Below are 56,201 nucleotides of genomic sequence, written 5' to 3' on the forward strand. Positions count from 1 at the left end.
GGCGAGGTCCAGCGCCCGCCGACACGCGCGCGGGTCGTGGCGGGCCGCCGCCCGGCGGGTGCGCCGTGCGCGGCGCCGCGGCGGATGCCGGTCCGGTGGCCGTGGCTCGCCGCGCTGGGCGTCGCGAGCTGCCTGGTGGTGACCGGCCTGGGCCTGCTCGGCGGTCCGTCGGCGGCCGCCCCGGTGCCGGAGCGCACGGCGACGGTGTCGGTCGGGCAGGGCGACACGCTGTCGGCGCTCGCCGCGCGGTTCGCGCCGGAGAGCGACGCGGGCGCGGTGGTCGCGCGGATCAAGGAGCTCAACCGCCTCGACGGCGCGGTCCTGGTGCCCGGCCTGCCGCTCACGGTCCCGGTCGCCGGCGCCGTCCCCGCGCCGTGACGGCCGGGTGAAGATCACCCGCTCCGGTGAACTTGCCACTGGGCCGGACCGGTGAACGCCAGCGTCGCCGCGGGAAGGCTCGCCGGGCCCTCACCCGGGTGGGGTCGACCGTGGCCGTGTCGCTTGCGCACGCCTCCGCCGAGTTCTACTCTCGCCCGCTATATGTAGTAGTTACACCGCTGTAGTTGGTCCACAGGTTGGGGTAGACTGGGCAGCAGTTGTCCACAGCTGGTCGGCTCTTACCCACCGGATGTCCACAAAACGATCACCAGGTGCAGGGGTGCGTGGTGACCGCGAGGACGTCGACCGCGGGCGGCCGGCGCGGAGGGGAAGGTGATCGGCGGATGAGGTGCCCGTTCTGCCGGCATGCGGACTCTCGGGTCGTCGACTCCCGAGAGGTGGATGAAGGCCAGGCGATCCGCAGGCGGCGCTCGTGCGCGTCGTGCGGACGGCGGTTCACGACTTCGGAGACGATGGTGCTCGCCGTCGTCAAGCGGTCCGGGGTCACCGAACAGTTCAGCCGGGACAAGGTGGTGAGCGGCGTCCGCCGCGCCTGCCAGGGCAGGCCGGTCGACGACGACGCGCTGCAGCAGCTCGCGCAGCGCGTGGAGGAGTCGATCCGCTCCGCCGGGCTGGCGGAGATCCCGAGCCACGAGGTCGGCCTGGCCATCCTGGGCCCGCTGCGTGAGCTCGACGGGGTCGCCTACCTCCGGTTCGCCAGCGTCTACCGCTCCTTCTCCTCGGTCGAGGACTTCGAGAAGGAGATCGCCGACCTCCGTGAGGCCATAGCGGGTTCTGCTGCCCAGGGAGAGAGCGATCAGCGAGCAGACGGCGATTAGCCGTCCCGCTGCGGGAGTGAGGGTTCGACCGATGACCGAAACCGTGGGAACCGGGGCCGGCTCGGCCGCCGGCAAGAAGAGCAAGACCGCCGGCGGGCTGAGCGTGAAGCGCGTCTTCACCACCGAGGGGCAGCACCCGTACGACCAGGTGACCTGGGAACAGCGCGACGTCGTGATGACGAACTGGCGCGACGGCTCGGTCAACTTCGAACAGCGCGGGGTCGAGTTCCCCGAGTTCTGGTCGGTCAACGCCACCAACATCGTCACCAGCAAGTACTTCCGCGGCGCCGTCGGCAGCCCGCAGCGCGAGCGCAGCCTCAAGCAGCTGATCGACCGGGTCGTGAAGACCTACGTCAAGGCCGCGCGCGACCACGGCTACTTCGCCACGCCGCAGGACCTCGAAATCTTCGAGCACGAGCTCACCTGGATGCTGCTGCACCAGGTCTTCAGCTTCAACTCCCCGGTCTGGTTCAACGTCGGCACGGCGTCGAAGCAGCAGGTCAGCGCGTGTTTCATCCTCGCCGTCGACGACACGATGGAGTCGATCCTCAACTGGTACCGCGAGGAGGGCCTGATCTTCAAGGGCGGCTCCGGCGCCGGCCTGAACCTCTCCCGCATCCGCTCCTCGAAGGAGCTGCTGACCTCCGGCGGCACAGCGTCCGGCCCGGTCTCGTTCATGCGCGGCGCCGACGCGTCCGCGGGCACCATCAAGTCCGGCGGCGCCACCCGGCGCGCGGCGAAGATGGTCGTGCTCGACATCGACCACCCGGACATCGAGGAGTTCGTTCAGACCAAGGCGCGTGAAGAGGAGAAGATCAAGGTCCTCCGCGACGCCGGGTTCGACATGGACCTCTCCGGCGCGGACATCTCCTCGGTGCAGTACCAGAACGCGAACAACTCGGTCCGCGTGTCCGACGAGTTCATGCAGGCGGTCGAGAACGGCACCGACTTCGGCCTGCGGGCCCGGCTCACCGGCGAGGTCATCGACCGGACCGACGCGAAGAAGCTCTTCCGCGGCGTCGCGCAGGCCGCGTGGGAGTGCGCCGACCCCGGCATCCAGTACGACGGCACGATCAACGACTGGCACACCTGCCCGGAGTCGGGCCGGATCACCGCGTCCAACCCGTGCAGCGAGTACATGCACCTCGACAACTCGAGCTGCAACCTCGCGTCGCTGAACCTGCTCAAGTTCGTCACGCCCGAGGGCACGTTCGACGCGCCGCTGTTCGCGCGCGCCGTCGAGTTCGTCATCACGGCGATGGACGTCTCGATCTGCTTCGCGGACTTCCCGACCGAGCCGATCGCCGACACCACGCGGAAGTTCCGCCAGCTCGGCATCGGCTACGCGAACCTCGGCGCGCTGCTGATGGCGCTGGGCCACGCGTACGACTCCGACGGCGGCCGCGCGCTCGCGGCGGCGATCACGTCGCTGATGACCGGCGTTTCCTACCGCCGCTCGGCGGAGATGGCGCAGGTCGTCGGCGCGTACGAGGGTTACGCGCGCAACGCCGAGTCGCACCAGCGCGTGATGCGCAAGCACGCGGCGGCGAACGAGCTGGTCCGCACCTACCACTCCAACGACGCCGCGGTCCGCGCGCTGGCGACGCAGGAGTGGAAGAAGGGCATCGACATCGGCACGAAGCACGGCTGGCGCAACGCGCAGGCGTCGGTGCTCGCGCCCACCGGCACCATCGGCTTCATGATGGACTGCGACACGACCGGCATCGAGCCGGACTTCTCGCTGGTCAAGTTCAAGAAGCTGGTCGGCGGCGGCTCGATGCAGATCGTCAACCAGACGGTGCCGCGCGCGCTGGAAGCGCTGGGCTACCCGGCCGAGCAGGTCGAGGCGATCGTCGAGTTCGTGGCGGAGCACGGCCACGTCGTCGACGCGCCGGGGCTGCGTCCCGAGCACTACGAGGTGTTCGACTGCGCGGTCGGCGAGCGTTCGATCGCGCCGATGGGGCACGTCCGGATGATGGCCGCGGTGCAGCCGTTCCTCTCCGGCGCCATCTCCAAGACGGTCAACATGCCGGAGTCGGCGACGGTCGAAGAGGTCGAAGAGATCTACTTCCAGGGCTGGAAGCTCGGCTTGAAGGCCCTCGCCATCTACCGCGACAACTGCAAGGTCGGCCAGCCGCTGTCGACGGCGAAGAAGGACAAGGCCGCCGCTGTCGCGGAGCCGGAGAAGGTCGTCGAGTACCGGCCGGTCCGCAAGCGCCTGCCGAAGAAGCGCCCGAGCCAGACGGTGTCGTTCACCGTCGGCGGCGCGGAGGGCTACCTGACGGCGGGCTCGTACCCGGACGACGGCCTCGGCGAGATCTTCGTCAAGCTGGGCAAGCAGGGTTCGACGCTGGCCGGCGTGATGGACGCGTTCTCGATGTCCATTTCGGTCGGTCTCCAGCACGGCATCCCGCTCGAGTTCTACGTCTCGAAGTTCTCGAACCTGCGCTTCGAGCCGGCGGGCATGACCGACGACCCGGACATCCGCATCGCGACGAGCGTGATGGACTACCTGTTCCGCCGCCTGGCCCTCGACTACCTGCCGCACGAAAAGCGTTCGCAGCTGGGGATCCTGTCGGCGGACGAGCGTTCGGCGGAGGTGGAGGCCACCTACGGCACACCGGACCTCGAAACCCTGCGGTCCACAGTGGACTCCTCGCCGGAGCCGCACGCGGAGGAGCCGGAACACGCCCACCGCGAAGCCCAGACGACGACGGAGCTGATGGAGCTCCGCCTCGGCAAGGCCGCGGACGCGCCGTTGTGCATGACGTGCGGAACGAAGATGCGCCCGGCGGGCTCGTGCTACGCCTGCGAAGGCTGCGGCGCGACGTCCGGTTGTAGCTGACGGCCCGGGTGACGGGGCCCGCGCCCCGTCACCCGGCCCGTTCGGCCACCGAAATGGTGTGCCGCAAGGTTTCCCGAGCCTCCGCCAGCTCCACGGCCCGGTGATCGAGGCGGTCGAGCTGGGCGCGGAGGCGGTCGAGCACGCCGGGGCACGGGCGCAGTGAGCCGTCCTCGAGGGCGCACGGCAGGACGTGCTTGATCAGCTTCGTCGGCAGTCCGGCGGCCAGCAACGCGCGGATCTGCCGCACCCGCTCCGCCGCGGAAGCGTCGTAGTCGCGGTACCCGTTGGCCTGACGGCGCGCGGTGAGCAACCCCGCACGCTCGTAGTAGCGGAGCAGACGCTCGCTCGTCCCGGTCCGCTCGGCCAGCTGCCCGATCAACATCGCCCCTCCACCGAACTTGACCTTGCCACGGTGTCAACGTTCAACACTGGGTCCGGCGGCCGCATTCCGGCGCCGCCCGGAACCCAGGAGACCCGTTGATCATCGATGCGCACAGCCACGTCCACGATCCCGTGCACGACCACGTCGCCCTGCTCGACGAGGCCGGCGTCGACCGGGCCGTGCTGTTCGGCACCCGGCCGCACCCCGAGCGGGCCACCGACCTGGCCTCGCTGAAGCGCGAGCTGGGCGTGCTGCACGAGACCGTGGCGGGCGGCTCGAGTCAGGGCGGCTACGAGACCGCATGGCGAGAGCTCGACGCCGCCGTCGCGGCGCACCCCGACCGGTTCATCGGCTTCGGCAAGGTCGACCTCGACCGGCCGCCCGAGGGGATCGACGCCGACGTCCAGCGGATCGTCGAGCGCGGCTTTCGCGGCGTGGGGGAGCTGACCCCGCGTCCCGGCGAAGCCGCGCGCGTCGAGCCGGTGCTGCGGGCCGCCGCCGACCACGGTGGGCTGCCCGTCTACGTCCACGGGTTCGCGCCGACCACCGCCGGCGACCTGGCGACCCTGGCCCGGCTCGCGCGGCGGTACCCGCGCGTTCCGCTCGTGATCAGCCAGCTCGGCGGGCTCAACTGGCTCACCGCCATCGAACTCGCCCGCGAAACGCCGAACCTGTACCTGGAGCTGTCGACCGCGAACATCATCTTCGCGGTGCGGCTGGCGATCCACGAAGTCCCGGAGCGTACGCTGTTCGGCTCGGACGCCCCGTACGGTGATCCGGTCCTCGCGCGCGCCACCGTCGAGCGCGTCACCCGCCCCGGCGCGATCCGCGACCAGGTTCTCGGCGGCACGCTCGCCCGGCTCCTGAACCTCTAGAAGTACTGCTGCACCTCGGAAACCGGCGGCAGGTCGCCGACGAAGCCGAACCGGCCCGCCTTCATCTCCCGGGCACCCGCCATGAACGACTTCAACGCCAGCCTCGACAACGCCGCGCCGATGCTGACGCGGCGGACGCCGATCTCCGCCAGCTGGTCCAGCGTGATCGACGGGTCCGCGAAGCCCATCACCACGTTGACCGGCTTGCCCACCGACGACACCACCGCGCGCATCTGCTCGAGCGTCCGCAGCCCCGGCGCGTACAGCACGTCCGCGCCCGCTTCCTCGAACGCCTGCAGGCGCTTGATCGTGTCGTCGAGGTCGTCGATGCCCAGCCACAGGTTCTCGCACCTCGCGGTGAGCACCACCGACCGGGCGCGCGCCCGCTCCACCGCCGCCCGGACGCGGTCGACCGCCAGGCCGAACTCGTAGATCGGGGTGCCGCGGTCGCCCGTGTGGTCTTCGATCGACGTGCCCACCGCGCCCGCGTCGGCCGCCGCGTCGATCATCTTCGCCGCTTCGGCCGGGTCGTCGGCGTAGCCGTTCTCCAGGTCGGCGTTCACCGGCAGCGGTGTCGCGTCGGCGATCTCGCGGATGTTGGCCAGGATCTCCGCGCGGGTCGCGCGGGTGCGGCCGACCACGTTGGCCACGCCGAGGCTCGTCGTGGCGAGGGCTTCGAAGCCGAGGCCGGCCAGCAGCCGGGCCGTCCCGGCGTCCCACGGGTTCGGCAGCAGGAAGGGTTCGGGGCCCTCGTGCAGGGCGCGGAACCGGTCGGCGGTCGTCATGGCTCCAGCTTCCCGCCGCGCGGCCCGGCAGGCCACCCGGCGACCGCGGAAAGGTGGCCCGAAGCGCGAAAACGCATTCAGCGCGATCGCGACCCACGATTTCCGTCCATTCCAGGCCCGTTCTCGGCGGAACCCCCGGTCGACCGAGGTGGTCCAGACCCCGCTCGGCTCGGAGTCACCCGTTCGAGTTAATCTTCCTGGTCGGGGGACTTCAGCCTGTTCCCCTTCGTGACGCATTCTTCGTGCGGAACCGGGGAGGAACCCGCCGATGACCTCGCTCGTCGTCGATCAGCCTGCGCAGGAAACCGACGAACCGCCGAGACGTAAGACATTTTCCCACTGGTGGTCGACTGGGACGGTTTTGGCGATCTTCGCCTTTCTCGCCTGGCAGCGGCGCTGGGTGTGCGACGACGGCCTGATCGTGCTCCGCACCGTCGAGAACCTGCTCCACGGGGACGGCCCGGTGTTCAACGCCGGCGAGCGCGTCGAGGCCAACACCAGCACGCTGTGGACCTACGTCCTCGCCCTCGGCGGGCTGCAGCCGTGGCTGCGGCTGGAGTGGGTCTCGGTCGTCGTCGGGCTGGTCTCGGCCGTCGGTGGCCTCTTCTTCGGCCTGGACGGGGCGCGGCGGCTGTTCCCCGGGCGGCGGGTCGTGCCGGCCGGCGGCCTGGTCGTCCTGGCGCTGCCGCCGTTCTGGGACTACGCGACGTCGGGCCTGGAGACCGGGCTCGTCACGCTCTGGCTGGCCCTGGTGTGGTGGCAGCTGGTCCGGCACGCGACCGGCGGCCCGGTCCGGGTCTGGCCGACCGTGCTGCTCATCGGCCTCGGCCCGCTGGTCCGGCCCGAGTTCGCGCTCGTCTCCGCCATCGCGTTCGCCGCGCTGATCGCCGTCGTCCGGCCGGGCTGGCGCCGCGCGCTGGGCCTGCTCGTGCTCGCCGGGGTGCTCCCGGTCGCCTACCAGGTGTTCCGGATGGGCTACTACGGCCTGATCACCCCCAACACCGCGCTGGCCAAGGAAGCCACCCAGGCGCGCTGGGACCGCGGGTGGTTCTACCTCGTCGACTTCTTCGGCTCGTACTGGCTGCTGGTCCCGGTCGCGCTGCTGCTCGCCGCCGCCGTGCTGGTGCTGCGGAGCCTGGAGCGCAAGACGCTGGTCGTGGCGCTGACCCCGGTGGTCGCCGGGATCCTGCTCGGGCTGTACGTCACCCGCGTCGGCGGGGACTACATGCACGCCCGGATGCTGCTGCCGGTGCTCACCTGCCTGCTGCTGCCGATCATGGTCGTCCCGCTGACCCGGTGGACCACGCCGCTCGTGCTGGCCGTCGTGGCGTGGACCGTCACCAGCGCCGTCGGGCTGCGGCCCGCCTCCGCCGAGCAGCACAAGATCGGCGCGTACGGCATCAGCGACGCCCGGGTGTTCTGGGTGGACTCCACGCACAACGAGCACCCGATCACCGCCGAGGACGCCGGGCTGATCCCCGGCTACCTGCCCGAACTCGCCGCCGCGCGGGCGAAGGTGACCGGGCCGGCCGTCGCGGTGTCGGTGAACGGGACGTGGGTGCTCTACCCGGCCACGCACGACGTCGTGTCCAGCCCCGGCGCGCTCGGCTTCCCCGGCATGCTCCTGCCCCGGGACGAGACGGTGATCGACGACCTCGGGCTGGCCGGCCCGCTGGCCGCGCACAGCCTCCCGATCACCGGGCGGCCCGCGGGACACCAGAAGCTCCTTTCGGTGGCGTGGGTGATCGCGGACGCCGGCGTGGGCACGCCGGAGCAGCTTTCGGCCGCCGGGAACGAGCTCGTCTGGTCGAAGGAGATCCTGGCGGCCCGGATCGCGCTCGCCCGGCCCGAGATCCGCGAGATGCTCGACTCGGTCCGCGCCCCGCTGACGTTCGGGCGGTTCTGGGACAACCTCGTGCACTCCGTCGGGCGCAGCCGGCTCCGCTTCAACCCGCATCCGCTCGACGCGCAGTTCGGCGGCTGAGCCGCGGACCGCGGCCAGGATCGCCGAGCGCGCGTCAGCTTCCGGCCTGGAGGATCCACTCCCGCTCGTCGGGATCGCGGACGGTCGCCTCGCGCGTCCCGAAGTGGGTGTCCTCGAACGGGGTGACGACCTCGACGTCGGGCACGGTGTCGCTCTCGGTCTTGAGGACGAGCTTCATCCCGGTGGCCTGGTTTTCGGGCACCTCGGCGACGAACAGGTAGGGCCCGTCGCCCTTGCGCAGCAGCCCGGAGTTGTGGTCGGTGGCGAAGTCCAGCTCGAAGCCGAGGGTCTGGAAGAACTTCGCCGCCTTGCCCCAGTTGTGGGTCTCGAGGTACACGGCTTCGATGGTCATCGCTGGTCTCCTTCTTTGGCCAGGTACTGGCGCAGCGCGTCGGTGACGAGTGCCGACAGCGACTGCCCGGTGTCGACGGCGTGGTGCTTGACCTCCCGGATCAGGTCCACGGGGAGGTACACGTTGAACTGCTTGACGTCCTTGTCCGCCATGACAGCATGCTAGCATTCTAGGTTAGTAGCCCGTCAACCTCCACGGGATCTCCACGAAACGGGTGCACGGCGTCCACGCCGGCCCGGCATCATCGAGCCCGATGAACTGGTTGCGGGATTTCGAAGCGGAAGCCGGACGCCGGGCCGCGCGGGACGAGCCGCCGTGGGAGCGGGGCGCGAAGCTGCATCCCGACGTCGCGCGCAGCGTCCAGCGGTTCCAGGTTGGCGAGGCCGGCGACGGCGCCAACCTCATCGCGAAAGCCGGCGGCGGTGACTACCTGGCCGCGGTGCGGTTGTTCGTGGCCGAGGAGCAGAACCACGCGCGGATGCTCGCGGCCCTGCTTGCAGCGGCCGGCTTCCCGGTCATCGCCACGCACTGGACGGACACGGTGTTCGTGTGGCTGCGGCGGGCCCTCGGGCTGCGGCTGGAGCTGATGGTGCTGCTCATCGCGGAGGTGGTCGCGCTCCGGTACTACCGGGCTCTGCGCGACGGCGCCGGAGACCCGCTGGTTTCCCAGGTCGCGGCCCGGATCCTCGCCGACGAGCAGCGGCACGTGCCGTTCCACTGCGACCGGCTCCGGCTCGGGTTCGAGGGGCTGTCGAAGCCGGTGCGCGCGGCGGTGTTCGGCGCGTGGCGGGTGCTGCTGCTGGGTGTCGCGGTGACGGTGGCGGCGGACCACGGCCCGGCGTTGCACCGCCTCGGCGTCGGACGGCTCGTGTTCGTCGCGGATGTGCTGACCGCGTTCGAAGGCGCGTTGGCGGCGATCCGCGGGGAGGAGCCCCGGCCGAAGCCGCGGTACGTCCCGAGGCGCGCGAGGCCGCGCGGGCTCGTCTAGAGGAGGCCTGCCAGCACCCGCAGCGACGCCGTGATCCGCTCCACCGACACCCCTCGCGACGTCTGGTGCAGGAACAGCTCCGGCGCGAGCGGCGCCAGCAACACGTCCGCCAGCACGTCCGGGTCCGCCGCGCCTGCCGCCTCGGCCAGTACCCGGACGTGGCTGCGCCAGAACCCGTACGCCCCCGTCGTGAACCGGGAATGGCCCACCTCCGCGCCCAGCACCAGGTGCGCGTGGCGCTCCAGCAGCGCCACCATCGCCACGTAGAACGCCGCCAGGCGCTCGGCCGGGGGTGCGCCCGGGCCCAGTGGTGGGTCGCCGCGGAGCAGGGACTCCTGCAGGCGGTGTTCGTGCTCGTCCAGCAGGGCCACGGCGATCGACGCGCGGTCGGGGTAGCGGCGGTACAGCGTGCCGCGGCCGACGCCCGCCGCGCGGGCGATGTCCTCCATCGTCACCTCCGCCGCGCCGCGGGACGCGAACAGCTCCTCGGCCGCCGTCAGGATCTTCGCGCGGTTGCGGGCCGCGTCGGCGCGTTCGGGCATTTCCCCACCCTAGGAATAAGTGGACACGGCGTCCAGTTATGGCGAGGACACCGAAGAACGGAGGACCCGATGGGCTGGGTCACGCTGGTCGCCGCCGGGCTGGTCGAGATCGCCTGGTCGCAGAGCATCAAACCGACCGAGAACTTCACCAGGCTGTGGCCGACCCTGCTGTGCTTCGTGCTCGGCGTCGCCGCCGTCTACCTGCTCTCCCGCGCCATGGACGCCGTCCCGGTGGGCACCGCCTACGCGGTGTTCACCGGGATCGGCGCCGTCGGCGCGATCGTGCTCGGCGTCGTCGTGCAGAAGGACCCGCTGAGCCTCGGCCGGGTGGCCGCGCTCGCCCTCATCGTCGGCGGCGTCGTGCTCGCGCGCGTCACTTCGTGAGCTGCTCCCACAGGAACTCGAACACCAGCGCCCACTTGAACGCCAGCTGCTCGTTGTCCGCCGCGGCGCCGTGGCCGCCTTCGATGTTCTCGTGGTAGCGGACGTCGTGGCCCTGCTCGCGCATGCGCGCCACCATCTTGCGGGCGTGGGCGGGGTGCACGCGGTCGTCGCGCGTCGACGTCACGAACAGCGACGGCGGGTAGGAACGTCCACTGTGGACATTCTGGTAGGGCGAGTACTTCGAGATGAACTCCCACTCGGCCGTCTCGTCGGGGTCGCCGTACTCGGCCATCCACGACGCGCCGGCCAGCAGCAGGTGGTAGCGGCGCATGTCCAGCAGCGGCACCTGGCTGACGATCGCGCCGAACCGCTCCGGGTAGCGCGTCAGCATGACCCCCATCAGCAGGCCGCCGTTGCTGCCGCCCTGGATGCCCAGCTGCGCCGGTGTCGTGATGCCGCGTGCCACCAGATCCGAGGCCACCGCGGCGAAGTCTTCGTAGACGCGGTGCCGCTGCGCCTTGATCGCCTGGGTGTGCCATTCCGGCCCGTACTCACCGCCGCCGCGGATGTTCGCGACGACGTACGTGCCGCCGCGCGAGAGCCAGCCGCGGCCGATCATCCCGCTGTAGGACGGCGTCAGCGAGACCTCGAAGCCGCCGTAGCCGGTCAGCAGCGTCGGGCCGCCCTCCGCGCCCGACGGCCGGACGACGAAGTACGGGATCTTCGTGCCGTCCTCCGACGTCGCGAAGTACTGCGCAACGTCCATTCCGGACGCGTCGAAGAACGCCGGAGCCTGCTTCAGCACCTCGACCTCTTCACCAACATGGCCGTAGCTCAACGTCGACGGCTGGAGAAATCCGCTGGAGTTGATCAGGTACTCGTCGCTGACGTCGGGGTCGGTGTCGAAGATGTCCGCGCTGCCGAACTCCGGTCCGCCGGACAGGGGCTCGTCCGTCCAGCCGTCCGGACCGGGGGTCAGGGTGCGCAGCTCGGTGCGGACGTCGCGCAGCGTGCCGAGCAGCAGGTGGTTGCGCGTCCAGGCCCAGTAGTCGAGCGACGTGTGCGCGTCGGGCGTGAACAACGTCGTGAAGGCGCGGTCGCCGGCCATGAAGTCGTCGAAGCGGATGCCGATCAGCGACCCCGCCGGGTGCTCGGCGCCACCGACGGTCCACGCCGTGCGCGGCCGGACCAGCAGCCATTCGCGGTGCACGGACGCGCTCGCGTCGTCCGGGACGTCGATCTTGACCAGCGCGTCCGGCGTCCGCAGGTACAGCTCGGAGCGGTAGAAGTCGACGGCGCGGCTGACGAAGTCGCGCTCGAAGCCCTCGGTCGGGTCGTGGGACGCGCCGATCGAGACGTCGTCGGGCTTGCCCTCGTAGACCGTGAGGGCTTCCTCGAGCGGCGTGCCGCGCCGCCACTCCTTCGACAGGCGCGGGTAGCCGGAGCTGGTAAGCGTGCCGGGGCCGAAGTCCGTTCCGATGTAGACGCGGTCCTCGTCGATCCAGCCGATCCGCGTCTTGGCCTCGGGGACGGTGAAGCCGCCGTCGACGAACTCGTGCGCGTCGAGGTCGAACTCGCGGACCACCGTGGCGTCCGCGCCGCCGCGGGACAGCTCGACCAGGCCGCGCCGGTAACCCGGCCGCAGCACGGCCGCGCCCTGCCAGACCCAGTTCTCGCCCTCGGCCTCGGCCAGCGCGTCGACGTCGAGCAGCAGCTCCCACTCGGGCTCGTCGGTGCGGTAGGACTCCAGCGTCGTGCGCCGCCACAGGCCGCGGGGGTGGCTCGCGTCCTGCCAGAAGTTGTAGAGGAGCTCGCCGCGCCGGCGCACGTACGGGATGCGGTCGTCGGCGTCGAGCACTTCGCGCAGTTCGTCACGCAGCTCGGCGAAGCGCGCTCCGGTGGTCAGCTCGGCCAGCGTTTCGCCGTTGCGGGCGCGCACCCAGTCCAGCGCGTCGTCGCCGGTCACGTCTTCCAGCCACAGGTTGGGGTCCTCCACACTCATCCCGACAGTTTCGCCCGCCGGGGCGCCCGGTGGCCACCGGGCGGCGTTTTCGTTTCGTGATCTCGGCCTCTCCGGTCGTCCGTATGCTGGTGACCAGCGCCGGGGGGACGCGTGCTCGGGCGAGTCCGTGCCGGTCCGGCGGACGAGCCAGGGGGACAACGTGAACGACGCCGACGGCCCGGCCACGCCGGGGGAGTCCGGTGTTCCCGGGCCGCCGCCACCGCCGCCGATGGCGGCCCGGCCCCCGGAACCCGCCTGGACACCCGAACCGAACCCGTGGGCGCCGAACTGGGCCGCCGCACCGCCCGTCCCGATCGCGCCGCCGCGCAGCCGGCTGTGGGGCGCCGTCGCGGGCGTCCTCATCGTCGTGGTGACGATCTCCCTGGTCGCGGCCACCATCCCGCACCGCGTCGACGGCCACGCGCTCGTCGCGCAGGGCGCCGACACCGGCCGCGCGTTCAGCGGCGGCTCGGACGGGAAGCCGGCGAAGCCCGTGCCCGAGCTCGCCCGCAACCCGCTGCTGAGCGACGGCATCACCCCCGGCCCCGCCGCCTGCGACCTGCCCGAGCTCGGCCGGGCCGCCGCGCAGCTCAAGGCGTACTACGGCGCGCTGGCCGACTGCCTGGAGCAGTCGTGGCGCCCCGCGCTGGCGAAGGCGAACGAGCCGACGCTGACCGCGACCGTGTCGGTGACGCTGCCCGAGCACAGCGCGTGCGGCGAAGCGCCGACGGAGAACGAAGCCGTCGCGTACTACTGCGGTGGGGACACCACGATCTACGCGCCGACCGACTGGATGCTCTCGGACGCCGGCCTGAACAAGGCGCGGCACATCGCGACGATCGCCCACGAGTACGGCCACCACGTGCAGCGCGAGAGCGGCATCCTGTCCGCGGCGGCGGACAAGATGACGTCGCCGAACGAGGACAGCGCGGCCGACAAGCAGGTCGTCCGCCGGATCGAGCTGCAGGCCAACTGCTTCGGCGCGCTGTTCCTGGCGGCCGTCGCCGGCTCGGGCTCGATCAGCCGGTCGCTGGCGAACGCCGCCGTCGCCGACTACGGCCGGGCCAACGACAGCGACACCCACGGTTCGCGCGAGCACCAGCTGTCGTGGGCGAAGGCGGGCTACGACGGCAAGACGACGAAGGCGTGCGACACCTGGAGCGCGCCGGTCGCCGACGTCAGCTGACCGTCCACCCGGGATCGCGGCCGAGCAGGGCCAGGAACCGGTCGAGCTCGCTCACGTCCGCCGGCACGTCGACGCGGTGGGCGAAGGAGCCGTTCTTTTCGCGGCCCTCGTCCGGGATGCGCTCGGCCAGCTGGAGCGCGACGTGGACGGCTTCGGCGTCCGGCTCGTAGGGCAGCCCGAGCGTGCGGGCCAGGTCCCAGCCGTGCGCGAGAGTGTCGACCAGGTGCATGTGCGCGGCGATCGTGCCCGGGAACGTGCCGAAGTGGTTGATGGTGAGCTGCCGCTCGAGCACGGCGTCGTCGGCCATCGCGTCGAGGAAGTCGTCGACGGAGGCCCGGTACGCGGCGTAGGCGTCGTCGCCGAGGACGCCGGCGTCCCAGTCCGGTGCCGAGCCCTCGCGGGCCGCGGTCGCGAAGGCGTGGTTCTCGCTGACCTGGTGGCGGAGCAGGTCGGCCAGCGTCCAGCCGGCGCACGGGGTGGGGCGGGCGAGGTCGCCGGGCTTGGTGGTGGCGACCAGCTCGTCGAGGACGAGCAGGCCGCGGCGGTCGAGTTCACGCAGATCCATGCTTCGCACGTTAGGCGCGCGAGCGGACCACGAAAAGCGCCAAATCGACCGCAACCTTCGTGGACCAATCTAGGCTGATCGAGTGGAGATCCACATCGACCTGACCGGGACGCGCGGCCACCGCGCCGCGATCTACCGGCAGCTGCGCGCGGCCATCCTCGACGGCCGGATCCGGCCCGGCGAGGCCCTGCCGCCGACGCGGGAGCTCGCGCAGCGGCTGGCGGTCTCCCGGACGACGGTCAGCGCGGCCTACGACCGGCTCACCGCCGAAGGGTTCCTCACCGGCCGCGTCGGCGCGGGCACGTTCGTGACGGCGTCGGCGGCGGCGCGCCCGGAGCCGTCGCACGTCTCCGGGGTGCGGCCGCTGCCCGAGTGGGACGCCGTACCGCCGCCACCCGCGCCGTTCGCCCCGGCGCCGGAGTTCGACTTCCGGCCCGGCGTCCCCGACCTGACCCGGTTCCCGTTCGACACCTGGCGCCGGCTGGTGACGCAGCGGCTGCGCGCCGGCCAAGCGGACCTGATGACCTACGGCGACCCCCAGGGCCACGCCGCGCTGCGTGCCGAGATCGCCCGGCACGCCGGGGTGTCGCGGGACGTGCGGGCGAGTGCCGCGCGGGTCGTCGTCACCGCCGGCGCGCAGCAGACGACCGACCTCGTCGCGCGGGTGCTGCTGCGCCACGGCGACCTCGCCGCCGTCGAGGACCCCGGCTACCCGCCGCCGCGGCTGGTGCTCGAAGCCCGCGGCGTGCGGGTCGCGCCGGTGCCGGTGGACGCCGAGGGGATCGTCGTCGGCGCCATCCCGGCCGGGACGCGGCTGGTGTACGTGACGCCGTCGCACCAGTACCCGCTGGGGCTGTCGATGTCCTTGGCCCGCCGGCTCGAACTGCTCGACTGGGCCGAGCGCGCCGACGCGGTGCTCGTCGAGGACGACTACGACACCGAGTTCCGCTACACCGGCCGGCCGCTGGAACCGTTGCACAGCCTCGATTCCCGGGGGCGCGTGGTGTACGTCGGCTCGTTCTCGAAAGTGCTTTCACCCGCGCTGCGGCTGGGTTTCCTCGTCGCGCCGCCGTCGCTCGTGCCGGCACTGGTGAAGGCTCGCTACCTCACCGACTGGCACGCGCCGAACGTCGAACAGGCGGCGCTGGCCGCGTTCATGGCCGAAGGCGGCTTCGCGCGGCACATCCGGCGGATGCGGAAGGTCTACCGGGAACGGCACGAACTGCTGTCCGCGGTGCTCGCCCGGGACTTCGCGGACTTCCTGACGCCGTTGCCCTCGACCGCGGGCCTGCACCTGAGCGCCGCCGCCGGGACCGACACCCGGCCGCTCGTCCGAGCCGCGCGAAGGCACGGCATCCGGCTGTACGCGTTGGGGGACTTCGCCGTGGCCGGTCCCCGGCACGGGCTCGTCTTCGGTTACGGTGCGGTCGCGGCCGAGCGGATCGAGCCGGGGCTGGCCCGGCTGCGCGCGCTCGTCGACGGAGGCACGGCATGACCGACGACGTGATGGTGGCGATCGACGCCGGGCTGCGGCAGCACATCGGCGGCGACCGGGCCGGCGCGCACGCCACCTTCACCGCGCTGTGGGCCGAGATCGGCGCCGACGGCGACCCGCTGCACCGCGTCGCGCTCGCCCACCACATGGCCGACGTCTGCGACGACCCGGCCGAAGAGCTCGAGTGGGACCTGCGCGCACTCGCCGCCGCGGACTCGCTGACCGACTCCCGCGCCCAGGAGTACCACTCGTCGCTGGCCGTGCGCGGGTTCTACCCGTCCCTGCACCTGAACCTCGGTGAGGACTACCGCAAGCTCGGCGACCTCGCCGCGGCCCGCGAACAGCTCGCCCTGGCCCGGGAGAAACTCGGCGCACTCTGCGAAGACGACTACGCGGCCGGAATTCGCGCGGCCCTCGACGGCCTGGCCGAACGGCTCGGCTGAATCGGTTCGAATACCACGAAGACGCCCCGTTTGCCGGACTTTCGCGCACGTCCCAGCGCCCTTACCCTGTGGTGATCCAGCTCACCGACGGGAAGGATCGCCATGCGGATTGCGGATCTGCTGCGCAAGAAGGGGTCGGCGGTCGCGACGGTCACCCCCGAGACCACGGTGACCGCGCTGCTGGCCGGACTGGCCGAAAACAACGTGGGCGCCATGGTCGTGGTGGCCCCGGACGGCTCGATCGCGGGCATCGTGTCCGAACGCGACGTGGTGCGCCGCCTCAACGACCACGGCCCGGGACTGCTCGAGGGCCCGGTGTCGGAGATCATGACCAAGCTGGTGGCCAGCTGCGGCCCGGACGACTCGATCGACCAGCTGTCGGTGCTGATGACCGAACGGCGCATCCGCCACGTGCCCGTCCTGGAAGAGGGCCGGCTGGCCGGGATCATCTCGATCGGTGACGTCGTGAAGAACCGGATGGAACAGCTGGAGAAGAGCCAGGAACAGCTGGAGGCCTACATCTCGCAGGGCTGACTTCGCCGTCGAGGGCGCCACTTCCCGCCGGAGGTGGCGCCCTCGCGCGTCGGTCAGACCGCGTCCGTCTCCAGCGCGGTGAAGCCGCTGACCTGCCGGGGCACGGTCAGCTCGGCGGCGCCGGAGGCCACCACCGAGCCGGCGAGCGCGGCGGTGAACTCGCGGACGGTGTCGCGCGGGGTGAGGTCGCCGGTGCTCAGGTACGCGCCGTGCGTGCCGACCCGGGCGATCGTCGTCATGTCCGCGTCCCCGATGCCGAACGCGACGATCCGCGGGCGCGCGGCCCAGCCCGGGTCGACCAGGCCGGCGTGCGCCGACGGCCAGGCGGCGGGATCGGTCGGCTGCCCGTCGGACAGGAAGAAGACCACCGGCTGGTGGACCGCGCAGGACGCGGAGCGAAGCGCTTCGACGTCGCGCTCGATCGTCTCGCGCAGCACCGCGAAGGCCGCGCCGAAGTTCGTTTCCGTGCCGATCGCCCGGCCGTCTCGCGCCGGACCCGTGCCCGGCGTCGAGAGCGGCGTGACGATCCGGGCGGTCTCGGCGAACCCGATCACGCACAGCCGCGTCCGGCCCGCGATCGACGGCTCGCCGAGCAGGGTGCCGGTCAGCTCGCGCAAACCCGTGTTGAGGCTGTCCATGTGGTCGGCCATCGAGCAGGATTCGTCGAAGACGACGTAGCACGGCAGGACTCGGTCCGGCATCCGGTTCTCCTCAGTACGGGTGCCGAGTGTCGCCCGCGGGCCTGGACCGGACGTGGACCGGGACTTGATCGGAACTGGACACGGTTGCGCCGGCTGGACGAATAGTTGACGGAATGTGGATCCGGTCCGGGACCGCCTTCCGGTTTTCCCAGGCAGTGGGTTGACTGGGAGCCCGCCGAGTTCCAGGGAGGGGACATGGAGGTGCTCCTGCTCGGACCGTTCGAGGTCCGGATCCACGGTGAGGCCGTCGACCTCGGCGACCTCCAGCAGAGGTTCATCCTCGCGGTGCTCGTGCTGCACCCGAACCGCGCGGTGTCCACCGAACGGCTCACCGAGATCGTCTGGGCCGGCCAGGCCCGGCCGAGGACCAACCTCGTGCCGGGGTACATCGCCAAGCTGCGGAAGCTGCTGGGCACGAGTGCCATCGACCGCGAGCCGACGGGGTACGTGCTGCGGATCGACCCGCAGCACATCGACGTCGTGCGCTTCGACGCGCTCGTGACCGAAGCGCGGGAGTGCGGCGACCCGGCGCGGCGGCGCGTCCTGCTGCGGGCGGCGGTGGACCTGTGGCGTGGCCGGTACCTGGAGGACCTCGACCTCGACCGCGTCGGCGCGGCGGACCTGATCTCGCCGGAAGAGGCGTACCTCGACGCGCTGGGCGACCTGGCGGAGCTCGAGCTGGGGCAGGGCAACCACCGGTGGGTGCGGGACCGGCTGCGGCCGGTGGTGCGGCGGGACGGCACCCGGCACCGGATGGCCGGGCTCCTGATGCGCGCGCTGGTGGCCAACGGCGACCGCGTGAAGGCCATGGAGGTCTACCACGCGACCCGGGCGGCGCTGGACGAGGTCGGCATGGAGGTCCCGATCGAGCTGCGGAAGCTGGCCCGGTTCACCCAGCGCGTCGAGCCGCACGTGGCGCTGCCCGCGCCCGCGAGCCGCTTCGGCGGCCGCGAAGACGAACTCGCCTCGATCGAAGCTCGCGTGCTGGTCGCGACAGCCGAACACCGCCCCGCCACGGTCTGGATCAGCGGGATGCCCGGCGTCGGCAAGACGGAGCTGGCGGTGCAGGCCGCCCATCGGCTGCGCGAGCGGTTCCCGGACGGCCGGATCCTGGTGCAGCTCAACGGGTTCACGCCCGGCGTCGCCCCGGCCGGGCTGGGCGAGGTGCTCGGCCTGCTGCTCGAAGCCCTGGGCGTGCCACCCGAGCAGCACCCGCGGGCGCTGAGCCAGCGGATCGCCCGGTACCAGTCGACGCTGTCGGGCACCCGGACGTTGGTGGTGCTGGACAACGCGTCGGCGGAGGACCAGATCCGGGCCCTGTTGCCGGCGGCGGCGGGGTGTGCCGCGCTGGTCACCAGCCGCGCGGTCGGCGGCGTCGACGTCGAGGACGAGATCCGGTTGCGTCCGCTGGCGCCGGGCGCGGCCGCGACGCTGCTGCGGGAGCTCGTCGGAGCGGACCGCGTGGGCGGCCGGCAGTCCGTGGTGGACGAAATCGTCGCGCGCTGCGGGTGCGTGCCGCTGTCGATCAGGATGGTGGCCGCGCAGCTGCGCCTGCACCGCTCGTGGCCGCTGGAGCACGTGCTGGAGCTGCTGACCGGGACGAGCCCGTGGCAGGCCGCGTTCGCCGTCTCCTACGACCACCTGCCCGAGGAGCAGCAGCAGCTGTTCCGGTTGCTGGGGCGGGTTCCGGGCGTCGCCTCCGGGGTGAACGCGGCGGCCGCCCTCACCGGCGCGACGGTGCCGGAAGCGCGTGCCCTGCTGGAGGGGCTGCACGGCGCGAGCCTGCTGGAGGAGCCCGAGCCGGAGCGGTACGTGATGCTCGACCCGCTGCGCGAGTTCGCCGCCGAGCTGCCCGGCCCCGAGCCGGCCGGAGCGCTGACCCGGCTGCTGGACTTCTACCTCGTCAGCGTGGCCAACGCGGTGGGTGTCGTGTTCCCGTTCGACCGGGATCGGCAGCCGACGGTCGAGGTCGAGTGCGCGGTCGCGCTTGAGTTCGCGGACGGCCGGGCCGCGCGGGCGTGGCTGTCGGCGGAGCGGGCGAACCTGCTCGAAGCGATCCGGTACGCGGCGGGGCACGACCTGCCGGAGCACACGTGGCAGCTCGCGGTCCTGTTGTGGCGCTGGTACTTCGCCAGCGGGCACCTGCAGGAGTGGTCGGAAACCCTGGAGCTGGCCCGGACCGTGCTCGAGCGGACCGGCGAGGACCGGCGCGGGCTCGCCTACGTGCTCCTGCGGTTGTCGGGGGCGAAGCGGCAGGCGGGCAAGCCGGCGCCGGCGCACGAGCTCGCCGAGGAGGCCCGGTCGTTGTGGGCGGACCTCGGCGACGACCGCGGCGAGGCGACCGCGCTGTGCGCGATCGCGGTGGTGGACATCGACCGCGGCGACGACCGGGCGGCGACCGCGCACTTCGAGGCCGCGCTGGTGAAGTTCGAGGCGTGCGGGGACGCCCGCGGCCAGGCCAACGCGCTGAGCAACCTCGGCCAGCTCAGCGAGGTGGCCGGCGATCTCGCGGTCGCCGAGGAGCGGCACGTCGCGGCGGCGAAGCTGCTGCGGGAGCTGGCGCACACCCAGGGGCTGGCGCACGCGCTGGACAACCTGGGCGTCACGCGGCAGCGGCTGGGCCGCTTCGACGACGCGATGCGCGACCACCAGGAAGCGCTCGAGCTGGCGGTCGAGGTGGGGGACCGGTCGTGTGAGGCCTACGCGCTCACCAACATCGGGACGGTGCACCGGCTCACCGGCCGGCTCGACGAGGCCCTGCGGTTCCACGAACTGGCGCGCCGGGTGGCCGACGAGGTCCGCGAGCCGGGGCTGCGGACGCAGCTGTACCTGGACCGCGGCGCGACGCACCTGGCACGCCGCGACTGGACCGAGGCCCGCAACGCGTACTTCGCCGCGCTGGACCTGGCGGGCGGCACCGGGGACACGGGCCGGAAGGCCCACGCCCACCACGGCGCGGCCCGCGCCCGGCACGAAGCCGGGGAGCACCTCGAAGCGGCGCCGCACTGGCAGGCGGCGCTGGCCGGGTTCGAGGAGCTGGGATGGCCCGAAGCCGTGCAGGTACGGGCGGAACAGGCCAAGCTGACCTGTTCCTGTGCGTCTATAAAGGACTGATCAGCCGCTGAATCCCGTTCGTAGCCGCAGGATCGCGTTCAGTTCCGCCCGTAGCTCGCGTGTGGCAGGGTGGGTGTGCCAGCGGGCCGGCTCGTGCAGGTGCGGGTGAAGTTGACCTGTTCCTGTGCGTCGACAACGGACTGGTCAGCCGCTGAATCCCGGTCGTAGCCGCAGGATCGCGTTCAGTTCCGCCCGTAGTTCTCGCGCGGCCGGGTGGGTGTGCCAGCGGGCCGGCTCGTGCAGGTGCGGGTGAAGCTGACCTGTCCGTGTGTGTCCACAACGGACTGATCAGCCGCTGAACCCCGGTCGCAGCCGTAGCATCGCGTTCAGTTCCGCCCGCAGCTCACGCGCGGCCGGGTGGGTGTGCCACCGGGCCAGCACGCGGGCCAGCTCGCGCAGGTCGACCCGGACCGTCGCGGAGTCCACCGGCGCCGCGTCCGCCAGCACCGTGCGCGTCAGCTCGCAGGCGTGGTCGATCTCGCCGCTGCCGGCGTGCGCGAGCACCCGCCGGGCGCCGAAGCGCGCGCGGGCCCGCCGGGCGCCGGGGGCGATGCCTTCGATCTGGGAGTCCAGCAGCTCCGCCGCTTCCGCCGGGTGGCCGAGGTCGTAGAGCGACCAGCCGCGGGTCAGCGCCACCTCGTCGGTGACGCTGGAGGAGCCGATCACCGGCGCGGCCGGCGCGGGCCGGGCCTCGCTCAACAGCACGGTCGCGCGGTCGAGCGCCCGCTGGTAGCCGTCCGGATCGCCGACCAGCGCGTGCCCCTGGGCCTCACACCGCGCGGCCAGGCCGAGGATCCGCGGGCCGGCCGCGGGATCGGCCTGGGCCCGCATCGCGAGCTCGATGGTCGACAGCGGATCCTGGCGGTACATGGCCAGCTCGGCCTCGCGGACGAGCGCGTAGCTCGCCAGGTACCGGTCCCCGCCCTCGGCGGCGTACTCGACCGCCCGCCGCGTCCACCAGAGCGCCGCCGTCTCGTCCCCGGCTTCCTGGCTCATCCAGCCGGCGTACTCGGCGGCCCGGGACGCCAGCAACAGCAGCTCCCGGCGCATCGGCTCGGGTTGCTCGGCCGCCAGCGTGCGCAGGGTGTTCACGTGGGCGACGACCGGGCCGAGCACCATGGTCGGGCTGCTGATCGTGCCCAGCTTGCGGTACTGGTCGAACGTCGTGCGCAGCGCGGCCAGCGTCGGCTCGTCGACGGCAGGCCGCGTGCCGCCGGTCAGCGCGAAACCCAGCGCCATGCCGACCCCGGCGAGCACCTGCCGGCGGGGGAGCCGGTGGAAGGTCTGCGCACCCTCGCCGTCGGACACCATGACCCACAGCTCTCCGTCTTCGTCGTCCTCGCCGGCTTGCTCCTCGGCGGTCCGGACCATCGCGGACAGGACGCCTCCGGTGGCGAAGACGCTGTCGTAGCGCTTGGCGATGTCGGCCGTCGGCGGCTTCAGGTCGTTTTCGATCTTGCTGAGGTAGCTCTTGCTGTAGTTGACGCGCTCGGCGAGCTGCGCGAGGGACATCCCGGATTCTTCACGGATTCTCCGCAGATTCGCCCCGAACGAGTCGCTCATGGCCGCCTCCCCACGCTGTCGCCCGTTCCGCAGTACAGCATCCGCCGACCCGGAAGGCAACCACGCCGAACCGGTCCGGCCCGTTCGGTGAATCGGTCACCGAAAAGGCCGGACCGCGCGAGTTCAGTCGATCCAGGGGTGCCCGTCCGGGGTGACCGTGGGCGGCGGCACGATCACGACCGGGACCGTTCCGCCGCCACCGTCCGCGACGGCGGCACTGGCCGCGACCGGGCCACCGAACGCGGCCAGTGCCGCCAGTCCCGCGGCGATTTTGGCAGCGACGAGAAAAGAGTGCTTGGACATGGGTGCTCCTCGGTGGAAGTGATTTCCCGACGCGGATTCGCGTCTGAACCGAGGATTGGTCAATGGCGGGCACCCCGACAATCCGGTGCCTGTGCACCGAATTGCGGGAAACGGGAAACGCCGATTCAGCCCAGGCCGAGTGTGCGGGCCAGCAGCAGGGCGTACGCGCTGCCGGCATGGGGCATCTCGCCCTCGATGACCAGCGACAACGCCCGGTCGAAGGGCAGCAGGCGGACCTCGAGGTCGGCCTCGCCGGGCTCGAGGTGCGAGGGGCCGTGCCGCAGGCCGGTGGCGAAGAACGCGTGGTCGCGGTGGTTGGTGAAGGAGTCGGCGCAGTTGATGGTGCCCAGGTGCCGCCAGTCGCGCGCGGAGATCCCGGTCTCTTCGAGCAGCTCGCGGCGGGCCGTCACCTCCGCGCCCGGGTCGTCGGCCTCGATCCGCCCCGCGGGCAGCCGCCACTGGGTGTTTTCGTGGGTGTAGATCCACTGCCGCGTCACCGCGACGGATCCCTGGTCGTCGACGGCCAGCACGGTCACCGAGCCGGTCGTGACGATGTGGTCGTAGATGCCGGAGGAGCCGTCCGGCCGGACGGCCGTGTCCCGGCGCGCGTCGAACCACGGCGAGCGGAACATGCTGGTCGTACTGCGCCGGGACCAGGAACCGGATGCCGAGCTTGCCTCGTCGCGGATCACGATCCGAGTCAACCACACGCGTCGGCGCGGGGGCATGCACAGCTTGTCCACTTTTTATCCATCCGCCGGCCGCATGATCGGGCGAGCGTGACGTACCGCTCGGTGTCGAAAAGGTCGAGTGCGGTCACGGCGAGGTCGGGCGGAAGTCACGAAACGGCACACGGGAATGGGTGCGGACGGGGAGTTGTAACGTGACCGGGCAAGTGCGCGACCACAGGGGCGTCCAACTCCCGAATTCACTCTCAGGAGTGCGCATGGCCGAATCCGCGACGCGCGTCGAAAGATACGATTTCTGCTTGTCGTTCGCCGCGCGGCAACGTGCCTATGCCGAAGAAGTCGCGCAGCTGCTGCGAGCCGCCGGATTGCGGGTCTTCTACGATTTCTTCGAGTCGGCGGACCTGCTGGGGGTCGATCTCTACGCGCACCTCGACGAGATCTACAACCGCGGCTCGCGCTACTGCGTTCTCTTCGCTTCCGAGGACTACCTGCGCCGGGCCTGGACCGGCCACGAACGCGTTTCGGCGCAGTACCGCGCATTCCGCAGCCCGTCGGCGTACGTGCTGCCGGTGCGGTTCGACGACACGGAGATCCCGGGCCTGCGCGGGACCATCGGCCACGCCGACGCGCGGGTGCTCTCCCCGGCCGCGGTGGTGCGCCTGCTCATCGCGAAACTGGAGTCCGACGCGCAGTGCGCGTCGCTGCCGGCCACGGTGCTGGTGCTGGCCGGCGAGGGCCGCGACGACGTCCTGAAGGCGGCACTCGAGCGGTGCGGCCTGACGCTCCCGCCCGAGCTGGTCCTCGGCTCGCCCGCGCGGACGGTGGTGGTCGTGCCGGAGTCGGTGCTCCCGGTGGTGGACGTGACGACGACGTTGGTCAGCGAGCTCGAGACCGCGGCGGCGAGGCGGCCGGGAACGCGGCTGCGCATCGCGGTGCACCGCGGCGAAGTCCCGACCGCACGGCTCGGGGGATGCGTCGACGTGACGGCGGCGGCGGAAGCGGCGGTGTCCTCGGCGGTGTCGGAGGTGTTCGACGCGCGCCCGCGGGCGCACTGCGTCATGGTGGTGACCCAGCGCGTTTACGACCAGGTGATCCGCCACGGCCGCGGCGGCAGCAACCCGAGACTGTACGAACTGGTCGTCACGACGGACGGCACGGGCCTGCACGTCCGCGTACCGGGCTACCCACCGATGCGGCGGCCGTCGCCGGACGGCCGAGCCTGAACGCCGCGGCTGCCGCTATTCCCGCCAGCCGGACAGCTCCACGCCCTTCGCGACGTCGACCCGGTACGCCAGCGTGACGACCCCGGTCTCGCCCGGCGCCAGCGTCAGCCGCCAGGTGAACTCGCCCAGCGCCGACGTCTCGGCCGGCTCCGGCGACGTCTTCACGTCCCGCACGGTGATCGTGTCGTCGCGGGACACCGGGGCCTGGTCCAGCACCGTCACCACCGCTTCGCGCGGGCCGTGGTTGCCGATCGTCACGCGGTACTCCGCTTCGCGGCGCTTCTGGCCCGACAGCGTCGCCTTGCTCGCGGTGCGGCGGACCAGCTCGCGCTCGACCCGGATCCGGTCGTCGACGCCCAGCGCCAGCTCCAGGTCCTCGCCGGGCGCCCACGGCTCCAGCCGGGTCGTCCCGACGAACTCCGCGTCGTGGAACACCGAAGCCCGGCCCGGTCGCAGCGCGTTTTCGGAGGTGTTGACGACCTTCGCGCGCAGGTACGCCTCCTCGGCGAGCACCGGCGCGGTGACGTAACCGAGCTCCGCCGTCAGGTCCAGCTGCGCCAGCGTCGTGCGGTGGCCCCGCGCGCCGGAGGGCACCGCCACCGGGCGCGACGGCCGGTAGGTGACCGCCGTCGTGCCCTGCTCGGCTTCGGCGAACTTGGGCGCCATCGGCACTGACGCCGCGGCGGCCGCGTAGCGCATCCGCGACATTTCCGGGGCACCGCCCGGCGCCGCGCCGCCGAAGGCCGCCGGGGGAGCCGGGGCCGGCGGGCGCGCGCGGTCCAGGTACCACGGCTGCAGCTCCGGCACGACCACCGAAACCGCCGGGCGCGCCGTCGACAGCGCCAGCTCGCACTCCGGCCAGTCCTCGCCCGTGTGCTGGGTGACCAGCCCGTACGACGTCACGGTGACGTCGGTGCCGCGCACCCGGATGTCGTAGCCCGGCTCCCAGCTCGCGCTGGGGACCACATAGGACAGTTCCAGCTCCGCTTCCCCGGACGGCTCCGCGATTTCCAGCTCGACGACGACCGACGTGCTGTCCTGTTCGGACCGTGCGCTGTGTTCGGCGATCCGGCGGTCGAGCGCGGCGAGGTCCTCACGCAGCCGCGTGATCCGCTCGCCGAGCACCCGCCGGGCCTTCAACGCCGACGCGAGCCGCTCGCTCAGCGCGTCGGTCACCTCGGCGACGCGCGCCGGCTCCGCCGTGCCGGCCGCCAGGGCCTTCGCGAAGCTGCCACCGCTGCGCTTCGCGAGCGAAGTCAGCAGATCCACCTTCATCACTTCGGCCGCTTCGTCGTCGATGACGCCGTCGAGCGTCGTCTGGTCCGTGCGGCGCTGCTCGACGAGCACGCGCAGGGCGGCGTCGGCCGGCTCGGCGTGCCGTTCGGTGCGCACGTCCACGCCCGTGATCAGCGCGGGACCGGTGCCGGTGACGCGCACCGAACCCGCGTCGAGGGTCAGCGGGAGCCCGGCGAAGGTCAGGCGCGGGCCGCCCGCCAGCGGCACCTTGCCCCGGCGGGTGATCCGGGCCTGCTGCGGGTAGACGGTCACGGCGGCGATCGGCGCTTCCACGGTCGGCATGCCTCCGACGTTAGTCTCTTGACACTCCGGAGGCCGGAGCGGAAGTCTCGACACTCGTCCGCTTCGCCCGGCTTGGGGGTTTGAGTGAAAGCCGCACGAACCGCAGTCCTGCTCCTCGCACTGGCGACCCTGCCGCTGACCGCGGTCACCGCGGAGGCCGCCGCCCCGCCCGGCCCGGTGTTCACCGGCGGCCAGGCGCAGCCGGTGTTCGCCCCGGCCGACGTCGTGCGCGAGGACGTCTGGGTCACCGCACCGGTCGACAGCGACCACGACGGTGCCGACGACCTCGTGCACGCCCAGGTCGTGCGCCCGCGCGCGACGCAGCAGGGGCTGAAGGTGCCCGTCGTCTACCAGGCCAGCCCGTACTACGCCGGCGGCAACGACGTCGCCAACCACAACGTGGACGTCGAGCTCTACGCACCCGGGTACGCCCGCGGCCCGGAAGGCCCGCGCGTCGCCGCGCACGGTGTCGGCCCGGCCGATCCGATCACCTGGCGCTACCAGGACTACTTCACCGCGCGCGGGTTCGCCGTCGTGTACGGCGAGTCGCTCGGCACCGGCCTCTCGACCGGCTGCCCGACCACCGGCGACGTCAACGAGACGATCGGCGCCCGCTCGGTCGTCGACTGGCTCAACGGCCGCACCCCGGCGCGCGACGCGAACGGCGCCGCCGCGAAGGCCGACTGGAGCACGGGCAAGACCGGCATGATGGGCGTGTCCTACAACGGGACGCTGCCCAACGCCGTCGCGAGCACCGGCGTCCAGGGCCTCGAGACGATCGTGCCGATCGCCGCGATCTCCAGCTGGTACCAGTACTACCGCAACGACGGCGCGGTGGTCGCGGCCGGCGGCTACCAGGGCGAGGACGCCGACGTGCTCGCCGAGTACGTCTACACCCGGGCGGATCGGCAGATCTGCCGGCCGGTGATCGACGGGCTGACCCACGACCAGGACCGGGTGACCGGCGACTACACGCCGTTCTGGGACGTCCGCAACTACCGCAACGACGTCGCGAAGGTGCACGCGTCGGTGCTCGCGGTGCACGGCCTGAACGACTGGAACGTCAAGACCGACCAGGTCGCCGAGTGGTACGAGGCGCTGAAGGCGCACGGCGTCGAGCACAAGATCTGGCTGCACCAGGCCGCCCACGCGGACCCGTACACGCTGCGGCGCGACGTCTGGCTCGCGACGCTGAACAAGTGGATGTCGCACTACCTGTACGGCATCGACAACGGCATCCAGAACGAGCCGAAGGCGACGGTGCAGCGCGAGGACCTGTCGTGGACCGACGAGGCCGACTGGCCGGCGCCGACCACCGCCGACGTCCGCGTGTACCCGTGGCCGGGCGGCCGTTCGAAGGGCGCCATCGACACGCGCAACCCGGTCCCGGGCACGGCGGCCACCGAAACCCTGGCCGACGACTCGTCGAAGACGATCGAGCAGCTGGCCGGGCTGGCGTCGTCGGGCAACCGCCTGCTGTACGCGACGTCGGCGGCGAAGCAGGCCGTGCGCCTCTCGGGCACCGCGCGCGCCGACCTCGCGCTGGCGTTCGACCGCCCCGCGGCGAACGTCTCGGCGATCCTGCTCGACCGCGCGCCGGACGGCACGTCCCACGTGATCAGCCGCGGCTGGACCGACCCGCAGAACCGCACGTCGCCGGCCCGGACCGAGCCGATCACGCCGGGGAAGACGTACCGGATCGGCGTCGAGCTGATGCCGAAGGACTACATCGTGGCGGCGGGCCACCGGCTGGAGTTCCTGCTGGCGTCGAGCGACCACGACTACACGCTGCGGCCGAAGCCGGGCGCGGGGCTGGCACTGGACCTGACGAAGACGTCGGTGACGCTCCCGGTGACGGGCGGCAAGCCGGCGCTGCGAGCCGCGTTCGGCTGATGCTGCCGGAGGATCTCCACGCCGACGTCCGCACGTTGTGGGACTACCACGACCTGCGGCACGAGCCACGGCGTTCCGACGCCGGGATCGGGCTGGGCAGCCGCGATCCCGGCGTCGCGGTGCACACGGCGGAGCTGTACCACGCGGGCCGGTTCCCCCTGGTGGTGTTCACCGGCGCCAACGCCCCGACGACGGTGGAGCGTTTCCCGCGCGGCGAAGCGGTCCACTACCGCGAGATCGCGCTGGAGCTGGGCGTCCCGGAGCAGGCGATCCTGCTCGAGCCGTCGGCGCGCAACACGGGGGAGAACATCACGTTCACCCGCCGCTTGCTGGCGTCCCGCGAGATCGAGTCGGTGACGCTGGTGACCCGCCCGTACCAGCAACGCCGCGCGTACGCGACGGCGAAGCGGCTGTGGCCGGGGGTGGAGATCGTGTGCGCGTCGAAGGCGTCGTCGTTCGAGGACCATGTGACGGGCGAGGAGGACGCGGACCGGGTGATCAGCATGCTGGTGGGAGAGACCCAGCGGATCACGGCTTACGCGGAGCTCGGGTTCGTGGTGCCGCAGGAGGTGCCGGCCGGGGTGGAGCGGGCTTTCGGTCGTTTGGCGGCGGCGGGTTTCACGCAGCGGCTGCTCTGAACGGAAATGATTCCGTCACGGGCGGGTCGCGACGGTAACGCGTGTTCTCGGCGGAACGACCCGAGGAAGTGAAACACACCGGACCCGACGAGGAGGCGCCATGCTGACTCTGAACAAACTGCGGACCGTGTCGGACTTCCTCATCGCGTCGGGGGAAATCGCGTCGATCGAAGTGGTCGTTCGCGGAAAGGAAGGCACCGCACTCCCGGCCGACAAGCTCATCACGCTCAAAACCGGGTTGGCGGACCAGGTGCTTCCCACGGTGGTGGCCCATCTGAAGGATGTGCAGACCGGCATCGTCGAGCCCGATGTCGCGAAGAGCACGATGGTCGTGCGGCTTTACGCCTACGGCCGGATGACCTTGGCCGCCAAGGGCCGGACAGCCGGCGGGCAGTTCGAAGTGAAGATGCTCGCGCTGGTCCGATCCTTGATCGAGGAAATCGAGAAGCTCGGTCTTTCGCTCCTCGAGCAGCGAGTTCTCGTCACGGCGAAGTGGTGCCTCGGCGCGGGCGTGGAACTGGGGGACACCGACCCGGTGGTCTCCACGGACGTCGCGGCGATCGATCGACGGGTCCAGCGGATCGAAGGTCGGCGGCAGCGGCTGAAGAAGTATTCCGCCGCGGCGATCCTCTCCGCCGCGATCATCATGCTCGCCGACGGGTACTCGGTCGTCTCATTCGGCTTCGCCGAGTTTTCCCTGCTGATCCCGGTGTATGCGGGGCTGTTCCTCGCGTACGGGGTGTGGGCGCGAGCCGAAGCGAACTCGTTGTTCAAGGACATCGAGGCGATCCGCGGCCAGCAGGATCTTGACGCGATGCTCAAAGGCGCCGAGCTGGAACGCCGCGCGATGAAGCTGTTCCAAGTGCACAGCCAGCAGCTGAAGCGGTACTACGACCAAGCTCTCCGGCAGCGCGGGTTCATCTTCTTCACCGGGATCTTCTGCATCATCGCGGGTTTCTCGGTCATCGTGATGGCGTTCGTCCTGCTGAAGTCGGCGAATCCCGGGAACTCACTGGAAAAGATCCTCGTGGCGGCGCTCGGGGCGATCGGCGGCATTCTCGGGAACTTCATCGCCGTCGTGTACCTCCGGATGTTCTCGGAGACTGTGAAGTCCATCGGGACCTTCCACGACCGGCTGGTGGCCACTCACCACCTGCACTTCGCGAACTTCCTCGTCTCGAAGGTCGCGGACACGGCGGGGCGCGACACGGCGTTCCGGCTCGTCGCGGAGATCGCCGCTACCCAGGAAGCCAAGGCGCAGAACGGCACCGCGCCGAAGGTGGAGGCTTGATCGTCTAGTCCGCGATCCCCGCCCGATAAGCGAACGCGACAGCCTGAGCCCGATCCCGCAGCCCCGCCTTGGTGAACAAGTGGTTCACATGCGTCTTGACGGTAGCCTCACTGACAACGAGCGTCCGCGCGATCTCGGTGTTCGACAACCCGGCCGCGATCAGCCGCAGCACCTCGATCTCACGCGCGGTCAGCCCCTCGATCTCCTTGATCCGCTTGGGCGTGCTCCGCGTGGCCGCCTCGACGAGCCGCCGCTGCAGCTCACCATCCACTGTGGACTGACCGTCGGCCGCGGACCGCAGGGCCCGGGCGATCGCCTCCGCGTCGGCGTCCTTCGTCAAGAACCCGCGCGCGCCCGCCCGCAACGCCGCCAGCAGCGACTCGTCGTCGGCGTACGTGGTCAGCACCACCACCTCGGTGTCCGGGTGCTCCGCGCGGATCCGCTCGGTGGTCTCGACGCCGTCGCAGCGTGGCATCCGCAGGTCCACGAGCACGACGTCGGGATGGTGCTGGGCGACCAGGTCCAGCGCGGCCAGGCCGTCAGCGGCTGCGCCGACCACCTCCACGCCCGGCAGCAGCCCGAGCAACGTCACCAGGCCCTCCCGGACGACCGCTTGGTCGTCGGCCAGCACCACGCGCAGCGTCACGCCGGCACCGTCAGGTGAATCCGCCATCCGTCCTCCCCCGGTCCGCTCTCGAAACGCCCGTCGAGCAGCGCGACCCGTTCGCTCATCCCGCGCAAACCGTAGCCTGCCGCCGGCGCGTCCGGCGGGCGCCTGCCCTGCCGGTCGGCCACCGTCAGTGCCACCGTCCCGGCGCCGTAGTCCAGCGTGACGTCGACGGCGGCCTGCGCCGCGTGCTTGCGCGTGTTGGCCAGCGCCTCCTGCACCGCGCGGACCAGCGCGGTGCCGACCGCCGCGGCCAGCTCCCGCGGCTCGCCCTCGATCGTCAGGTCCGCCCGGGCGCCGCTGTCGAGCCGGTACGCGGCCAGGAGGTCGGCGATCGTGCGTTCGACCGGGACCGCGTCCTCGCGCAGCGCGGCGACGGCCTTGCGGGCCTCGGCGAGCCCCTCCGACGCCAGCTTTTGCGCCCGTTCGATCTGGGCGAGGGCGTCCGGGCTCGCGCCGTCGCGCACCAGCATGAGCCGCGCGCCCTGCAGGTTCAGCGACAGCCCGGCCAGCGAGTGCGCCAGGACGTCGTGCAGCTCACGGGCGATGCGGGCGCGTTCGGCGAGGGCGGCGGCGCGCGCGTGCTCCTCCGACGCCGTCTGCGCGCGGGCCAGCGCCAGCTCGGTCTGCTCGATCCGGGCGAGCCGGGTCCGCCGGTTCAGGCCGAGCAGCACGATCACCGCGACGATCGCGTACGTCGGCACAGCGCCGTCCCAGGCGTCGTGGTAAGCCGCCCAGAACGTGATCGCCGCCAGGTCGATCACGACCGCGAGCACGATCGGGACCGCCGGCTGCCGGATCACGACGAAGAAGGTGGTGGCGAACATCGTCACCGAGGCGAAGCTGTTCGGCACGACCGCCCACAGCGCGGCGGCGGCGCCGATCACGGCGACGCACGCCACGGGCAGCAGGCGGCGGCTCCCGACGTCGTAGATCCACAGCAACGGCAGCGACAAAGCCAGGGTGATCCCGATCAGGATCCACGAGAGCGTGTTCGCGCGGGGCATCGCGGCGAACATCGGCACGGCGATGAACCCCCAGCGCACCCAGTCCTGGGCCTGGGGAAACCTGGGTCGTCCGATGATCATCGCCGGTGCCTCCGCGGGTGCTTGTACGGAAAATGTACCGACGCGGGCTTCTCTTCGTGGTGTCACGCTGTCCCGTTCGTCAGGAGGTTCCCCCATGTCCAGGTTGCGACGGCTCGCCGCGTTCGCCGCCGCCGCGGCGCTGCCCGCGCTCGGCCTCGTCCTCGCCGGCCAGACGGCCGCGTCGGCCGCGCCCAACTTCCAGGTGCCGTTCAAGTGCGGGGTCACCGTCACCGCGGCGACGTTCAGCGGCCACAGCCCGGAGTACTCGGTCGACTTCCAGAAGTCGGGCATCACCGGGATGCCGGTGCTCGCCGCGGCGTCGGGCACCGTGACCCGGGTGGCGGACGAGGGCAGCACCAGCTACGGCAAGTGGATCGAGCTGGACCACGGCGGCGGCTGGCGCACCCGGTACGCGCACCTGTCGGCCCAGGAGGTCTCGGTCGGGCAGTCGGTCGGCCTCGGCAAGGAGATCGGCAAAGCGGGCGCGACCGGCGGCGTCACCGGCCCGCACCTGCACTTCGAGGAGCGGCTGAACAGCGTGGTGCAGAAGGCGAAGCTGAACGGTGTCGCCGTGCCGTACTACGGCCACACGAACTTCACCAGCAAGAACAACTGCGGTGGCAACCCGTACTCGGCCGAAGAGGTGTGCGGGTCGGGCTTCTCGGTCGTCGACCAGCAGGCGCTGGCGGGCTCGTCCGGCACGACCTACCTGCTGTACAACGCCTCGACTAAGGCGAACTGCGTGACGACGCTCAAGGCGACGTCGCTCGGCACGGCCAGCCCGGTCTCGGCGTTCCTCGAGGTCCAGGGCTCGGCGCGGGTCACCGACTCCGGCAGCTTCACCTACTACGCCGGGCCCGTGAAGAAGGCCGCCGGCGCCACCTGCGTGAAGTGGGGCGGCTCGGTGGGCAGCAACACCTACGAAAGCGGTTTCGAGCACTGCGGCTGACCGGGACCGGTCGGTGGGGCCGGGCAGCATAGCCCGCCCCACCGACAGGAATCCGCCGTCCGGCCACGGCCCGGCCGGTTCCGTCCACATCGGCCCCGCCCATCCACAGATTTGCCGCCACCGCCCCACCCGGCCCCGTCCTACCCCACGCTGGAGGCATGACCACTTCCACCCCGGCCGGCCGGACGCCGGTCCACCTCTACGAGCCGGCGCAGCTGCTGGCCGCCCTGCCCTACCTGATCGGGTTCCGGCCCGCGAACTCCCTCGTCGTGCTCTGCCACCGCGCTCCGGAGGCCGACCGCGTCGGCCTCCTGCTGCGCGGCGACATCCCGCGCCGCGAAGACTGGGCGCGCCAGGCCCGGGCACTCAGCCCACGGCTGGCGCCGGACCGGTTCACCGGTGTCACGGTGCTGGTCGTCGGCGGCGAGCGAAGACCCGGCGGCCCGCCACCGCACGCGGGTTTCGTCGAAGAGCTGGCCAACACCGTGGCCGACGTCGGATTGCCGATGCTGCACGCCCTGTGGGCGGCCGACATCGCCGAGGGCGCCCCGTGGGGCTGTTACACGGCTCCGCAGTGCCGCGGTGTGCTGCCGGACCCGCGCACGACGGTGGTGGCGGCGATGGCGACCGAGCACGGCAAGGTGGTGTTCGACAGCCGCGAAGAGCTGGCAGCCTTGCTCGAGCCGCGCTGCCCCGAGGCGCTGGCCCGCCGAACCGCGGAACTGACCCGGCAACCCGGGCTCCCGTGGCCGGACGAAACGCGCGTTTCCGACGCGTCGCTGGTGATCCGCGAGGCGTTCGAACGCCAGCGATGCGGAGCCGGGCCGCCGACCGACGAGCAAGCGGTGCTGCTGGCCGCCGCCCTGACGATCCCGGAAATCCGCGACGTCTGCCTGGCGACCGCGGCATCTCCCGGCACCCCGGCGGCGCTGGAGGCCGAGCGCCTGTGGCTGACGCTGGTCCAGGAGCTCCCGATCCCGGAACGGGCGGAAGCGGCGGCATTGCTGGGCTACACGGCCTACCTGCGCGGCGACGGCGCGCTCGCGGGCATGGCGCTGGACAACGCGTTGGCAGCGAACCCGAACCACGCGCTGGCCGGTCTCCTGAAGAGGGTGCTGTGCAGCGGAACGTCACCCCAGGAGCTGCTGGGCCTGGCCCTGGCGGCGGACCCGATGGGCTCGTCGGGCTTCGGCCTGATCACACCGAACTACGTGGAGCTGGACATGTGCCTGTCCGTGGAGATCCGGTGTGGACGATCGATGACCGGCAAAACCTGACCCTGACCCGCTTCGCCGCGCTGGGCGGGGGAGCGGGCCCCGCGGTCGGCGACCGCGCGGCATCCGCACGGTCGCCGGGTACACCCGATCGTTCGCCCTGCAAGCACTTCGGCCGCCCCGCGGTCGGCCGGAGCAGCTTGGGGCGGGACTGAGTCGCGAGATCGGGGAGCAGAGGCTCCGCTCCCCGACCTTCCGGCGGCGGGGAGCGGCCCCGCGTTCGAGGGCCCCGGCGCAGCCCTCCGAGCCACGCCCCGGCCCGAGGTCAGCCCCGTGCGGCCCGGCGGGCCTGGGTGAACTCCCAAGCGTCCCGGACGATGCCGGTCAGCTCGGTGCGCTCCGGCTTCCAGCCCAGCTCTTCGCGGGCCCGGTCGCTGGCGGCCACCAGCACCGACGGGTCGCCCGCGCGGCGCGGGGCCACCGCGGCCGGCACCGCGTGCCCCGTCACCTCGCGGCAGGCCTCGATCACCTCGAGAACGGAGAACCCCGTGCCATTGCCCAGGTTGTAGATGCGGTGCGTGCCCGCCGTCGCGTGCTTCAGCGCCAGCAGGTGCGCGTCCGCGAGGTCCACGACGTGGATGTAGTCGCGGACCGCCGTCTTGTCCGGCGTCGGGTAGTCGTCGCCGAAGATCTGAATCTGTTCGCGGTCGCCCGTGGCGACCTGGAGAACGAGGGGAATGAGATGGGTTTCCGTGGCGTGCCGTTCACCGAACGCGCCGTACGCGCCCGCGACGTTGAAGTACCGCAGGCTCACCGCGGCCAGGCCGTGCGCGCCGGCGAAGCTGGTGATCGCGGCGTCGATGGCGAGCTTCGTGGCGCCGTAGGTGTTGGTCGGCCGGGTCGGCGCGGTCTCCGGGATCGGCGACTGCTCCGGTTCGCCGTAGGTCGCCGCCGTCGAGGAGAACACCAGGCGTGGCGTGCCGTGCTCCTGCATGGCCTCGAGCAGCCGCAGGGACGTGACGACGTTGCCTTCCCAGTACTTCGCCGGCTCGGTCATCGACTCGCCGACCAGCGACTTCGCCGCGAAGTGCAGCACGCCGTCGAAGCCCTCGCGCAGCAGGCTGCCCGCTACCTCGGCGGCGTCGCCCTCGATGAACCGCGCGTCCGGGTGCACCGCGTCGGCGTGGCCGGTCGACAGGTCGTCGACGACGGTGACCTGGTGCCCGGCTTCGACCAGCCGGGCGGCGCAGACGCTGCCGACGTACCCGGCCCCGCCCGTCACGACCAGCTTCAGGGCGTTGCTCTGCTCCGACACATCCAGGCCTTCCTGCCGAGGGTGGTGACTGTGTGCGTCAGTCTTCCCCCTCGGCGGTGCGCGGGTCCGGGCGGGGGGACCCGCGCGGCCTCAGACCTCGTCGCGCCCGGCGCCCCGCGAAGGCACCGCGGTGAACATCCGCGGCCGCCGGTAGCCGGCCTTCTCGTACGCGGCGTCGACGGCGGCCTTGACGCCGTCCAGGTCGGCGTCGCGGACCAGCGCGATCGCCGAGCCGCCGAAGCCACCGCCGGTCATCCGCGAGCCCAGCGCGCCGGCCTCCCGCGCCGAGTCGACCGCGAGGTCCAGCTCGGCCGTGGAGATCCGGTAGTCGTCGCGCATGGAGACGTGCGAGGCGTCCAGGTGCGGGCCGATCTCGGCCAGCCGTCCGGCGCGCAGCAGCTCGACCACCTCGAGCACCCGCTGGTTCTCGGTGACGACGTGCCGCACCAGCGGCACCAGGTCCTCCGGCAGCCGCTCGAGGGCGTCGGCCAGGCCTTCGACGGTGACGTCGCGCAGCGCCTTCACCCCGAGCAGCTCGGCCGCCCGTTCGGTGCCGCGGCGACGCTCGCCGTACCCGCCCTCGGCGTGCGAGTGCTTGGTGCGGGTGTCCATGATCAGCACCTGCAGCCCGGCCTCGGCCAGGCCGAACGGCACCTGCTCCTGCTCGCCCGAGCGCACGTCGAGGAACAACACGTGGGACTCGGTGCAGCAGAGGGACGCCGTCTGGTCGAGCAGGCCCGTGGGCGCGCCGACGAAGTCGTTCTCCGAGCGCTGGACCCACCGGGCGACCTGCGGCCGCGTGGGCACGCGGTCGCCGGGGGAGCCCAGCTCCAGGCCGGCCAGGCCCAGCAACGCGAGCGAAACCGCGCACTCGAGCGCGTGGGAGGAGGACAGCCCGGCCCCGGAGGGCACGTCGCCGGCGACGACCAGGTCGGCACCGGCCGTGAAGCCCTGGTCGCGCAGCACCCAGGCCACGCCGGCCGGGTACGCGGCCCACCCCGGGACCGTGCCCGGCACCAGGTCGGCGATCTTGAGCTCGCCGGAGTGCTGGAGCTGGCCGTCGTCGCCCAGGGTGGCCACGGACAGGACGCCGTCCTCGCGGGGTGACGCCGCCGCGGCCAGGCGGTGCGGCAGGGCGAAGGGCAGGACGAAGCCGTCGTTGTAGTCGGTGTGCTCGCCGATCAGGTTGACCCGTCCGGGTGCGGACCAGACCCCGGCCGGCTCGGTGCCGTGCACGGTGCGGAACGCGGCCGCGGCCTCCGAAGCGGGGCTCACCTGGCTTGCGCCAGGACGGCGTGCAGCGCGGAGCTGGCGACCTGGGCGGTGGTCTCGCCGCCGGTGACCTCGACGGTGCCGCCGTTGGCCTTGCCGATGGTGACCGTGCCGCCCGGCACGATGCCGACGGACTTGAGCTCGGTCATCAGCGACTCGTCCAGCTGGACGTGCTCGGCGATGCGCCGGATCTGGACGCGGCCGCCGCCGGTGCGGGCGAACTCGTCGAGCCGGACGAGGTCGGCCTCGGCGGGCGGTGCCGGGTCGCCGTCGCCCAGCTTGTCCAGGCCCGGGATCGGGTTGCCGTAGGGGGAGGTGGTCGGGTGGTCGAGCAGCTTGACCAGCTTGCGCTCGACGGCCTCGCTCATCACGTGCTCCCACCGGCACGCCTCGTTGTGCACGTGCTCCCACTCGAGCCCGATGACGTCGACGAGGAGGCGTTCGGCCAGGCGGTGCTTGCGCATGACGGCGATGGCGAGCTCGCGGCCGTGGTCGGTCAGCTGGAGGTGGCGGTCGTCGGCCACCACGACCAGGCCGTCACGCTCCATGCGGGCGACAGTCTGGCTCACGGTCGGGCCGCTCTGCTGCAGGCGCTCGGCGATGCGGGCGCGCAGCGGGACGACACCCTCTTCTTCGAGCTCGTAGATCGTACGCAAGTACATCTCGGTGGTGTCGATGAGATCGTTCACGCTGTCCCCTTCGTCCGCGTTGCTCATCGTAGTCGTTGACCCCGACAGCGGCGGCGGGCCTGGTAGATAACAACACGCCGGTGACGGATATGTCCGCACCCCGCCGCGACCGGGCGGGTGAGCGCTGCAAGATGGGGGCATGCGTCCGCTGATCAGCACCACCGACCTCGCCGCCGCGGTGGCCGGCCCGGCCGGTGACCGGCCTGTCGTCCTCGACGTCCGCTGGCGGCTCGCCGGCCCGCCCGGCGCCGAGTCCTACCGGGAGGGGCACGTGCCCGGGGCGGTGTTCGTCGACCTCGACCGCGCGCTCGCCGGCGAGCCGGGCGAGGGTGGCCGCCACCCGCTGCCCGACCCGGCCTACCTGCAGCGCGACCTGCGTGCGGCCGGGGTCCGGGCGGGTGCGCCGGTGGTGGTCTACGACGACGCCGACGGTTCGGTGGCGGCCCGGGCGTGGTGGCTGCTGCGCTGGGCCGGCCACGAGGAGGTGGCGGTGCTCGACGGCGGTTACGCGGCGTGGACCACCGGCGGCCACCCGGTGAGCACCGAGCAGCCGAGCCCGGAACCCGGCGACCTCGAGGTCCGCCCGGGCGGCATGCCGGTGCTGGACGCGGACGAGGCGGCCGCCCTGGCCCGCGACGGCCTCCTGCTCGACGCCCGCGCGACCCCGCGCTACGCGGGCGAGACGGAGCCGGTCGACCCGCGTGCCGGGCACATCCCGGGCGCGGTGAACGCCCCGTTCGCGGGCCACGTCGGCGCGGACGGCCGCTGGCGGACACCGGCGGAGCTGGCCGAGCGCTTCGCCGGGCTGGGCCTGCGCCCGGGTGAGCCGGTCGGCGCGTACTGCGGCTCGGGGGTGACGGCCAGCTCGGTGGTGCTCGCCCTGGAGCTGGCGGGCCACCCGGGCGCGGGTCTGTACGCGGGCTCGTGGTCCCACTGGTCCCGAGACCCCGAACGCCCGGCGGCGACCGGGACGCTCCCCGGCTGAGGCTGGTCGTGAGTCCACGAACTCCGGCGATCGGCACTACAGTCGAGCGCATGTCGCCGGCTGTCGTTTGGGACTCCGCCCTGCTGGGTTACGACCTGGGTGGGGAGCATCCGTTCAACCCCGTCCGGCTGGAGCTGACTGTCCGGCTGGCCACCGAGCTCGGCGTCCTGACCGACGTCCCGCTCCTCGTCCCCACCAGCGCCGGGGACGAGGAGCTGCTCCGGATCCACGCCCCCGAGTACATCGCCGCCGTGCGGGAGGCGCCGCTCGTCGGGTGGGACGTCGGGCACGGGCTCGGCACCTCCGACAACCCCGTCTTCCCGGACATGCACGACGCCTCCGCGCTGGTCGTCGGCTCGACGCTGCTCGCCGCCCGGAAGATCGCCGAGGGCGAGGCGACCCGGGCCGTCAACATCGCCGGTGGCCTGCACCACGCCATGCGCGACCAGGCGTCGGGCTTCTGCGTCTACAACGACTGCGCCGTCGCCATCTCCTGGCTGCTCGACCACGGCTTCGAGCGGATCGCCTACATCGACACCGACGTCCACCACGGTGACGGCGTCCAGGCCGCCTTCTACAACGACCCGCGCGTCCTCACCATCTCGATGCACCAGCACCCGTTCACGCTCTGGCCGGGCACCGGCTACTCCGCCGAGACCGGGCGCGGCAAGGCCGACGGCACCTCGGTGAACCTCCCGCTGCCGCCGCGCACCCGGGACCCCGGCTGGCTGCGTGCCTTCACCGCCGTCGTCCCTTCGCTGCTGGCCGACTTCGAGCCGCAGCTGCTGTTCACCCAGTGCGGTGTCGACTCGCACGAGGAGGACCCGCTCGCCGACCTCTCGCTGTCCGTCGACGGGCACCGCACCATCTACGCCACCCTCCGCGACCTGGCCGAGACCTACGCCGGTGGCAAGTGGATCGCCGTCGGCGGCGGTGGCTACCAGCTGATCCGGGTGGTCCCGCGGTCGTGGACGCACCTGCTCGCCACCGTCCTCGACCGGGACGTCGCCCCGGCGACGCCGATGCCGCCCGGCTGGGTCTCCACCGTCACGAAGGCCGCCCCGCACGCCGAGCTGCCGCAGACGATGACCGACGACCGCGACACCACCTTCAAGCCGTGGGGCGACGGCGAGGACGACCCCGTCGACATCGCCATCCGGGACACCCGCCGCGCCGTCTTCCCCTTGCACGGCCTCGATCCGGACGACCCCAGGGACTGACCATGGCCGGCCGCGACCCGTTCGACTACCCCCGCGACTGGGAGGCCGACGTCGTGCTGTCCGACGGCGGCACCGTCCACCTGCGCCCGGTCGTCCCGAGCGACGCCGACGGCCTGGTCGCCTTCCACGGCAAGCTCTCCGAGCGCACTCGCTACTTCCGCTACTTCGGCGCCTACCCACGCATCCCCGAAAAGGACCTCAAGCGCTTCTCGACCGTCGACCACCACGACCGGGTCGCGTTCGCCGCCTTCCTCGGCGACGACATCGTCGCGGTCGGCCGGTACGAGCGGCTGGACCACGGCCCGTCGGCCGAGGTCGCCTTCGTCGTCAGCGACGCGCACCAGGGCCGTGGTCTCGGCTCGATCCTCCTGGAGCACCTCGCCGCGGCCGCGTCCGAATGCGGGCTGCGCCGGTTCGTCGCCGAGGTGCTCGCCGAGAACGCCGCCATGGTGCGGGTCTTCCGCGACGCCGGGTACCAGGTCAGCCGCGAGATCGAGGAAGGCGTGCTGCACCTGGAGTTCGACATCGACCCGACCGAGGAGTCCCTCGCGGTCGCGCGCTCACGGGAGCAGGCCGCCGAGGCACGCAGCGTGCACAACCTGCTGCACCCGACGTCGGTCGCGGTGATCGGCGCGTCCGCCGAACCGGGCAAGGTCGGGCACGTCGCCTTCGCGAACCTCCTGGTCGCGGCGTTCACCGGCACCGTCTACCCGGTCAACCCGGAGCACCGCTCGGTGCGCGGCGTCCGCGCGTACCCGTCGGTGCTGGACATCCCGGACCCGGTCGACCTGGCCGTCGTCGCGGTGCCCGCCGAGGCCGTCGAGTCCGTTTTGGACGCTTGTCTCGCCAAGGGCGTCAAGACGCTGCTGATCCTCTCCAGCGGCTTCGCCGAGGCCGGCCCGCACGGCCTGCACGCCGAGCTGCGGCTGGTCGGCGAGGCGCGGGCGCACGGCATGCGCGTCGTCGGCCCGAACGCGCTCGGCGTGCTGAACACCGCGCCCGGCATCCGGCTGAACGCCACTCTCGCCCCGCGCCTGCCCGTGCGCGGGCGCACCGGGTTCTTCTGCCAGTCCGGCGCGCTGGGCACGGCGATCCTCGCCGACGCCGAGTCGCGCGGCCTCGGGCTCTCGACGTTCGTCTCGGCCGGCAACCGCGCCGACGTCTCGGGCAACGACCTGTTGCAGTACTGGGAAACCGACCCGGACACCGATCTCGTGCTGCTGTACCTCGAGTCGTTCGGCAACCCGCGCAAGTTCGCGCGCCTGGCCCGCCGCCTCGCGCGGACGAAGCCGATCGTCGCGGTGAAGTCGGGGCGGCACGCGGTGCGCCCGCAGCTGGCCGCGACGTCCACCGAGATCGACGAAGCCAGTGTCCAGGCGCTGTTCGAGCAGGCGGGCGTCGTGCGGGTGGAGTCGCTGGCCCAGCTGTTCGACACCGCGCTCGTCTTCGCCCACCAGCCGCTGCCGGCCGGGCCGCGGATCGGGATCGTCGGCAACTCCAGCGCGATCGGGCTGCTGGCCGCGGACACCGCGCGGATGCAGGGGCTGCGGCTGGCCTTCGACCCGGTGGACGTCGGCCCGCAGGCCGGCCCGGAGGACTTCGCCGATGCGGTCGGCGAGGCCCTCACCTCACCGGAGACCGACGCGCTGGTCGTCGTGTTCGCCCCGCCGGTGGCGATCCCGGGTACGGCGTACGCGCGGGCCCTTCGCGAAACCGTGGTGGAACTGGGGCAGCGCAAGCCGATCGTGTCGACGTTCCTCGCCGCCGAAGGCGTGCCGGACGAGCTCGCGGTCCTGACCGAGGACGGGACGCCGACGCGCGGCTCGATCCCGTCCTACCCGAGCCCGGAACGCGCGGTGAACGCGCTCGCCAGGGTCGTCCGGTACGCCGCGTGGCGGCAACGCCCGCAGGGCACGCTGGTGCGCCCGGCCGGCACCCACACCGAGCAGGCGCAGGGGATCGTGCGCGAGCTGCTCGAAGCCGAGAGCGGTAAGACGACGCTGCTGTCGGACACCGACGTCGTGCGGTTGCTGGGCTGCTACGGCATCGACGTCGTCCCCTTCCGGGTGGCGTCCACAGTGGACGAAGCCGTCGCGGCGGCGGCCGAGCTGGGCTTCCCGGTGACGCTCAAGGCCGTCGACGAACGCCTGCGCGGCCGTCCCGACCTGGCCGGCGTGCGCCTCGACCTGGCCTCCGAAGATTCCGTGCGCACCGCCTACGAGACGCTGCGGGAGATCTCCGGCGACGACGACGTGTACGTCCAGCGGATGGCCCCCAAGGGCCTCTCGTGCGTGATCGGGCTGCAGGACGACCCGTCGTTCGGCACGCTCGTGTCGTTCGGGCTGTCCGGGCTGGTCAGCACGCTGCTGGGCGACCGCGCCTACCGGGCCGTGCCGCTCACCGACGTCGACGCCGCGACGCTGCTGCGCGAGCCGCGGACGGCGCCGCTGCTCACCGGTTACCGCGGCGACGAGCCCGCCGACCTCGCCGCGTTGCAGGACATGGTGCTGCGGGTGGCCGCGCTGGCCGAGGACAACCCGGAGGTGCGGTCGCTGGTGCTCGACCCGATCCTCGCCTCGCCGGACGGCGCCTTCGTCGCGAACGCCCGCCTCGTGCTGGGCGCGCCGCCGTCGCGTCCCGACACCGGACCGCGTCGCCTGCGCGCGATCAACCCCGTGGACTGAACCTTGCTGACCGAACTGCTGACGACGCACGCCGCGGACCTGCCCGGCGCGGTCGCGCTGGTGGCGCACGGCGAGCAGGTCGAGGCGGCGGCCGTGGGCTCGGCCGACGCCGAGGGGACAGTGCCGATGGCACGCGACTCGCTGTTCCGGATCGCGTCGCTGACCAAGCCGATGACGGCCGCGGCGGTGCTGCTGCTCGTCGACGACGGCGTGCTGAAGCTCGACGACCCGATCGCGCGGTGGCTGCCGGAGCTGGCGGCGCCGGTGGTCGTCCGGACGCCGGGCGGCCCGGTCGACGACGTGGTGCCCGCCGTCCGCCCGATCACCGTGGCCGACCTGCTGACCTTCCGCTGCGGCTACGGGCTCGCCGCGGACATGACGCTGCCCGCCGTCGACCTGCTGCTCCAGGTGCTGGGCCACCCGGCCGCGGCGCCACGCGGGTTGTCGCCGGACGAGTGGCTGGCGGCGCTGGCGCAGGTGCCGCTGCTGTACCAGCCGGGCCAGGCGTGGCTCTACGACACCGGTTCGGACCTGCAGGGCGTGCTGATCGCGCGGGTGACGGGGCGGCCGCTGCCGGAGTTCCTGGCGGAGCGGCTGTTCGAGCCGCTCGGCATGGCCGACACCGGGTTCGCGGTGCCGACGGCGGCGCTGGGCCGGTTCACCAGCGCGTACCGCCGCCGCGACGGCGGCTTCCGGCTGATCGACTCGCCCGAGGGCCGGTGGAGCACCCCGCCGAAGTTCCCGTCGGGCTCCGCAGGCCTGGTCTCGACGGCCGACGACCTCCTCGCGTTCGCCCGCTTCCTACTGGCCGGGGGCACGATCGGCGACCACCGCCTGCTGCGGCCGGAGTCGGTCCGCCGGATGACGACGGACCACCTGACCCCGCCCCAGCGCGCGGCCGCGAGCCCCTTCCTGCACGGCGCGGGGTGGGGCCACGGCGGCGCGGTCGACGTGGAGCCGAAGGAGCCTTGGGAGGTGGCGGGCCGCTACGGCTGGGTCGGCGGCGCGGGCACGGCGGCGCACCTGGTCCCGTCGACGGGCACGGTCACGGTCCTGCTCACCCAGGTCGAGCTGACCAGCCCCGACCCGACGCCGTTGATGCGCGAGGTCTGGACCTACGCCGCGAACTAGCCCGCCAGCTCGTCGCCCAGTGCCAGCAGCTGCGTGGTCGCCGGGCCCAGCTCGAACTCCAGGCGCTTCGCCGCCGTGAAGTAGCGGTGGACCTCGTGGTCGGTGTCGATGCCGACGCCGCCGTGGGTGTGGACCGTCGTGTGGGCCACCCGGTGGCCCGCCTCCGCCGCCCAGAACTTGGCCGTCGCCACCGCCTCCGCCGCCGGGAGGTCCGACGCCAGCCGCCAGGCCGCCTGCAGCGACGTCAGCCGCACCGCTTCGACGTCCACGTACGCGTCCGCGAGGCGCTGGCGGACCGCCTGGAAGCCGCCGATGACGTGGTCGAACTGCTTGCGTTCGGCCGCGTAGGCCGCCGTCAGCTCCAACGCGCGCTCGACGACGCCGAGCTGCTGCGCGCACACCCCGACCGTCCCGCGCAGCCGCAGCCACTCGCCGATGTCGCCCAGCGAAGTGCCGGGCACGTCGGACAGCTCCAGCAGGCAGGCGTCGGCGTGGTCGGTCGTCTGCTGCGGCCGCACCGTCACGCCGGGCGCCGCCGCGTCGACCAGGAACACCGCGTCGTCCGCGGCGACCAGGAAACCGTGGGCGAACGCGCCGAACGCGACCGCGGTCCGCGAACCGGACAGCCGGCCGTCGGTGGCGGTGAACCCGGCCAGCGCCACCGCCAGAACGCGTTCTCCCCGCAGCACCGGCAGCACCCAGCGGTCCACCAGCTCCGGCGTGCCGAACTCGGCCAGCGCCGACGCCGCCATCGTGATCGACGGCAGGTAGGGGACCGCCGCCACCGCGCGGCCGATTTCGGTGAGCACCGCGCACTGCTCCAGCAGCCCGAACCCGCCGCCGCCCAGCGACGACGGGAGGCCTGCGTCGAGCACGCCGGCCTGGCCGAGCGCCGTCCACAGGGGAGCGTCGAAGCCGCCGGTGCCGTGCGGGTCGTGGCTCGCCTTGTCGCCGGCGATCCGCCGGGTCAGCGCGGCGAGGTCCGCCGACGCTTCGGAAGGGGTGAAGTCCACAGCAGCTCCTAGCGCGTGACGGGCAGGCCGAGGGCGGTCGCGGCGATCATGTCCCGCTGGATCTCGTTGGTGCCGCCGCCGAAGGTGAGGATCAGCGCCGACCGGTGCAGCCGCTCGATCCGCCCGGCCAGCAGTGCGCCCGGCGAGCCGTCGCGGACGACGGCGGCCGCGCCGAGGACCTCCATCAGCAGCCGGTAGGCCTCGATCGCGAACTCCGTGCCGTACACCTTCGTCGCCGACGCCTCCGCCGGGCCGAGGTCGCTCGCCGCCGCGGCCCAGGCGATCCGCCAGTTGCGCAGCTTCAGGTACTCCGCGCCGGCGTGCACCCGCGCGAGGTGCAACCGCACCCATTCGTGGTCGATGGCGCCGGTTTCCTTCGCCCACGCCAGGACGTCGGCGAGTGCCTTGCGCACCGGCGCGGACGACGTCAGCGCGACGCGCTCGTGGTTGAGCTGGTTGGTGATCAGCGGCCAGCCGGCGTTCTCCTCGGCGACCCGCGCCGACACCGGCACGCGCACGCCGTCGTAGTAGGTCGCGCTCGTCCCGGCGCCCGCGACCGTGCGGACCTTGGTCCACGAAAACCCGGGCGCCGACGTCGGCACGATCAGCATCGACAGCCCGCGGTGCTTCTTCGCGTCGGGGTCGGTCCGGACGGCGAGCCACACGTAGTCGGCGTACTCGATCAGGCTGGTCCACATCTTCTGCCCGGTGACGACGTACTCGTCGCCGTCGCGCACCGCGCGCGTCCGCAGCGAGGCGAGGTCGGTGCCGGCCTCCGGCTCGGAGTAGCCGATCGAGAAGTGCAGCTCCCCGGCGGCGATCTTCGGCAGGTAGAACGCCTTCTGCTCGTCGGTGCCGTAGCGCATGATGGTCGGCCCGACGGTGTTCACGGTCAGGAACGGCACCGGCACCCCGGCGATGGCCGCCTCGTCGGTGAAGATGAGCTGGTCGAGCATCGGCCGGCCCTGCCCGCCGTACTCCTTCGGCCAGCCCAGCGCGAGCCAGCCGTCCTTGCCCAGCTGCCGGACGATTTCCTTGTACGCCACGCCGTCGCCGTACTCGTCGCCCGCGCGGAGGCTGTCCCGCCGCTCGGGCGTCATCAGCTCGGCGAAGTACTCCCTGAGCTCCGCGGCCAGTGCCCGCTGCTGGAGTGTGTAGTCGATCCGCACCCGTCACCTCGATCCGGCGTTATAGTAGAACCTGTTCTAGTTGTACCAGGACTCACGCGGCGGAGGAAGCATGGAGATCGGCGTCGATCGTTCGCTCTGCGAGGCGAACGCGGTGTGTGTCGGCTTCGCGCCGGACATCTTCGACCTGGACGACGACGAAGAGCTCGTCATCCAGTCGGGTCCGGTGCCGGCCGATCAAGTAGAACAAGTTACAGACGCCGTTAAAGGCTGCCCCAAGAACGCCCTGTTCATCGCTAGTTAGCGGTGTTCACCAAAAGGCTTGCCGAAAGCAAGAACAGATTCTAGTGTAGGCGCGGTCACAGGACTCGATGAGGAGGCCTTGCGTGAGCCTGACCGGCAGGACAGCGATCGTCACGGGCGCCGCCGCGGGACTGGGGCGGGCCGAAGCCCTCGCCCTCGCCGCGCGCGGGGCCACCGTCGTCGTCAACGACATCACCGAGGCCAAGGACGTCGTCGAAGAAATCGAAGGCGCGGGTGGCAAGGCGGTCGCGGTCGCCGGCGACGTCGGCGACCGGGCCACCGCGGACGCGCTCATCGCCGCCGCCCTCGACCTCGGCGGGCTCGACATCGTGGTCAACAACGCGGGCGTGCTGCGCGACAAGATGCTCTTCTCGATGTCCGACGACGAGTGGGACACGGTCCTGCGCGTCCACCTGCGCGGCCACTTCCTGTTGTCCCGCAACGCCACGAAGTACTGGCGGGACAAGTCCAAAGCGGACGGACAGCCGGTGTACGGCCGGCTGGTCAACACCGCGTCCGAGGCGTTCCTCATCGGCTCGCCCGGCCAGCCCAACTACGCCGCGGCGAAGGCGGGCATCACCGCGCTCACCATGTCGGCCGCCCGCGGCCTGGCCAAGTACGGCGTCCGCGCCAACGCGATCTGCCCGCGCGCCCGGACGGCGATGACCGAGGGCGTGTTCGGCGCCGCCCCTGCCGAAGGCGCCGACCCGCTCTCGGTCGAGCACGTCGCCCCCTTCGTCGCCTACCTCGCCTCGTCGGCGGCTGAGCACGTCAACGGCCAGGTGTTCATCGTCCACGGCGGCGCCGTGTCCCTGGTCGGGGCGCCGCGGATCGAGCAGCGCTGGTCCCTCGACGAGCTGGACACGTCGGTCAGCGCGTACTTCGCCGACCGCGACCCCGGCCGGATGTTCGCCGCCACCGAGATCCTGGGAGAGTCATGAGGCTGGACGGGAAGATCGCCCTGATCACCGGCGCCGCGCGCGGCCAGGGCGAAGCGGCCGCACGCGCGTTCGTCGCCGAGGGCGCGAAGGTGCTGCTCGCCGACATCCTCGACGACGAGGGCAAGCAGCTCGCCGCCGACCTCGGCGAGCACGCCGTCTACCAGCACCTCGACGTCGGTGACGAGGACGGCTGGACCGCCGCCGTCGAGCGCGCGACCACCGAGTTCGGCGCGCCGAACGTGCTGGTCAACAACGCCGGCATCCTCCATTTCTCCGAGCTGGGCAAGACCACGCTGGCCGACTACGAACGCGTCATCCGGGTGAACCAGATCGGGGCGTTTCTCGGGATGCGCTCGGTCGTTGAACCGATGACCGCCGCCGGCGGTGGCTCCATCGTCAACGTGTCCTCTGTGGAGGGTCTGGCCGGGATGCCGTACCTGATCGCCTACACCGCGAGCAAGTTCGCGATCCGCGGGATGACCAAGGTCGCGGCGATGGAGCTCGGCAAGAAGCACATCCGGGTCAACTCGGTGCACCCCGGCGCGATCGACACCCAGATGGTCTCGACCGCGGCGGGCGGGCAGAAGGTCGACATGTCCTACGTCGGGAAGAAGGTCGCGCTCGGCCGGGTCGGGCAGCCGGAGGACATCGCGAAGCTCGTGTTGTTCCTGGCCAGCGACGAGAGCGCGTACTGCACGGGGTCGGAGTTCGTGGCCGACGGCGGGGCGACGGCGTCCCACGCGCTGAACTTCTGAGTAAACACCGCTAACGAAAATCGGGCACCGGGTGTGGAGAAGACTCGGGGGTGAGCGACTACTACTGGGAGGTGTGGTGAGCGAGAGCACTGGCACGCTCCCGGGAACCGCGGCCCTGACCCAGGTCGGCCGCATGGCGACGCTCTCGTGGGAGGTCCTGCGCGCGATCTTCAAGCGCCCCTTCCAGACCCGCGAGTGGATCCAGCAGTGCTGGTTCTTCGCCAGCGTCACGATCTTGCCGACCGCACTGGTGGCCATCCCGTTCGGCGCGGTGATCGCGCTGCAGCTCGGTTCGCTGACCGCGCAGATCGGCGCGCAGTCGTTCACCGGCGCGGCCAGCGCGCTGGCCATCGTGCAGCAGGCCAGCCCGCTGATCACCGCGTTGCTCGTGGCGGGCGCCGGCGGCAGCGCGGTCTGCGCGGACATCGGCGCGCGCAAGATCCGCGAAGAGATCGACGCCATGCAGGTGCTGGGCGTCAACCCGATCCAGCGCCTGATCGTGCCGCGCGTGCTCGCCGCGATGGTCGTCTCGGTGCTGCTGAACGGCTTGGTCAGCGTGGTCGGCGTGCTCGGCGGCTACTTCTTCAACGTCGTCCTGCAGGGCGGCACCCCCGGCGCGTACCTCGCCAGCTTCAACGCGCTGGCCCAGGTGCCGGACCTGTGGGTCAGCGAGATCAAGGCACTGCTGTACGGCTTCGTCGCCGGGGTCGTCGCCGCGTTCCGCGGGCTGAACCCGCCGCCCGGGCCGAAGGGCGTCGGCGACGCCGTCAACCAGGCCGTCGTCATCACGTTCCTGCTGCTGTTCCTCATCAACGTCGTGCTCACCGCGATCTACCTGCGGATCGTCCCGCCGAAGGCCATGTGATGACGGCCGTCGACACCGACCGGACGCTCGAGTACATCGCGCGTCCCGGGCAAAGCCTGGAAGGGCTCGGCAAGCAGCTCGCGTTCGCCGCGAAGGCGCTCGCCTGGTCGCCGCGCACGATCCGCCGTTACAGCCGGGAAACCCTGCGGCTGCTCACCGAAGTCTGCTTCGGCACCGGCGGCCTCGCCGTCATCGGCGGCACGCTCGGCGTGATGATCGGGATGACGCTGTTCACCGGTCTCATCGTCGGCCTGCAGGGCTATTCCGCGTTGAACCAGCTCGGCACGGCCGCGCTCACCGGGTTCATCTCCGCCTACTTCAACACCCGTGAGGTCGCGCCGCTGTCGGCCGGCCTCGCGTTGTCCGCGACTGTCGGCTGCGGCTTCACCGCACAGCTGGGCGCGATGCGGATCTCCGAAGAGATCGACGCCCTGGAAGTGATGGGCGTGCCCAGCATGCCCTACCTGGTGACGACCCGCGTGCTGGCCGGCGTCGCCGCGGTGATCCCGTTGTACGCGGTCGGCCTGCTCTCTAGCTACCTCGCCTCCCGGCAGATCACCATCTGGCTTTACGGCCAGTCAGCCGGCACCTACGACCACTACTTCACGCTCTTCTTGCCACCCGGTGACGTCCTCTGGTCGTTCGGGAAGGTGATCGTGTTCAGCGTGCTCGTGATCCTGTCCCACTGCTATTACGGCTTCAACGCCAGCGGCGGCCCGGCCGGCGTCGGCGTGGCGGTGGGCCGCGCGGTGCGGACGTCGATCGTGCTGATCTCGGTGCTGGACTTCTTCCTCTCGCTGGCGATCTGGGGCGCGAACACGACGGTGAGGATCTCCGGATGAGGCGCGAGCTCTGGCAGCGGCTCCGGTACCAGGTGCTGGGGCTCGCCTTCCTGCTCGTGGCCGCGGTGTTCATCGCGGGCACGCTCGCCGTCTACAACAAGACGTTCACGCCGGTGACGCTCGTCAAGCTCGAGACCGACCGCGTCGGGAGCCAGCTGCGCACGGGCGGCGACGTCAAGGTCCGCGGCATGCTCGTCGGCGAGGTCCGCTCGGTGCTGGCGAAGGGCGACCACGCCGAGCTGGAACTGGCGCTCGACCCGGACAAGACGCACGTCATCCCTCGAAACGTCTCCGCGCGCTTGCTGCCGAAGACGTTGTTCGGCGAGCGGTACGTGGCGCTGCAGCTGCCCGAGACGTCGCAGGGCCCGATCAAGGGCGGCGACGTCATCCCGCAGGACCGCAGCAGCGCGGCGATCGAGCTGCAGAAGGTCCTCGACGACGTGATGCCGCTGCTGCAGGCGGTCCAGCCGGAGAAGCTGTCGAGCACGCTCACCGCGGTGTCGACCGCGCTCGAGGGCCGCGGCAAGCAGCTCGGCCAGACCCTGGTGCAGCTGAGCGACTACCTCGGCAAGCTGAACCCGTCGCTGCCGGACGTCAAGGCCGACATCACCGGCCTGGCGAACGTCGCGAACACCTACGACAAGGCCGCGCCGGACCTGCTGCAGGCGCTGTCGGACCTGACCACGACGAGCCGCACGATCGTCGACCAGCGCACCCAGCTGACCGACCTCTACGCCACGGTCACCGCGGCGTCGGTGGACCTCACGAGCTTCCTGCAGGTCAACAAGGACAACCTGATCCGGCTCACCACGGCGATCCAGCCGACGCTCGACGTCCTCGCGAAGTACGCGCCCGAGTACCCGTGCCTGATGCGGCAGCTCGCCGAGTCCGTGCCGCGCGCGGAGCTGGCGTTCGGCAAGGGCACCGCGCACCCGGAGGTCAGCCGGGTCACCATCGAGTTCGCCGCCAGCCGCGGGAAGTACCTGCCCGGCGTCGACGAGCCGAAGTACGAGGACAAGCGCGGCCCGCGCTGCTACCCGGAGGTCCCGAAGCCCGGCGTCTGGCCGCAGTACCCGCCGGACGGCGCGATCAAGGACGGCTCCACCAAGCCCCCGCCGCCGAAGAACCCGCCCGAGAAGCTGCCCGGCCCGATCACCGCGGGCGGCGGCGCCGTCGGCGGGGGCGGCACGATCGTCGGGTCGGCCTACGAGAACGACCTGATCGACCTGCTGGCCTCGCCCGCGCTCGGCACCTCGCCCGGTGACGTGCCCGGCTGGGCCGGCCTGATCGTCGGCCCGCTCTACCGCGGGGCGGAGGTGGAGCTGAAGTGAGGAGCTTCGTCCCGTCCCTGATCAAGCTCGGCGTGTTCGCCGTCGTCACCGTGCTGCTCACCGCCATCCTCGCGGCCACCATCGCCAACACCAACTTCGGCGAGACGTCGGGTTACCTGGCGAAGTTCACCGACGCGTCCGGGCTCAAGGAAGGCGACGACGTCCGCATCGCCGGCGTCAAGGTCGGCCAGGTCGACACCATCGGCGTGGTCGAGGGCGAGCAGAACCTCGCCGAGGTGCGCTTCGACGTCGAGCACAGCTACCGGCTGCCGGAGACGGTGACCGCCACGATCAAGTACCGCAACCTCGTCGGCCAGCGCTACCTCGCGCTCGGCACCGACGTCCCGGGCGATCGCGCGTTGCCCGACGGCGGCACGATCCCGCCCGAGCGCACCAAGCCCGCGTTGAACCTCACCGTGTTGTTCAACGGCTTCAAGCCGCTGTTCAAGGCGTTGAGCCCCAAGGACGTCAACCAGCTCTCGGCCGAGATCATCAGCGTCTTCCAGGGCGAGGGCGGCACGATCACCAGCCTGCTGCAGCACACGGCGTCGCTGACCACGGCGATCGCGAGCAAGGACCAGGTGATCGGGCAGGTCATCGCGAACCTCAACACCGTGCTCGGCACGGTCAACGCGCACGGCCCGCAGCTCGGCGACCTCATCGAGCAGACGCAGAAGCTGGTCAGCGGCCTGGCCGAGCAGCGCAAGCCGATCGGCGACGCGGTCAGCGCGCTGGGCGACCTCGCCGTGTCCACCACCGGCCTGCTCGCCGACGCGCGCCCGGCGCTCAAGGACGACGTCAAGCAGCTCGGGGTGCTGTCGCAGAACCTCGGGGACTCCGGCGAGCTGGTCAACCACCTGCTCGAGGTGCTGCCGGGCAACCTCCAGAAGTTCACCCGGACCCTGAGCTACGGCAGCTGGTTCAACTACTACCTGTGCGGGATCACCGGCACCATCGGCATTTCCTCGCTCGACATCACCCTGCCGATCGTCCCGATTCCCGGCACCCAGCGCGCGGAGAGGTGTGGTCCGTGAAACCGCTGAAGGATCGCAACCAGGCGGGAGTCGGCGCGGTCGCGCTCGTGCTGATCGTGCTCGTCACGGCCACGACGTACTTCTCCGACCAGCTCCCGTTCTTCGGCAACGGCACGACGTATTCGGCCTACTTCGGCGAGTCCGCCGGGCTGGCGCCGGACAACGAGGTCGAGGTCGCCGGGGTCAAGGTCGGCACGGTGTCGTCGGTCGCGCTCCAGGGCAAGCAGGTGCTGGTGCGCTTCCGCGTCAAGGACGTCCGGGTCGGCGACGCCACGACGGCGTCCATCGAGATCAAGACGCTGCTGGGGGAGAAGTACCTCGCGCTGGCGCCCAAGGGCGACGGCACGCAGGAGCCGGACGCCACGATCCCGCAGGCCCGCACGCGCACGCCGTTCCAGCTGCAGGACGCGTTCGACCAGCTGTCGACGACGGTCGGCGACATCGACACCCAACAGCTCGCGGACAGCTTCAACGCGCTGTCCGACAGCCTCAAGGACAGCCCGCAGTACCTGAAGGACACGCTGTCCGGGCTGTCGTCGCTGGCCCGCACCGTTTCGTCCCGGGACGCGGACCTGCACACGCTGCTGGCGAACACCAGCCAGGTCTCGAAGACGCTGTCCGACCGCAACGCGCAGCTCCAGCGCGTGATCAGCGACGGCAACCTGCTGCTGGGCGAGCTGCAGAACCGCAAGAAGGCGATCAACGCGCTGCTGACCGGCACCCAGCAGCTCTCGCAGCAGTTGACCGGGCTCGTCGAAGACAACCGCGCGCAGCTGAAGCCGACGCTGGACAAGCTCGGGAAGGTGACCGACATCCTGCAGCGCAACCAGGGCAACCTCGACAAGAGCCTGCAGCTGATGGCGCCCTTCGCCCGCGTCGGCGCGAACGCCACCGGCAACGGCCGCTGGTTCGAGGGCTACCTGTGCGGGCTGCTGCCGCCGACGATCACCGCGGGCGGCCTGCACATCAACCCCGAGGGCTGCACCCCGCCGATCGCGGCGCCGAACCAGGGGGTGGGTGGCCGATGACCATCCGGACCTACCGCGGCCGCAGCCTGGTGACCTGGCTGGCGTTCGCCTGTGTGCTCGCATTGCTGCTCACCGCGGGACTGTGGCTGGTGTTCCGCGCCGCCACCGGCACGACGGTGTCGGCCTTCTTCGGCAAGACCGTCGGGCTCTACGCCGGTTCGTCGGTGCGGGTACTCGGCGTGCCGGTCGGGCAGGTCACCGGCGTGACGCCGCAGGGCGACGCGGTGCGCGTCGACATGCGGATCGACGACGTGCCGCTGCCGGCCGATGTCGGCGCGGTCGTCGTCGCGCCGAGCCTGGTCAGCGACCGATACGTCCAGCTGACCCCGGCTTACGACAGCGGCCCCGTCCTGGCTTCCGGCACCGTGTTGCCGCGTGATCGCACGGCGACACCGGTCGAGCTGGACGACCTGTATTCCAGCCTCGACAAGCTGTCGACCGCGTTGGGGCCGAACGGCGCGAACAAGGACGGCGCGCTGTCCGGCGTCCTGGACACCGCCGCGAACACGTTGAAGGGCAACGGCACTTCGCTGAATTCGACGGTCGGGCAGCTGGCCGAGCTGGCCAAGACCCTCGACGGCTCGAAGGACGACCTGTTCTCGACCGTGCAGAACCTCAACTCGTTCACCGGTGCGCTGGCCCAGAGCGACCAGCAGCTCAACGAGTTCTATGGCCGCGTCGCCGACGTCAGCCAGTTCCTCGCCGCGGACTCCTCCGACGTCGGGGCGGCGTTGCAGTCGCTCGGCGGGGCGCTGGGGGACGTCCAGCAGTTCGTCAACGACAACAAGGGCGCGCTGGAGTCCAATGTGGACAAGCTGGCGTCGTTGTCGAAGGTCCTGGTCGACCAGCGGGCCGCGCTCGCCGAGGTGCTCGACATCGCGCCGACCGGCGCGACCAACTTCATCAACTCCTACGACGCCGCGTCTGGCACGATCGCCGTCCGCGACAACCTGAACGAGCTCACCAACCCGCCGATCCTCACCGTCTGCCGGCTGATCAGCTCGTTCACACCGAAGGAAGTCCCCGACGCGCTGGGGAACATCTGCAAGCAGCTCGCGCCGGTCCTCGACGGCGCGCTGAAGCTGCCGAGCATCCCGCAGGTGCTCAACTCACTGCAGAACGGCACGCTCCCGCCGCTGCCGCTCCCGCTGGTCGACGTGATGGAACAGCTGTCGGGCGGTGCGAAGTGAAGCGGTTCGCGGGTGTGCTCGCCGGGTTGCTCGTGCTGGCCGGCTGCAGTGACGGCGGCTTCAACGGACTCTACGGCACGCCGCTGCCGGGCGGCGCGGACGTCGGCGACCACCCGTACCACGTCACGGCGTTGTTCACCGACGTCCTCGACCTGGTGCCGCAGTCCAGCGTCAAGGTCAACGACGTCGCGGTCGGGCGGGTCGACAAGATCTCGTTGACGCCGGACACGCGGTCCGCGCTGGTCGCGATGACCGTCAACGGCGACATCGCGCTGCCCGCGAACGCCCGTGCCGAGCTGAAGCAGTCTTCACTGCTGGGGGAGAAGTTCGTCGAGCTGAGCGTGCCGACGGCCGAACCGGCGTCCGGCAAGCTTGCCGACAACGCGCAGATCCCGCTCGGACGCACCAACCGCAACCCCGAGGTCGAGGAGGTGCTCGGCGCGCTGTCCCTGCTGCTCAACGGCGGCGGCGTCGAGCAGATCCAGAAGATCAGCCACGAGCTCAACGACGCGTTGTCCGGCAACGAGCCGGAGATCCGCGCGCTGCTGTCGCGAGTGGACGAACTGGCGACCCAGCTCGACGGGCACCGGACCGAGATCCTCCGCGCGATCGACGGGCTCGGGAAGCTGTCTTCCACTTTGGCCGGTCAGACGCAGAACCTGACGAACGCCCTCGACAACCTGGCGCCGGGCCTGAAGATCGTGACGGACCAACGCGATCAGCTCGTCGGCATGCTGAACGCGTTGAACACGCTCTCCGGCGTCGCGACCGACACGGTGACGAAGAGCCGCGACCAGCTCGTCGCGAACCTCAAGGCGTTGCAGCCGACGCTGACCAAGCTCGGCGAAGCGGGGGCCAACCTGCCGAACGCCCTGCAGATCCTGCTGACGTACCCGTTCCCGGACTACGCGGGCAACGTGATCAAGGGCGACTACGCGAACGTCGAGGCGAACGTGAACCTCGACCTGGACACGCTGATCCAGAACTTCACGAACTCCTCGCAGCCGCCGATCGCGCTGCCGTCCGGGCAGCAGCCCATCGTCGCGCCGCCGTTGCCGCTGCCCGACCTCGGTTCGAGTCCGCCGGCCGCGGGCCCGAACCTGCTGGGCGGGTTGCTCGGGCTGCTCGGAGGTGGCAAGTGACCACGCGCAAGATCCGCATCCAGCTGTTCGCGTTCGTCGTCATCGCGGTGGTGTCGGTCGTCTACGCCGGCGGCCACTACGCCGGGCTCGACCGGCTCTTCGGCAACCGCGGGTACGTCGTCACCGCGCAGCTGTCCGACTCCGGCGGGATCTTCGTCAACTCCGAGGTCGCCTACCGGGGTGTGACGGTCGGCCGGGTGACCGGCATGACTCTGACCGAGCACGGCGTCGACGTCGCGCTCGACATCGACGCGGGCGGCCCGGACATCCCGGCCGACGCGCACGCGCAGGTGGCGAACCGGTCGGCGGTGGGGGAGCAGTTCGTCGACCTGCTGCCGCAGCACGACGGCGGTCCGTTCCTGAAGGACGGCTCGGTGATCACGGTCGACAAAACGTCATTGCCGCCTTCGCCGGACACGGTGCTGTCGCATTTGGACGACCTCGTCGCGAGCGTGCACCCGGACTCGCTGCGGACGGTCGTCGACGAGACGTACAACGCGTTCGCCGGCGCCGGGCCCGAGCTGCAGCAGCTCCTGGACAGCACCGGTTCCCTCACCGCGACGGCCACCCAATACGTCCCGCAGACGCAAGGCTTGCTGGCGAACTCGCGGATCGTGCTGGACACCCAGGAGCGCCAGGCGGCGAACATCACCGACTTCGCGTCCGGCCTGCGCACGATCGCCGGCCAGCTCAAGAAGTCCGACCCGGACCTGCGGCGCGTGATCGCGGAGGCGCCGAAGCTGAGCCGCCAGATCAGCGACGTGCTCGCGGCGTCGGGCACCGACCTCGGTGTGCTGTTCGCGAACCTGCTGACGACCGCCCAGATCACGTCGTCGCGCCGCGACTCGATCGAGGAGCTGCTGGTGGCGTACCCGATCATCGGGGCGTTCTCGCCATCGACGTCGCCCGACGGCACGGGCCACCTGGGCGTGGTGCTGAACTTCTTCGACCCGGCGTCGTGCACGAAGGGGTACGAGGGGACGAAGCAGCGTCCGGCGAACGACCAAACCGAGGCCCCGGTGAACATGAACGCGTACTGCGCCGAGCCGCCCGGGAGCCCGACCGGGGTGCGCGGGTCGCAGAACGCGCCGTACGCCGGGAAACCGCCCGCCATCCCGGCGGCGCCCCAGCAGTCCGCGGCTTCCGCCCCGCAACCGCTGCCGGGGATGCTGAGCCTGCTGACCGGCCCGTCGTCCGGTGGTCTCGGCCGGCTGTTGGGTGCGCCGTGAAGCTGCTGGTCGTCGCGGCGGTGCTTTCGGTGCTGGCTGCGCTGTACACGGGCTACTCGTGGTGGCGGGCTGCCTCCGACGATTCGTCGGCCCGTGGCCGCGAACGAGACTCGGTCTTGGCCGCGGCAGGCCCGGAACTGGTCACGTTGAACACGATCGACTACCGCTCGGCGGGCGCGGACGTGGACCGCTGGATAGCCGCGACGACCGGCCAGTACGGCCGCGACCTCGCGGGCGACCGCCAGCTGCAGATCGACCGGGCCTCGTCGTCCCGCACGGTGTCGTCGGCTTCCCTGGTCCAGGCGGCGGTGACCGAGATCGACGTCTCCCGGGGGACCGCGCGCTTGCTCGCGGTGCTGGACGTCCGGGTGTCCACGGGTGGCGGGGCTGTTTCTCCTCGGCTCAACCGGCTCACTGTCGACGTTTCGCGTTCTTCGGATGGGTGGAAGGTCGCCGGAGTTCAGGCGGAGGGGTCGTGACGCGGGTTCTCGCTTTGATCGTCGTCGTGGCTCTCGGCTGTGCTGTCTGGTTCGGTGTCGAGGGGGCTTCGCTCTCTCCTGGGGACAACCAGGCTTTGGTGGACTCTGCTGCTACTTCCTTGGTGGTTTCCGAAGT

Annotated in this window: 54 protein-coding genes (1 of these 54 running past the window's edge); 35 read left to right on the forward strand and 19 right to left on the reverse strand. The window is 71.6% G+C overall.

Annotated elements, in window-relative coordinates; translation table 11 throughout:
* The 3 genes from M8542_RS47145 to M8542_RS47155 all read left to right on the forward strand — a co-directional run.
* Positions 1–378 (forward strand): LysM peptidoglycan-binding domain-containing protein (locus M8542_RS47145; protein ID WP_257926958.1); only part of this gene is annotated, 378 nt, incomplete at its 5' end.
* A gap of 344 nt (positions 379–722) precedes the next feature.
* Positions 723–1,217 (forward strand): transcriptional regulator NrdR, encoded by a 495-nt coding sequence (nrdR, locus tag M8542_RS47150; protein ID WP_257926959.1) that lies wholly within the window; start codon positions 723–725, stop codon positions 1,215–1,217.
* A gap of 31 nt (positions 1,218–1,248) precedes the next feature.
* Entirely contained in the window at positions 1,249–4,062 is a 2,814-nt protein-coding gene (locus M8542_RS47155) for a vitamin B12-dependent ribonucleotide reductase (protein WP_257926960.1), read from the forward strand.
* Positions 4,063–4,090: 28 nt separating this feature from the next.
* Here M8542_RS47155 and M8542_RS47160 read toward each other — a convergent pair whose 3' ends face one another.
* A complete protein-coding gene (locus tag M8542_RS47160) occupies positions 4,091–4,444 on the reverse strand; it encodes a MerR family transcriptional regulator (protein ID WP_257926961.1) in 354 nt (117 codons plus the stop codon).
* A gap of 95 nt (positions 4,445–4,539) precedes the next feature.
* On the opposite strand from M8542_RS47160, the gene M8542_RS47165 reads away from it, so the two are divergent.
* Positions 4,540–5,319 (forward strand): amidohydrolase family protein, encoded by a 780-nt coding sequence (locus M8542_RS47165; RefSeq protein WP_257926962.1) that lies wholly within the window; start codon positions 4,540–4,542, stop codon positions 5,317–5,319.
* Here M8542_RS47165 and M8542_RS47170 read toward each other — a convergent pair.
* Positions 5,316–6,104 (reverse strand): isocitrate lyase/PEP mutase family protein, encoded by a 789-nt coding sequence (locus M8542_RS47170; RefSeq protein ID WP_257926963.1) that lies wholly within the window; start codon positions 6,102–6,104, stop codon positions 5,316–5,318. The two genes, M8542_RS47165 and M8542_RS47170, sit on opposite strands and share 4 nt — an antisense overlap.
* Positions 6,105–6,465: 361 nt before the next feature.
* On the opposite strand from M8542_RS47170, the gene M8542_RS47175 reads away from it, so the two are divergent.
* Positions 6,466–8,088 carry an arabinofuranosyltransferase AftB family protein gene (locus tag M8542_RS47175; RefSeq protein ID WP_257926964.1) on the forward strand — a complete coding sequence of 541 codons (1,623 nt, stop codon included), beginning with the start codon at positions 6,466–6,468 and terminating at the stop codon, positions 8,086–8,088.
* A 34-nt stretch (positions 8,089–8,122) separates the two neighbouring features.
* On the opposite strand, the gene M8542_RS47180 is transcribed toward M8542_RS47175, so the two are convergent.
* Positions 8,123–8,440 carry a VOC family protein gene (locus M8542_RS47180; protein WP_257926965.1) on the reverse strand — a complete coding sequence of 106 codons (318 nt, stop codon included), beginning with the start codon at positions 8,438–8,440 and terminating at the stop codon, positions 8,123–8,125.
* Positions 8,437–8,592: a ribbon-helix-helix domain-containing protein gene (locus tag M8542_RS47185; RefSeq protein ID WP_257926966.1), complete on the reverse strand. Its 156-nt coding sequence runs from the start codon at positions 8,590–8,592 to the stop codon at positions 8,437–8,439. Before M8542_RS47185 ends, M8542_RS47180 begins: the two co-directional genes overlap by 4 nt.
* 101 nt (positions 8,593–8,693) lie before the next feature.
* On the opposite strand from M8542_RS47185, the gene M8542_RS47190 reads away from it, so the two are divergent.
* Complete coding sequence (locus M8542_RS47190; RefSeq protein WP_257926967.1) at positions 8,694–9,428, forward strand: ferritin-like domain-containing protein; 735 nt, start codon at positions 8,694–8,696, stop codon at positions 9,426–9,428.
* On the opposite strand, the gene M8542_RS47195 is transcribed toward M8542_RS47190, so the two are convergent.
* The gene (locus tag M8542_RS47195; RefSeq protein ID WP_257926968.1) at positions 9,425–9,970 is read right to left on the reverse strand and encodes a TetR/AcrR family transcriptional regulator; all 546 of its coding nucleotides are present in this window, start codon (positions 9,968–9,970) and stop codon (positions 9,425–9,427) included. The genes M8542_RS47190 and M8542_RS47195 overlap by 4 nt on opposite strands.
* Before the next feature lie 69 nt (positions 9,971–10,039).
* Here M8542_RS47195 and M8542_RS47200 point away from each other — a divergent pair, with 69 nt between their 5' ends.
* The gene (locus M8542_RS47200; protein WP_257926969.1) at positions 10,040–10,354 is read left to right on the forward strand and encodes a DMT family transporter; all 315 of its coding nucleotides are present in this window, start codon (positions 10,040–10,042) and stop codon (positions 10,352–10,354) included.
* On the opposite strand, the gene M8542_RS47205 is transcribed toward M8542_RS47200, so the two are convergent.
* Complete coding sequence (locus tag M8542_RS47205; RefSeq protein WP_257926970.1) at positions 10,344–12,356, reverse strand: prolyl oligopeptidase family serine peptidase; 2,013 nt, start codon at positions 12,354–12,356, stop codon at positions 10,344–10,346. The genes M8542_RS47200 and M8542_RS47205 overlap by 11 nt on opposite strands.
* 229 nt (positions 12,357–12,585) lie before the next feature.
* Here M8542_RS47205 and M8542_RS47210 point away from each other — a divergent pair, with 229 nt between their 5' ends.
* Positions 12,586–13,542, forward strand: a complete 957-nt coding sequence (locus M8542_RS47210) for a neutral zinc metallopeptidase (RefSeq protein WP_257927009.1) — start codon at positions 12,586–12,588, stop codon at positions 13,540–13,542.
* On the opposite strand, the gene M8542_RS47215 is transcribed toward M8542_RS47210, so the two are convergent.
* Complete coding sequence (locus M8542_RS47215) at positions 13,535–14,107, reverse strand: TIGR03086 family metal-binding protein (RefSeq protein WP_257926971.1); 573 nt, start codon at positions 14,105–14,107, stop codon at positions 13,535–13,537. The genes M8542_RS47210 and M8542_RS47215 overlap by 8 nt on opposite strands.
* An 82-nt stretch (positions 14,108–14,189) precedes the next feature.
* On the opposite strand from M8542_RS47215, the gene pdxR reads away from it, so the two are divergent.
* The 3 genes from pdxR (at position 14,190) to M8542_RS47230 (ending at position 16,579) form a co-directional block, all read left to right on the forward strand.
* Positions 14,190–15,602: a MocR-like pyridoxine biosynthesis transcription factor PdxR gene (gene pdxR / locus M8542_RS47220; protein ID WP_257926972.1), complete on the forward strand. Its 1,413-nt coding sequence runs from the start codon at positions 14,190–14,192 to the stop codon at positions 15,600–15,602.
* On the forward strand, positions 15,599–16,045 hold the full coding sequence (locus M8542_RS47225) for a hypothetical protein (RefSeq protein WP_257926973.1): 447 nt from the start codon (positions 15,599–15,601) through the stop codon (positions 16,043–16,045). The genes pdxR and M8542_RS47225 overlap by 4 nt, the downstream gene beginning before the upstream one ends.
* Before the next feature lie 102 nt (positions 16,046–16,147).
* Positions 16,148–16,579: a CBS domain-containing protein gene (locus M8542_RS47230; protein WP_257926974.1), complete on the forward strand. Its 432-nt coding sequence runs from the start codon at positions 16,148–16,150 to the stop codon at positions 16,577–16,579.
* Positions 16,580–16,632: 53 nt separating this feature from the next.
* Here the strand turns inward: M8542_RS47230 and M8542_RS47235 are convergent, their stop codons facing one another.
* The gene (locus tag M8542_RS47235; RefSeq protein WP_257926975.1) at positions 16,633–17,280 is read right to left on the reverse strand and encodes a vWA domain-containing protein; all 648 of its coding nucleotides are present in this window, start codon (positions 17,278–17,280) and stop codon (positions 16,633–16,635) included.
* Between the two features lie 195 nt (positions 17,281–17,475).
* Here M8542_RS47235 and M8542_RS47240 point away from each other — a divergent pair, with 195 nt between their 5' ends.
* A complete protein-coding gene (locus M8542_RS47240; protein WP_257926976.1) occupies positions 17,476–20,394 on the forward strand; it encodes an AfsR/SARP family transcriptional regulator in 2,919 nt (972 codons plus the stop codon).
* Between the two features lie 288 nt (positions 20,395–20,682).
* Here the strand turns inward: M8542_RS47240 and M8542_RS47245 are convergent, their stop codons facing one another.
* The 3 genes from M8542_RS47245 to M8542_RS47255 form a co-directional block, all read right to left on the reverse strand.
* Positions 20,683–21,957 (reverse strand): helix-turn-helix domain-containing protein, encoded by a 1,275-nt coding sequence (locus M8542_RS47245; protein WP_257926977.1) that lies wholly within the window; start codon positions 21,955–21,957, stop codon positions 20,683–20,685.
* A 123-nt stretch (positions 21,958–22,080) separates the two neighbouring features.
* The gene (locus M8542_RS47250; protein ID WP_257926978.1) at positions 22,081–22,260 is read right to left on the reverse strand and encodes a hypothetical protein; all 180 of its coding nucleotides are present in this window, start codon (positions 22,258–22,260) and stop codon (positions 22,081–22,083) included.
* Between the two features lie 125 nt (positions 22,261–22,385).
* A complete protein-coding gene (locus M8542_RS47255; protein ID WP_504970541.1) occupies positions 22,386–22,970 on the reverse strand; it encodes an NUDIX domain-containing protein in 585 nt (194 codons plus the stop codon).
* A gap of 236 nt (positions 22,971–23,206) precedes the next feature.
* On the opposite strand from M8542_RS47255, the gene M8542_RS47260 reads away from it, so the two are divergent.
* Entirely contained in the window at positions 23,207–24,172 is a 966-nt protein-coding gene (locus M8542_RS47260; protein WP_257926980.1) for a TIR domain-containing protein, read from the forward strand.
* A gap of 15 nt (positions 24,173–24,187) precedes the next feature.
* Here M8542_RS47260 and M8542_RS47265 read toward each other — a convergent pair whose 3' ends face one another.
* On the reverse strand, positions 24,188–25,750 hold the full coding sequence (locus M8542_RS47265) for a mucoidy inhibitor MuiA family protein (RefSeq protein ID WP_257926981.1): 1,563 nt from the start codon (positions 25,748–25,750) through the stop codon (positions 24,188–24,190).
* An 84-nt stretch (positions 25,751–25,834) separates the two neighbouring features.
* Between M8542_RS47265 and M8542_RS47270 the strand changes: the two genes are divergently transcribed.
* The 3 genes from M8542_RS47270 (at position 25,835) to M8542_RS47280 (ending at position 29,572) form a co-directional block, all read left to right on the forward strand.
* Positions 25,835–27,643 (forward strand): Xaa-Pro dipeptidyl-peptidase, encoded by a 1,809-nt coding sequence (locus M8542_RS47270; RefSeq protein WP_257926982.1) that lies wholly within the window; start codon positions 25,835–25,837, stop codon positions 27,641–27,643.
* The gene (locus tag M8542_RS47275) at positions 27,643–28,281 is read left to right on the forward strand and encodes a YdcF family protein (protein WP_257926983.1); all 639 of its coding nucleotides are present in this window, start codon (positions 27,643–27,645) and stop codon (positions 28,279–28,281) included. Before M8542_RS47270 ends, M8542_RS47275 begins: the two co-directional genes overlap by 1 nt.
* 100 nt (positions 28,282–28,381) lie before the next feature.
* A complete protein-coding gene (locus M8542_RS47280; RefSeq protein ID WP_257926984.1) occupies positions 28,382–29,572 on the forward strand; it encodes a TRADD-N-associated membrane domain-containing protein in 1,191 nt (396 codons plus the stop codon).
* 4 nt (positions 29,573–29,576) lie between these two features.
* On the opposite strand, the gene M8542_RS47285 is transcribed toward M8542_RS47280, so the two are convergent.
* Together M8542_RS47285 and M8542_RS47290 are read right to left on the reverse strand one after the other, a co-directional pair.
* A complete protein-coding gene (locus M8542_RS47285) occupies positions 29,577–30,218 on the reverse strand; it encodes a response regulator (RefSeq protein ID WP_257927010.1) in 642 nt (213 codons plus the stop codon).
* Positions 30,215–31,327: a sensor histidine kinase gene (locus M8542_RS47290; protein WP_257926985.1), complete on the reverse strand. Its 1,113-nt coding sequence runs from the start codon at positions 31,325–31,327 to the stop codon at positions 30,215–30,217. The genes M8542_RS47285 and M8542_RS47290 overlap by 4 nt, the downstream gene beginning before the upstream one ends.
* A 94-nt stretch (positions 31,328–31,421) precedes the next feature.
* On the opposite strand from M8542_RS47290, the gene M8542_RS47295 reads away from it, so the two are divergent.
* Both M8542_RS47295 and M8542_RS47300 read left to right on the forward strand, forming a co-directional pair.
* A complete protein-coding gene (locus M8542_RS47295) occupies positions 31,422–32,276 on the forward strand; it encodes a M23 family metallopeptidase (protein WP_257926986.1) in 855 nt (284 codons plus the stop codon).
* Positions 32,277–32,434: 158 nt separating this feature from the next.
* Entirely contained in the window at positions 32,435–33,553 is a 1,119-nt protein-coding gene (locus tag M8542_RS47300; protein ID WP_257926987.1) for a DUF4192 domain-containing protein, read from the forward strand.
* 262 nt (positions 33,554–33,815) lie between these two features.
* Here M8542_RS47300 and galE read toward each other — a convergent pair whose 3' ends face one another.
* The 3 genes from galE to M8542_RS47315 form a co-directional block, all read right to left on the reverse strand.
* Entirely contained in the window at positions 33,816–34,805 is a 990-nt protein-coding gene (gene galE / locus M8542_RS47305) for a UDP-glucose 4-epimerase GalE (RefSeq protein ID WP_257926988.1), read from the reverse strand.
* Between the two features lie 90 nt (positions 34,806–34,895).
* Complete coding sequence (gene galK, locus M8542_RS47310; protein ID WP_257926989.1) at positions 34,896–36,080, reverse strand: galactokinase; 1,185 nt, start codon at positions 36,078–36,080, stop codon at positions 34,896–34,898.
* Positions 36,077–36,793, reverse strand: a complete 717-nt coding sequence (locus M8542_RS47315) for an iron-dependent transcriptional repressor DtxR (protein WP_276588099.1) — start codon at positions 36,791–36,793, stop codon at positions 36,077–36,079. Before M8542_RS47315 ends, galK begins: the two co-directional genes overlap by 4 nt.
* A 112-nt stretch (positions 36,794–36,905) precedes the next feature.
* On the opposite strand from M8542_RS47315, the gene M8542_RS47320 reads away from it, so the two are divergent.
* From M8542_RS47320 to M8542_RS47335, 4 genes are read left to right on the forward strand one after another with little or no spacing between them, the layout of a single operon-like run.
* The gene (locus M8542_RS47320; RefSeq protein WP_257926991.1) at positions 36,906–37,751 is read left to right on the forward strand and encodes a sulfurtransferase; all 846 of its coding nucleotides are present in this window, start codon (positions 36,906–36,908) and stop codon (positions 37,749–37,751) included.
* Positions 37,752–37,801: 50 nt separating this feature from the next.
* Positions 37,802–38,971 carry an acetoin utilization protein AcuC gene (locus tag M8542_RS47325; RefSeq protein ID WP_257926992.1) on the forward strand — a complete coding sequence of 390 codons (1,170 nt, stop codon included), beginning with the start codon at positions 37,802–37,804 and terminating at the stop codon, positions 38,969–38,971.
* A gap of 2 nt (positions 38,972–38,973) precedes the next feature.
* The gene (locus M8542_RS47330) at positions 38,974–41,655 is read left to right on the forward strand and encodes a bifunctional acetate--CoA ligase family protein/GNAT family N-acetyltransferase (protein ID WP_257926993.1); all 2,682 of its coding nucleotides are present in this window, start codon (positions 38,974–38,976) and stop codon (positions 41,653–41,655) included.
* Between the two features lie 6 nt (positions 41,656–41,661).
* Positions 41,662–42,786 carry a serine hydrolase domain-containing protein gene (locus M8542_RS47335; protein ID WP_443643427.1) on the forward strand — a complete coding sequence of 375 codons (1,125 nt, stop codon included), beginning with the start codon at positions 41,662–41,664 and terminating at the stop codon, positions 42,784–42,786.
* Here M8542_RS47335 and M8542_RS47340 read toward each other — a convergent pair.
* A complete protein-coding gene (locus tag M8542_RS47340) occupies positions 42,783–43,799 on the reverse strand; it encodes an acyl-CoA dehydrogenase family protein (protein WP_257926995.1) in 1,017 nt (338 codons plus the stop codon). The genes M8542_RS47335 and M8542_RS47340 overlap by 4 nt on opposite strands.
* A gap of 8 nt (positions 43,800–43,807) precedes the next feature.
* Positions 43,808–44,968 carry an acyl-CoA dehydrogenase family protein gene (locus M8542_RS47345; RefSeq protein WP_257926996.1) on the reverse strand — a complete coding sequence of 387 codons (1,161 nt, stop codon included), beginning with the start codon at positions 44,966–44,968 and terminating at the stop codon, positions 43,808–43,810.
* Positions 44,969–45,038: 70 nt separating this feature from the next.
* Between M8542_RS47345 and M8542_RS47350 the strand changes: the two genes are divergently transcribed.
* The 13 genes from M8542_RS47350 to M8542_RS47410 all read left to right on the forward strand — a co-directional run.
* The gene (locus tag M8542_RS47350) at positions 45,039–45,230 is read left to right on the forward strand and encodes a ferredoxin (protein ID WP_257926997.1); all 192 of its coding nucleotides are present in this window, start codon (positions 45,039–45,041) and stop codon (positions 45,228–45,230) included.
* A gap of 82 nt (positions 45,231–45,312) precedes the next feature.
* A complete protein-coding gene (locus M8542_RS47355; protein ID WP_257926998.1) occupies positions 45,313–46,170 on the forward strand; it encodes a 3-oxoacyl-ACP reductase in 858 nt (285 codons plus the stop codon).
* The gene (locus tag M8542_RS47360) at positions 46,167–46,925 is read left to right on the forward strand and encodes a glucose 1-dehydrogenase (RefSeq protein ID WP_257926999.1); all 759 of its coding nucleotides are present in this window, start codon (positions 46,167–46,169) and stop codon (positions 46,923–46,925) included. Before M8542_RS47355 ends, M8542_RS47360 begins: the two co-directional genes overlap by 4 nt.
* Before the next feature lie 133 nt (positions 46,926–47,058).
* Positions 47,059–47,790 (forward strand): MlaE family ABC transporter permease, encoded by a 732-nt coding sequence (locus M8542_RS47365; protein WP_257927011.1) that lies wholly within the window; start codon positions 47,059–47,061, stop codon positions 47,788–47,790.
* Complete coding sequence (locus M8542_RS47370) at positions 47,790–48,632, forward strand: MlaE family ABC transporter permease (RefSeq protein ID WP_176175936.1); 843 nt, start codon at positions 47,790–47,792, stop codon at positions 48,630–48,632. The genes M8542_RS47365 and M8542_RS47370 overlap by 1 nt, the downstream gene beginning before the upstream one ends.
* Positions 48,629–49,963, forward strand: coding sequence for an MCE family protein (locus M8542_RS47375; protein WP_257927000.1), 1,335 nt, complete (start codon positions 48,629–48,631; stop codon positions 49,961–49,963). The genes M8542_RS47370 and M8542_RS47375 overlap by 4 nt, the downstream gene beginning before the upstream one ends.
* Positions 49,960–50,997 (forward strand): MCE family protein, encoded by a 1,038-nt coding sequence (locus M8542_RS47380; RefSeq protein ID WP_257927001.1) that lies wholly within the window; start codon positions 49,960–49,962, stop codon positions 50,995–50,997. The genes M8542_RS47375 and M8542_RS47380 overlap by 4 nt, the downstream gene beginning before the upstream one ends.
* On the forward strand, positions 50,994–52,025 hold the full coding sequence (locus tag M8542_RS47385) for an MlaD family protein (protein WP_257927002.1): 1,032 nt from the start codon (positions 50,994–50,996) through the stop codon (positions 52,023–52,025). The genes M8542_RS47380 and M8542_RS47385 overlap by 4 nt, the downstream gene beginning before the upstream one ends.
* Positions 52,022–53,215 (forward strand): MCE family protein, encoded by a 1,194-nt coding sequence (locus tag M8542_RS47390; RefSeq protein WP_257927003.1) that lies wholly within the window; start codon positions 52,022–52,024, stop codon positions 53,213–53,215. The genes M8542_RS47385 and M8542_RS47390 overlap by 4 nt, the downstream gene beginning before the upstream one ends.
* A complete protein-coding gene (locus M8542_RS47395) occupies positions 53,212–54,357 on the forward strand; it encodes an MCE family protein (protein WP_257927004.1) in 1,146 nt (381 codons plus the stop codon). The genes M8542_RS47390 and M8542_RS47395 overlap by 4 nt, the downstream gene beginning before the upstream one ends.
* Positions 54,354–55,586: an MCE family protein gene (locus tag M8542_RS47400; RefSeq protein ID WP_257927005.1), complete on the forward strand. Its 1,233-nt coding sequence runs from the start codon at positions 54,354–54,356 to the stop codon at positions 55,584–55,586. The genes M8542_RS47395 and M8542_RS47400 overlap by 4 nt, the downstream gene beginning before the upstream one ends.
* Positions 55,583–56,065, forward strand: a complete 483-nt coding sequence (locus tag M8542_RS47405) for an Rv1363c family protein (RefSeq protein ID WP_257927006.1) — start codon at positions 55,583–55,585, stop codon at positions 56,063–56,065. Before M8542_RS47400 ends, M8542_RS47405 begins: the two co-directional genes overlap by 4 nt.
* On the forward strand, positions 56,062–56,201 hold the 5' portion of the coding sequence (locus tag M8542_RS47410) for a hypothetical protein (protein ID WP_257927007.1). 337 nt of this gene lie beyond the right edge of the window; the window shows 140 of its 477 coding nt (coding positions 1–140); its start codon is at positions 56,062–56,064; its stop codon lies off the right edge, out of view. Before M8542_RS47405 ends, M8542_RS47410 begins: the two co-directional genes overlap by 4 nt.

Source organism: Amycolatopsis iheyensis, assembly GCF_024703995.1.
GTDB classification, from domain to species: domain Bacteria; phylum Actinomycetota; class Actinomycetes; order Mycobacteriales; family Pseudonocardiaceae; genus Amycolatopsis; species Amycolatopsis iheyensis.

Bases quoted from the DNA above. Each gene is read 5' to 3' on its own strand.
- M8542_RS47330 (WP_257926993.1), top strand. From the start codon at position 38,974: ATGGCCGGCCGCGACCCGTTCGACTACCCCCGCGACTGGGAGGCCGAC.
- M8542_RS47250 (WP_257926978.1), bottom strand. From the start codon at position 22,260: ATGTCCAAGCACTCTTTTCTCGTCGCTGCCAAAATCGCCGCGGGACTG.
- M8542_RS47235 (WP_257926975.1), bottom strand. From the start codon at position 17,280: ATGCCGGACCGAGTCCTGCCGTGCTACGTCGTCTTCGACGAATCCTGC.
- nrdR (WP_257926959.1), top strand. From the start codon at position 723: ATGAGGTGCCCGTTCTGCCGGCATGCGGACTCTCGGGTCGTCGACTCC.
- M8542_RS47205 (WP_257926970.1), bottom strand. From the start codon at position 12,356: ATGAGTGTGGAGGACCCCAACCTGTGGCTGGAAGACGTGACCGGCGAC.
- M8542_RS47195 (WP_257926968.1), bottom strand. From the start codon at position 9,970: ATGCCCGAACGCGCCGACGCGGCCCGCAACCGCGCGAAGATCCTGACG.
- M8542_RS47325 (WP_257926992.1), top strand. From the start codon at position 37,802: ATGTCGCCGGCTGTCGTTTGGGACTCCGCCCTGCTGGGTTACGACCTG.
- M8542_RS47160 (WP_257926961.1), bottom strand. From the start codon at position 4,444: ATGTTGATCGGGCAGCTGGCCGAGCGGACCGGGACGAGCGAGCGTCTG.
- M8542_RS47215 (WP_257926971.1), bottom strand. From the start codon at position 14,107: ATGGATCTGCGTGAACTCGACCGCCGCGGCCTGCTCGTCCTCGACGAG.
- M8542_RS47245 (WP_257926977.1), bottom strand. From the start codon at position 21,957: ATGAGCGACTCGTTCGGGGCGAATCTGCGGAGAATCCGTGAAGAATCC.
- M8542_RS47210 (WP_257927009.1), top strand. From the start codon at position 12,586: ATGGCGGCCCGGCCCCCGGAACCCGCCTGGACACCCGAACCGAACCCG.
- M8542_RS47190 (WP_257926967.1), top strand. From the start codon at position 8,694: ATGAACTGGTTGCGGGATTTCGAAGCGGAAGCCGGACGCCGGGCCGCG.
- M8542_RS47295 (WP_257926986.1), top strand. From the start codon at position 31,422: ATGTCCAGGTTGCGACGGCTCGCCGCGTTCGCCGCCGCCGCGGCGCTG.
- M8542_RS47290 (WP_257926985.1), bottom strand. From the start codon at position 31,327: ATGATCATCGGACGACCCAGGTTTCCCCAGGCCCAGGACTGGGTGCGC.
- M8542_RS47240 (WP_257926976.1), top strand. From the start codon at position 17,476: ATGGAGGTGCTCCTGCTCGGACCGTTCGAGGTCCGGATCCACGGTGAG.
- M8542_RS47200 (WP_257926969.1), top strand. From the start codon at position 10,040: ATGGGCTGGGTCACGCTGGTCGCCGCCGGGCTGGTCGAGATCGCCTGG.
- M8542_RS47375 (WP_257927000.1), top strand. From the start codon at position 48,629: ATGAGGCGCGAGCTCTGGCAGCGGCTCCGGTACCAGGTGCTGGGGCTC.
- M8542_RS47360 (WP_257926999.1), top strand. From the start codon at position 46,167: ATGAGGCTGGACGGGAAGATCGCCCTGATCACCGGCGCCGCGCGCGGC.
- M8542_RS47155 (WP_257926960.1), top strand. From the start codon at position 1,249: ATGACCGAAACCGTGGGAACCGGGGCCGGCTCGGCCGCCGGCAAGAAG.
- M8542_RS47180 (WP_257926965.1), bottom strand. From the start codon at position 8,440: ATGACCATCGAAGCCGTGTACCTCGAGACCCACAACTGGGGCAAGGCG.
- M8542_RS47280 (WP_257926984.1), top strand. From the start codon at position 28,382: ATGCTGACTCTGAACAAACTGCGGACCGTGTCGGACTTCCTCATCGCG.
- M8542_RS47300 (WP_257926987.1), top strand. From the start codon at position 32,435: ATGACCACTTCCACCCCGGCCGGCCGGACGCCGGTCCACCTCTACGAG.
- M8542_RS47370 (WP_176175936.1), top strand. From the start codon at position 47,790: ATGACGGCCGTCGACACCGACCGGACGCTCGAGTACATCGCGCGTCCC.
- M8542_RS47320 (WP_257926991.1), top strand. From the start codon at position 36,906: ATGCGTCCGCTGATCAGCACCACCGACCTCGCCGCCGCGGTGGCCGGC.
- M8542_RS47275 (WP_257926983.1), top strand. From the start codon at position 27,643: ATGCTGCCGGAGGATCTCCACGCCGACGTCCGCACGTTGTGGGACTAC.
- M8542_RS47230 (WP_257926974.1), top strand. From the start codon at position 16,148: ATGCGGATTGCGGATCTGCTGCGCAAGAAGGGGTCGGCGGTCGCGACG.
- M8542_RS47185 (WP_257926966.1), bottom strand. From the start codon at position 8,592: ATGGCGGACAAGGACGTCAAGCAGTTCAACGTGTACCTCCCCGTGGAC.
- M8542_RS47315 (WP_276588099.1), bottom strand. From the start codon at position 36,793: ATGAGCAACGCGGACGAAGGGGACAGCGTGAACGATCTCATCGACACC.
- M8542_RS47390 (WP_257927003.1), top strand. From the start codon at position 52,022: ATGACCATCCGGACCTACCGCGGCCGCAGCCTGGTGACCTGGCTGGCG.
- M8542_RS47170 (WP_257926963.1), bottom strand. From the start codon at position 6,104: ATGACGACCGCCGACCGGTTCCGCGCCCTGCACGAGGGCCCCGAACCC.
- M8542_RS47225 (WP_257926973.1), top strand. From the start codon at position 15,599: ATGACCGACGACGTGATGGTGGCGATCGACGCCGGGCTGCGGCAGCAC.
- M8542_RS47350 (WP_257926997.1), top strand. From the start codon at position 45,039: ATGGAGATCGGCGTCGATCGTTCGCTCTGCGAGGCGAACGCGGTGTGT.
- M8542_RS47365 (WP_257927011.1), top strand. From the start codon at position 47,059: ATGGCGACGCTCTCGTGGGAGGTCCTGCGCGCGATCTTCAAGCGCCCC.
- M8542_RS47260 (WP_257926980.1), top strand. From the start codon at position 23,207: ATGGCCGAATCCGCGACGCGCGTCGAAAGATACGATTTCTGCTTGTCG.
- M8542_RS47265 (WP_257926981.1), bottom strand. From the start codon at position 25,750: ATGCCGACCGTGGAAGCGCCGATCGCCGCCGTGACCGTCTACCCGCAG.